Consider the following 47,353-nt stretch of genomic DNA (forward strand, 5'->3'; position numbering starts at 1 on the left):
CGGGCTCTCCCCCGGGCCCCCCGGGGCGCCGGGGGGGGGGGGGGCCCGGGTCCGCCCCGGCGCCCCGCCCCACCCCGCCGTCAGGCTCCGCTAGAGCGGATAGGTGCGGGCCACGGCCAGCATCTCCGAGCTGTGCGAGCCCACGATGCCGATGCCGGGCGGGCGGGGCCGGAAGCCCGGCAGCGCGTCCAGGCCGTCGCTGGCGTCCATCGCGCGCAGCGCCACCTGCCCCGCCTTCGGCGTCACGGTCAGCGTCACCTCGATCCCCTCCGGCGGCGGGGCGTGGAAGACCAGGCCGAAGCCCCAGCGGCCCTCCCGGGCCTCCACCGGCACCGCCCGGCCGGCCACCTCCGCCCGCAGCACCGTCGCCGTCGCCGCGTCGACGTGCAGGGTGGTCAGGCGGACCTGGCGTTGCGGGACGAGCCGCAGGCGCAGGGTGCGCTCGGTGCCGGCGGTGGTGTCCGCGAGCACCTCCAGCTTCGGAGCGGGCAGGTCCGCCGCCTGCGCCGGGCCGGCGCGCAGCTCGGCGTCGCCCAGACCGGGGAAGTCGGCGACCTCGGTCACCCCGTCGACGTAACCGTCGGTCCAGGGCTGGGGGTCCTCCTCGTGGCTGAGCCAGCGGGCCTGGCCGGTGCCGGCGTCGAGGGCGTACATCAGGTGGGTGGGCGCGGGGTGCGCGGCGTCGAAGCGGTCGACGGCCAGCCCGACCCCGGCGAGGACCACGGCCGCCAGCGTGGTGGCGGCGGCCGGCAGCGCGCCGAGTCGGCGCGCGCGCACGGCGAGCAGCCCGCGCTGCCCGCCGGCCTGCGGGTGCAGCAGGTCGACCACCGGCAGCGCGGCGAGGCCGAGCAGCACCGCGACCAGCGCGGCGACCCCGCCCATGGCCATGCCGAGCGCCGGGAAGAGCAGGACGACGGTGGGCAGCAGGATCACCACGGCCACCGCGGCGGCCAGGGTCGTCGCGACCACCGGCCACGGACCGTCGATCCGCACGCTCAGCGCGACCAGCCCGGCCAGCGCGCCGGCCAGGGCCGGCAGGGTGACCAGGTACGCCCCGCCGGGCACCAGCACGGCGAGCAGCACCCCGAGCACGGCCAGCCAGCCCAGCCCGCCGATGGCGAGCGCGGCCGGGCCGACCCGGCGGCGGGTGAGCGCGTACCAGGTGCACAGGACGGCGGCGGCGAGCGCCACCACGGCCAGCCGGTACCAGGTGGGCCGGTACGGGTCGAGCAGCTCGGCGTAGCCGGGCCGCAGCGCGGTGATCGCCCCCCAGAACAGCTGCGCGGCGAGCGGGGCGAGCACGAGCGGCAGCAGCGCCAGCCCGAACCCGGCGGCGAGCCGAGCCCCGGTGGTGCGGCCCCGCCGCAGGGCGAGCCAGCCGAGGGCCACCACGGCGGCGAGCGCGAGCAGCGCCAGGGGCAGGACCAGCCAGCCGGGGTAGCGGACCAGCCCGCCCGGGACGGGGAAGTAGGTGGCGTCGTGCCCGGAGTCCAGCGCCCTCAGGTCGACGCGGCCGAACTCGCGGGCCAGGCCGAGGGCGTTGTCGCCGTGGTGCTGGAGGCTGGCCCGGTCCATGGCGGCGGGAGTGTCCAGGGGGGTGTGGTAGATCGCCCCGCCGTCGATGTACGCCGAGTTCAGCCCGACGAAGTCGTTGTCGAGGAACGCGGTGAAGTCGGTGTCGTTGGGTAGCGCGCGGTAGATCTCCACGGCGAACGAGGTGCCCACCGGGTGCGGCGCGGCCCGGCCGAAGGCGTCCACCAGGGCGGCGTTGTCCCGCGACGTCTCGAACATGATCACCGGGCCGGTCGAGCCGCGCGCCTCCAGGTTGAGCACCACGCCGCCGCCGGCGGCCAGCGGGTGGCTGGACGCGAACGCCGCCGCCCCGCACAGGCACGCCTCCTCGGCGTCGGTGAGCACGAAGACGATGTCGTTGCGCGGCCGAGGGCCGGCGGCCAGGGCGCGGGCCACCTCCAGGATGGCCGAGGTGCCGGCGGCGTCGTCGTTGCCGCCCGGCCCGGACTGCACCGAGTCGTAGTGCGAGACGAGGAAGACCTTGCCGGTGGGGTCGGTTCCGGGCAGCCGGGCCACCACGTTGCGGACCCGGGCCAGGGTGGCCCCGCCGGCCGCCCCGCTGAGCTGGCCGGCCTCGGGCGCGACGGTGTCCTGCACCTCGGTCTCCAGGCCGAGGCCGCGCAGCACGCCCTCGACGTGGGCGCGGACCTGGTGGTTGGCGGGGCTGCCCGCCACGTGCGTCCGCGCGGCGACGACCTCGACGTGCTCGTACGCCCGGGCGGCGCTGAACTCGCCCGGCGGCGCGTCGGCCGGGCGCGGCGCGGGGGTGCGCAGGTCGAGCAGGGTGCCGGCGCCGACGGCGACGAGCGCGGCGAGCGCCGCCGCGGCGGCGGCCAGCCGGCGACGGGGCCGGGCCAGCGCGCGGTCGGCGGGGCGGGTGGGGGGTGCGCCCACGGGGTCTCCTCGGGACTGGTCTCAGGTGGGCACCATCCTGCACCCCGGCGGCCGTCAGCGGGACTCCCGGTGTGGGCCGCAGGGAGCGCGGACGCCCGCTTTGCCCCTCGCCGCACAGTGATCCGACCCATGCCCGCGCATGCGGGGCCCGTCGTGTTGTGTGCGAACGTTGTCTAATACAGGATCAGCAGGGCACTCGGAAGGAGCCCGACATCACCAGCGATCTCCCGCGTCTCGCGGCGGTGACCCGGCCGCACCGGGGGACCGGCCTGGCCGGTTCCTCCGTCGCGCCGTATCCGCACGGCGGCATGGGACGTCATCCCAACCTGCCTCCCGGCGAGCGGCTGCGGGTGCTGCTGGTGGAGGACGACGAGGGCGACGCCTTCCTGGTCGGTGAGCTGCTCGCCGAGACCAACTCGATGATCGACCTGCTGGTGGCCACCAGCCTCAGCGAGGCCCGGCAGCGCGTGATGGGCGTCGACTGCGTCCTGCTCGACCTGGGCCTGCCCGACGCGCAGGGCCTCGACGGGCTGCGTCAGGTGCTGGAGATGGCCAGCGGCGCCGCCGTCTGCGTGCTGACCGGCCGCTCCGACGAGCACCTCGGCATCGTCGCGGTCGCCGAGGGCGCCCAGGACTACCTGGTCAAGGGCCAGGTCGACGGGGTGCTGCTGACCCGGGCGCTGCGCTACGCGGTGGAGCGCAAGCGGGCCGACGAGAACGCCCGGCGGCTGCGTGAGGTCGAGCTGCGCCAGGCCGAGTCCGCCCGCCTCGAACGGGGCCTGCTGCCCCAGCCGCTGATGACCACCGACGTGGTCGCGGTGCACACCTTCTACCGGCCCGGCCGGCACGCCGCCCTGATCGGCGGTGACTTCTACGACGTGGTGCAGACCCGGCCCGACCGGCTCGACCTGATCGTCGGCGACGTCTGCGGGCACGGCGTGGACGAGGCGGCCCTCGGCGTCGAGCTCCGGGTCGCCTGGCGGGCGCTGATCCTCGCGGGTGTGCCCGACGACGAGGTGCTCCCGGCGCTGGAACAGGTGCTGATGAGCGAGCGCCGGCTCCAGGAGATCTTCGCGACCGTCGCGACCGTGCGGCTGGACCTCGACGCCAACCGGGCCACCGTCCGGCTGGCCGGGCACCCGCCGCCGCTGCTGCTCGCCGGGGGCAAGGTGGTGCCGGTTCCGGCACCGGGCGGCCTGCTGCTCGGCGTACGACCCCGCCGGCCCGTGGCCTACGACCTGGAGTTCGACACCGATGACTGGTCCCTGTTGATGTACACCGACGGCCTCATCGAGGGCCGGATCGGCGAGGGCGACGAGCGCCTCGACGTGCCGGGCCTCAGCGGACTGCTCGCCGATCCGGCGACCCTCGCCGTGCCGCTGTCGGAGCTGCCGGCCTGGCTGGTCGGGCGCGCCGAGCAGCTCAACGGCGGTCCGTTCGCCGACGACGTCGCCATGCTCCTGGTCAGCCGGGGCGGTGGCCGGTGACGGGCGTCCGCGAGTGGACCCTGCGTCAGCGGGTCGTCATGCTGCTCACCGTCGTCGCCTTCCTCCTGATCGGGCTGGCGGGCGGCGCGGTGGTGGTGGCGACGAAGAACCGCATGCACATCGACGCGATCCTCAACAAGACCGGGCCGCTGCGGGTGCAGGCGCAGGAGGTGCAGAACGCGCTGCTGGACCAGGAGACCGCGGTGCGCGGCTACGCGGTCAGCGGCAACCCGGCCGACCTGACGCCGTACGACGCCGGGCGCAAGCGGGAGCAGGACCTGGTCGTCTCGATGGAGCGGCTGCTCGGCGACTACCCGGAGATCCGGCAGGAGCTCCTAAAGGTGGAGCAGCGGGCCGAGGAGTGGCGCCGGGCGGTGGCGGTGCCGGTGGTCACCGCGACGCAGCAGCGCGGCACCGCCGCGGGGCAGGCGTTGATCACCGATCAGGCCCGGGAGCAGTTCGACGCGGTCCGCGGCGCGCTGGACGACCTCCAGTTCGAGATCTTCGAGGCCCGGCAGCGGAGCGCCGAGGACGTCCGGCGGACCAGCAACCTGCTGGTCGTCCTGCTGATCGTCGCGGTCGCGGTGGTGATCATCGCCGGCAGCATGCTGCTGGTCTCCCTGGACAAGATGGTGATCCGCCCGCTGACCGGCCTCGCTGACCAGGTCCGCGAGGTGGCCGAGGGCGACTACCAGCACGGGATCGCCGGCGCCGGCCCGCCCGAGTTCCTCCGGCTCGCCGAGGACGTGGACGCCATGCGGCGCAAGATCGCCAAGGACCTGGCCGAGGTACGGGAGGCCCGGGAGCGGATCGAGTGGGTCAACAGCCAGCTCCAGAAGCAGGCCGAGGAGCTCACCCGCTCCAACCGTGACCTGGAGCAGTTCGCGTACGTCGCCTCGCACGACCTCCAGGAGCCGCTGCGCAAGGTGGCCAGCTTCTGCCAGCTCCTCCAGCGCCGCTACGCGGGGCAGTTGGACGAGCGGGCCGACCAGTACATCGCGTTCGCGGTCGACGGCGCGCAGCGGATGCAGCGCCTGATCAACGACCTGCTCGCCTTCTCCCGGATCGGCCGGCTCACCACCGGCTTCACCGAGGTCGACATGAACAAGGTCATGGGCGACGTGGCCGGCCAGACCGAGGCGGCCCGGCAGTACGCCGACGCGGAGCTGACCTGGGGCGAGCTGCCCGTCATCCGTGGCGAGGAGCCGCTGCTGACGAACCTGCTGGCCAACCTGGTCAGCAACTCGGTCAAGTTCCGCCGCCCCGACGTGCCCCCGAAGGTGCACGTCTCGGCCCGTCTCGTGGGCGACGAGTGGGAGATCAGCTGCCAGGACAACGGCATCGGGATCGAGCCGGAGTTCGCCGACAAGATCTTCGTCATCTTCCAGCGGTTGCACGCCAAGGACGCGTACCCGGGCACCGGGATCGGGCTGGCGATCGTCAAGAAGATCGTGGAGTACCACGGCGGTCGGGTCTGGGTGGACACGGGCGTCGAGGAGGGCACGGCGATCCGCTTCACCCTCCCGGCGCTCCCCGAGGACATCGAGGCGGCCACCGCGTCGGCATCGGACGAGCCGGCGGCCGGGGACGGCGTGGCCGGGGACGGCGACGGGACGCCCGGGGACGCCGTCGAGTCCGCCGCCGGGGCCGGCACGGGCGGTGTCCCGGCGCAGGCCGACCGGCGCGACGACGAGACGGAGACCACGGACGGGCCCGGCCGGGCACCGGAAGGCGGTAGAACGGGTGACATGAGGGAGACGGTGGGATGACCGCGCCGGCGGACGGCAAGAGCCCGATCGAGGTCCTGCTGGTCGAGGACGATCCGGGTGACGTGTTGATGACCCAGGAGGCGTTCGAGGAGCACAAGCTCCGCAACCGGCTGACCGTCGTCTCCGACGGCGCCGAGGCGCTCGCCTACCTGCGGCGGGAGGGCCAGTACGCCGACGTGGTGCAGCCGGACCTGATCCTGCTCGACCTGAACCTGCCGCGCCGCGACGGCCGGGAGGTGCTGGAGGAGATCAAGAAGGACGAGCAACTCTGCCGGATCCCGGTGGTGGTGCTGACGACGTCCCAGGCCGACGAGGACATCCTGCGCAGCTACCAGCTGCACGCCAACGCGTACGTGACGAAGCCGGTGGACTTCGAGCGCTTCATCTCCGTGGTCCGGCAGATCGACGAGTTCTTCGTCAGCGTGGTGAAGCTGCCGCCGCGTGGCTGACACCCTGCTCGACGACGTCGGTGGTCTGCTGCGCGAGACCGCCGACCAGGTCGTGCTTCCGCTGTTCCGCAAGCTCGACGACGCCGACGTGAGCGAGAAGGCGCCGGGTGACCTTGTCACCGTCGCCGACCGCCGCGCCGAGGAGGTGATCTCGGCGGCCCTGCGCCGGCTGCGTCCCGGCTCGGTCGTGGTGGGCGAGGAGGCGGTCGCCGACGACCCGGCCCTGCTGGAGCACCTGGGCGGCTCCGGCGACGTGTGGCTCGTCGACCCGGTCGACGGCACCTCGAACTTCGCCGCCGGCCGGCAGCCGTTCGCACTGATGGTGGCGCTGCTGACCGACGGGGATCCCGTCGCCGCGTGGGTGCTCGACCCGCTCGCGGGGACGCTGGCCGTCGCGCGGGCCGGCGAGGGCACCTGGCTCGACGGCCGGCCGGTGCGTACCGGCGACCGGACGCCCGCGCTCGACGCGGTGCGCGGCGCCGCGATGTCGCACGCCCTGCCGGCCGCGCCGCGCGCGCTGGTCGAGGCGGGCGGCGCGCGGCTGGGCGAGATGCTGCCCGGCCAGCACTGCGCCGGCCGGGAATACCTGGACGTGCTGACCGGGGACCAGGACTTCGTGCTCTTCTGGCGCACCCTGCCGTGGGACCACGCCCCGGGCGCCCTGCTGGTCCGGGCGGCGGGCGGGGTCGCGCGGCGCTTCGACGGCACCGACTACCGCCCGGGGGACGACGGCCACGGCCTCCTGGTAGCCGCGAGCGAGCAGATCTGGGTGGGCGTACGCGAGGCCCTGCTCGACGGCGCGTGACGTCGCTGCGACCCTGAGTGGAGGTCCCACGGTTCGGGCGTTCGCGGGCCTGGCCCGGCGTGCTCCGTCCGGTATCCTGACCGCCGGTCTCCGCCAGCAGGCCGCCGACCGGCGCCCGGCGGGGGCCGCCGCCGCGCCGTGTTGTCATCCGGGGCCGGCGGCCGACGGAAGGATGCTTTCGTGCGCAGGACCATGCCCGTCGGGCGTCGCGGCCGCCGCCCGCTGACCGCCCTGTCGGCCGGGCGGCGTGCCCGCCGTCCGCTGACCGCCCTGCTCGTCGCCGTCACGCTGCTCTTCGGCGTGGGCGCCGTGCCGGCGTACGCGGAGCCCAACGAGGGCGGCACCAAGAAGCTCCGGGACGCCCTGGAGACCACCGCCAAGGCGCACATCGAGGCCAAGGGGAAGCTGGAGAACTCCAAGGTCCGGCAGAAGCGGCTGGCCGTGCAGTTGGGCGCGGTGGAGGTCCGGCTGGTCGAGCTGACCGCCCAGGTCGGCGAGGTGGCCGCCCAGTCCTACCGGCTGGGCCGGCTGACGCCCACGTCGATGCTGCTCAACAGCGCCTCCCCGGAGGCGTTCCTGGACCGGGCGGCCAGCCTCGACATGATGGCGCAGCGCGACAGCAGGCGGCTGCGCAGCATGATCGAGGCGCGGGAGCAGGCGCGACAGGCCAAGATCGCCATCGACACCGAGGTCCGGGAGCAGCAGAAGCAGCTCGCCGTGATGGCGAAGAAGAAGAAGGAGGCCGAGGCGGCGCTCGCGGAGGTCAGCTCGGGCAGCAGCGGCGGCTTCAGCGGCGGCAACTCCTCCTCGGCGAAGCCGGCCCCCCGCAACTCGGACGGGTCCTGGCCGTCGGAGTCCTGCTCGGTGAACGACCCGACCACCTCCGGCTGCATCACCCCGCGCACGCTCAACGCCCTCAAGCAGACCCAGGCCGCAGGCTACAAGCGGCACGTCTCCTGCTACCGCAGCGGCGGCTCCGGCGAGCACCCCAAGGGCCGGGCCTGCGACTTCTCGGCCGCCACGGGCGGGTTCGAGGACAAGACCGCCACCGGCGGGGACAAGTCGTACGGGGACAGCCTCGCCGCCTGGCACGTGCGCAACGCCAGCCGGCTGGGCGTGCTCTACGTGATCTGGTACCGGCAGATCTGGCACCCCGGCACCGGCTGGCGGGCATACGGCGGCAGCGGCAGCCCCGCCGCCGACCACACGAACCATGTTCATCTCTCGATGTACTGACCCGGGGGTCCAGTTTTCCTGCGTACCATCGCGCGGGTGAGCTCCCCATCCTCCGACGTCACGGTCCCGCCCGCCCAGCCGGCGGCCTCGACCGCCCGGGCCCTGCCCAACGGCCTCGCCGCGTTCCTGGTCTTCTTCTCCAGCGGAGCCGTCCTGGTGCTGGAGACCGCCGCGCTGCGGCTGGTCGGGCCGTACGTCGGGGTGACCCTCCAGGTGACCAGCTCGGTCATCGGCATCGCCCTGGCCGCCATCGCCTACGGCGCGTGGACGGGCGGCTGGCTGGCCGACCGGCGCAACCCGAGGGCGATGCTGGCCCCGGCGCTGGTGCTGGCCGGCATCGCCACGGCCGTCACCCTGCCCGTCGTCCGGTACGCCGGCGAGGTGCTGCGCGGCGGGGCGGCCTCGGCCATCCTGCTGCTCGTCGCGCTCGCCGTCTTCGTGCCGGCGGCCCTGCTCGCCGCCGTCACCCCGCTGGTCGTCAAACTCCAGCTCGCCGACCTGCGGCGCACCGGCCAGGTGGTCGGCCGGCTCTCCAGCGTGGGCACGCTGGGCGCGGTCACGGCCACCCTGGTCACCGGTTTCGTGCTGGTGGCCGCGCTGCCCAGCACGGTCATCCTGTTCGCCCTGGCGGCCTCCCTCGGGCTCACCGGGCTCGGCCTCGGGGTGTGGCTGCGCCGCCAGGACCGCGCGGAGCTGCCCGGCCCCGCCCGCGCCAAGGCCGCCCTGGCGGTGCTCGGTCTCGTCGGCGCCGGGCTGACCACCGTCGCCCCGAACCCGTGCGACATCGAGACCGCCTACCACTGCGCCAGCGTGGAGGTCGATCCCGCCCGGGACTCCGGCCGCACCCTGCTGCTCAACTCGGCCCAGCACTCGTACGTGGACCTCGCCGACCCGACCCACCTGGAGTACGCGTACACCCGGTGGATCGGGGCGGTGGCCGACGTGGTCGCCCCGCAGGGGCAGCGGCTCGACGCGCTGCACCTGGGCGGCGGCGGGTTCACCGTGCCCCGCTACCTGACCGCCACCCGTCCGGGCACCGACAACGTCGTGTTCGAGATCGACGGCGGGCTGGTGGAGCTGGGCGAGCGCCAGCTCGGCGTACGCCAGGGGCCGGACCTGCGGGCGGTCGTGGGTGACGCCCGGCTGCTCGTCGCGGGGGAGGCCACCGACAGCCGCGACCTCGTGGTCGGCGACGCGTTCGGGCACCTGGTGGTGCCCTGGCACCTCGCCACCCGGGAGATGGCCGCCGAGGTCCGCCGGGTGACCCGCCCGGGCGGCGTCTACGTGCAGAACGTCATCGACTACCCGCCGCTGCGCTTCATCCGCAGCGAGCTGGCCACCGTCGCCGCCGAGTTCCGGCACGTCGCCCTGATCGCCCCGGCGGCGGCGCTCGCCGGTCAGGAGGGCTCGAACTTCCTCATCGTCGCCTCCGACGCCCCGCTGCCGCTGGAGGCGGTCCGCGCCCGGCTGGCCGAGCTGCGGGAGGACGCCAGCCTGCTGGCGGGCGCCGACCTCACCGCGTTCGTCGGCGAGGCGCTGGTGCTGACCGACGACTACGCGCCCGTGGACCAGCTCCTCGCCACCGCCTGAACGGGTGAATCGCTGACCGATTCCGACCCTTCAGGTGTAGCCGGGTCGGTCCGGGGCAACTACGACCCTCATGGGTGGACCGATCCGGGACGGCGCACAACTGCTGGGCGAGCGGTACCGGCTGATCGAGCAGCTGGGGGCGGGCGGCATGTCCGTCGTCTGGCGCGGCTACGACGAGGTGCTGGGTCGGCAGGTGGCGGTCAAGGTGCTCGCGTCGCGGCTGGCAGCCGACCGCGCGTTCCGGCACCGCATCCGGATCGAGGCGCAGGCCGCCGCCCGGCTGTGCCACCCCAACATCACAAACGTCTACGACTACGGCGAGTCGGAGCAGGTCGGCCTGACCGTGCCGTACGTCGTCATGGAGCTGGTCGACGGGGAGTCGCTGACCGGCCGGCTGCGCCGGGGCAGCCTGCCCTGGCGGGAGGCGGTGACGATCGGCGCGGAGGTCACCTCGGCGCTGGCCACCGCGCACGCCCGTGGCGTGGTGCACCGCGACGTCACCCCGGGCAACGTCATGCTTACCGCCACCGGCGTGAAGGTGGTCGACTTCGGCATCTCCGCCCTGGTGGGGGAGAAGGAGAAGGGGCCGGACGGCGCGCTGCTCGGCACCCCCGCGTACCTCGCCCCGGAGCGGCTCGACAACGGTCAGGTCTCCCCGGCCACCGACGTGTACGCGGTCGGCCTGCTGCTCTACCGGATGCTCACCGGCCGGCTGCCGTGGCAGGCGAGCACCACCACGCAGATGCTGCGCGCGCACATGTACAACGAGCCGGAGCCGATGCCGCCGGTGCCGGGGCTGCCCGACGAGGTGCGCGAGCTCGTGAGCCGCTGCCTGGCCAAGCGCCCGGGTGACCGGCCCGCCACCGCCGAGGTCGCGCGTACGCTCGCCGAGGCCGCCGGCATGATCGCCCCGGTGCCGGTCTCCCCCGCATCGGGGCCCGTCGACGAGGCCGCGTTCGCCGCCGCCGGCACCACGATCCTGCCCTGGTCCGCCGCGACCGACGCGCTGCCGTTCTCCCGTACGCGCAACCGGCGCGCGGCGACCCGGCGCCGGCGGATCGAGGCGGGGGTGGCCGCCGCCGGGCTGGTGGCGGTGACCGCGGCGCTGTGGGGGGTGACCTCGCACAGCCCCGCCAGCGGCGGCATCGACCAGCCGACGGAGGCGCGGATGGGGGCGGAGACGCCGCCGCCCTGCCGGGTCACGTACGCGCTGCGCACGGACTCAGGCAAGGACTTCGCCGCCGAGCTGACCCTGACCAACACCGGCCTGCGGGAGTTGCGCGACTGGCGGCTGAGCTTCACCTTCCCCAGCCAGCAGACGGTGACGAAGGCGACCCCCGTCCCGGTGCGCCAGCAGGGGCGCACGGTGCTGGTGGAGGCGGCGCCGGAGCGGGCCGCGCTGGCCCCCGGCGCGTCCGAGAAACTCACCCTGACCGGCCGCCACGGCGGGGCCAACCCGCTGCCGCTGGAGTTCCGCCTCGGCGACGAGACCTGCGGCGCGCAGGTCTCCGGGGTGGCCGGCGCGGCGCCCAGCGTGGCACCCACCAAGGCGCCGGCCAAGGCGCCCACCGTCAAGGCCCCGACGAAGAAGGCCGGCACGTCGGCCGGGAGTTCCGGCGGGTCGAAGGCCAAGTCCGACAACTCCGGCAAGGGCAAGGGCAAGGCGGGTGGTGGAAAAAAAGTAAGCCAGGAAACGGAAAGGGAAAGGGACACGGAAAGGGACGATGACGATGACGATGACGATGACGACGACTGAGCCCGCCGGGGTCAGCTGAACTCCGAGAACCGTTGCACCTGCTCGATGTCCCCCTCGACGATCAGCATGCTGCCCGGGGCGATCACGGTGGCGTCGGTGGCGTACCGGAAGCGTTCCCCGGGCAGCTTCACGCCCACCACGCGCACCCCGTAGCGTCCGGTGGGCGTCAGTTCCGAGAGCGGCCGGCCGAGCATCGCCTCCGGGGCGCACACCTTGGCGATGGCGAAGTCGTCGCCGAACTCGATGAAGTCGAGCATCCTGCTGACGATGAGGTGGGCCAGCCGCTCCCCGGTCTCCGCCTCGGGAAAGATCACGTGGTGCGCGCCGACCGAGTCCAGGATCTTGGCGTGCTTCGTCGAGGTGGCCCGCGCCCAGATCTGCGGTACGCCCAGCTCGACAAGCGCCAGCACCGTCAGCACGCTCGCCTCCAACGAGGCACCGATGGCGACCACCGCCCGGCCGAAGTCCGCCACGCCGAGTTGGCGCAGCGCCCCCTCCTCGGTGGAGTCGGCCTGCACGACGCGGTCGAGCTGCGCCGACCACCGCTGCACCTGCTCCGGGTTGCGGTCGATGGCCAGCACCTCGTGGTTCATCGCGGCCAGCGCGCTGGACAGGTGACACCCGAACCGGCCCAGTCCGATCACCACGACACTGCCCTCGTCCGTCCTCCTAGCCGACAATGGGTTGCTCCTCCGGGTAGCGGTACAGCCGACGGCGGGTGTTCAGGGCGAGCGCCGACCCGAGGGTCAGCGGCCCGATCCGGCCGACGAACATGAGGACGATCAGGGCGAGCTGGCCGCTCTCCGGCAGCGCGGCGGCGACCCCGACGCTGAGGCCCGTGGTGGTGAACGCCGAGGTCACCTCGAACAGCGCCTCGTAGTAGCGGACTCCCTCGGTGAGGAAGACCAGGAGCACCGTGCCGCAGACCACCAGCGCGACGCTGAGCAGGGTGACGGTGATGGCCTGCCGCTGGCTGGCGGTGGCCACCCGGCGCTTGCCGACCGTCACGTCCGGCTCTCCCCGTAGTTCCGCCCACATCACGAAGGCGAGCAGGAAGAACGTCGCCACCTTGATCCCGCCGGCCGTGCTGGCGCTGCCGCCGCCGATGAACATCAGCGCGATGAGGAGGGGATAGCTCTCCTCCTCCAGGCCGTCCACGTTCAGGACGTTGAAACCGCCGGTGCGGATGTACGAGTTCTGGGCGAACGCCACCAGGAGCTTGTCCGGCCAGGTGTAGATGCCCAGGGTGCGCGGGTTGGCCCACTCGATGGTCAGCAGGGCGGTGAAGCCCACCGCCAGCAGTGCCAGGCTGCCCCAGACGGTCAGCTTGGTGGCGACCGCCCACCGGGCGGGGCGCCGCCACTCCCGCACCGCCTCGAAGAGCGCCGGGAAGCCCAGCCCGCCGACGATCGTGCCGAAGGCCAGCGGCAGGGTGACCCAGGCGTCGGTGGAGAAGGCGACCAGGCTGTCGGTGTGGAGGGCGAACCCGCCGTTGTTGAACGCCTGGACGGCGTGGAAGACGCTGCCCCAGAGGGCCCGGCCGAACGGATAGTCGTAGGTGATCCACAGTCGGGCGGTCAGGATCGCGGTGATGACCGCCTCGCAGGCCAGCGCGAGGCCGGCGATGCGCAGCAGCAGCCGGCGTACGTCGCCGATGCCGAACTCGGCGGTCTCGGCCTGCACCAGCAGCCGGCTGCGCAGCCCCAGCCGCCGGGCCACCACGAGGATCACCAGGGTCGCACCGGTCACGATGCCGAGGCCGCCGACCTGGGTGAGCACGGTGATCATCACGAGCCCGAACCCGTTCCAGTAGTTCGGGGTGTCGACCACCGCCATCCCGGTCACCGAGACCGCCGAGGTGGCGGTGAAGAGGGCGGTCAGGAACGGGGTGTGCCGGTACTCGCTGGTGGCCCAGGGCAGCATCAGCAGTCCGGTGCCGACCAGGATCGTCACCAGGAAGCCGAGCGGCACGAGCCGCACGGGGTGACGAAGAAGCCGGCGCACCAGACAATCTTCCTTTTCCGCTGCGGATCGGGTGTGGAAACCGGCATCCCGAGGGTTCATCCGCCGGCCAGGCAGCGACCAACTCGCCGTCAACGCGGGCCTGTCTGCTGAGGCGGATTCCTCGACGACAAGGAGACTGCGTTGCGACGTACCCTTTCCGCCCTCGGCCTGGCCGGCGCCCTGCTCGCGGCGGCCGTGGCCGTGCCGGCGCTGACGGCCTCGGCCGCCCCGGCACCCGCCGCCGTGCGTGCCCGGGCGGCGGACCGGCCGCTCGTGATCGGTCACCGGGGCGCCAGCGGCTACCGGCCCGAGCACACCCTGGAGGCCTACCGGTTGGCGATCCGGCAGGGCGCGGACTACATCGAGCCGGACCTGGTCGCCACCCGCGACGGCGCGCTGGTCGCGCGGCACGAGAACGAGATCAGCGGTACGACCGACGTGGCCGCCCGCCCCGAGTTCGCCGTGCGCCGGGCCACGAAGACCATCGACGGCGTCGCGGTCACCGGCTGGTTCACCGAGGACTTCACCCTCGCGGAGCTGCGGACCCTGCGGGCCAAGGAGCGGCTGCCCAAGGTGCGTGTCACCAACACCGCCTTCGACGGCCGGTTCCAGGTGCCCACCCTCCAGGAGGTCATCGACCTGGCCCGGAGCGAGGGGCGGGCGCGGGGCCGGACGATCGGCGTCTATCCGGAGACCAAGCACCCCAGCTACTTCGCGTCCATCGGGCTGCCGCTGGAGGAGCCGCTGGTCGAGGTGCTGCGGCGCAACGGGCTGACCCGCCGCAACTCGCCGGTCATCATCCAGTCGTTCGAGACGGCCAACCTGCGCGAGCTCGACAAGATGATCGACGTCCGGCTCGCGCAGCTCCTCGACGCCACCGGCCGCCCTTACGACTTCACCGTCGCCGGTGACGCCCGCAGCTACCAGGACCTGGCGAAGCCGGCCGGCCTGAAGTGGATCGCCTCCTACGCCGACGGCGTCGGCGCCAACAAGAACCTGATCGTCCCTCGGGATGGAACCGGCCGGCTGCTCGCCCCGACCACCCTGGTGCGGGACGCGCACCGCGAGCGGCTGATCGTGCACGCCTGGACGTTCCGGGCCGAGAACCAGTTCCTGCCGACCGACCTGCGCATCGGCGCCGACCCCAACGCTCGCGGCGACATCCAGGCCGAGTACGAGCTGTTCCTCGCCCTCGGCCTCGACGGCGTCTTCACCGACCACCCGGACACCGCCGTCGCCGCCCGCGAGGGCCTCGCCCGCCGCTGACCTCCCCTCAAGCGGCGTACGCCGCAGATCTTGGTAGGAAACGGCCCATCAGGGGGCACTTTCCTACCAAGATCTGGACGGTCCCGACCGGCCCGGTGTGGATATCGGTGGCGCGGAGCGACACAGCATCACTTCCGTCGATGGGGCGGGCGCCCATCGCGGACGGGTGGGGTCGCCACCGCGTCGTGATCGTTGTAACCCCCGACCACCCCACCCCTGTTACTTGTGTGTTTCGGCCACATAGCCCGTGGGTGACGTCACTTCTAGCGTGAGCCGTCATATGAGTTCCCTACCTCCGAGTCCTCACGTGGAGTCGCAATGACGGTCCGGACGACGCGGCGGGTGTTCCTCTCCGCCGCCACGATGATGGCCGCGGCGCTCGCCGCCACGGCCTGTGGCAGCCCGCAGGACACCGCCTCCGGTGGCGGCGACAGCGCCGCCCCGGTGAAGGTTGGCCTGGTCTACTCCCAGTCGGGAGCCCTCGCCAGCTACGGCAAGCAGTACATCGAGGGATTCAAGGCCGGCCTCGACTTCGCCACCAAGGGCACCAACAAGGTGGGCGACCGGGCCGTCGAGGTCACCGGGGTCGACGACGCGGGTGACCCGGCGAAGGCGGTCTCCGCGGCCAAGGACCTGATCGGCAAGGGCAACAAGATCATCGCGGGCTCGACGGCCTCCGGCGTGGCCCTCCAGGTCGCCCCGATCGCCGCCCAGAACAAGGTCCTCTTCATCTCCGGGCCCGCCGCCACCGACGCGGTGACCGGCGCCAACAAGTACACGTTCCGCTCCGGCCGGCAGTCGTACCAGGACGTGGTCACCGCCAAGTCGTTCATCGGCGACCCGGCCGGCAAGAAGGTCGTGGTGTTCGCCCAGGACGGCGCCTTCGGCGACGCCAACGAGGCGGCCGTGAAGGCCGTCATCGGCGGCGCGGGCGCGGCCGTCAGCAGCGTCCGGGCGCCGGCCAGCGCCACCGAGTTCACCCCGTTCGCCAGCCAGATCAAGTCCGCCAAGCCGGACCTGCTCTTCGTCGCCTGGGCCGGCACCACCGCCCCCGCGATGTGGCAGACGCTCGACCAGCAGGGCGTGCTCTCCTCCACCACGGTCGTCACCGGCCTGGACATCCGCGCCTCGTGGCCGACCTTCGGCGCCGCCGGCAGCAAGATCTCCTTCCTGTCGCACTACTTCGACGGGGCCTCCGACAACGAGGCCGTGAAGGCGCTGAAGGCCAAGGTCGGCACCGTCGACCTGTTCCACCCGGACGGCTTCGCCGCCGCGCAGATGGTCGTACGGGCCATCGAGGAGGGCGGCGACGACGTCGAGAAGATGGTGAAGGCGCTGGAGGGCTGGAGCTTCGACGGGGTCAAGGGCAAGATGACCATCCGCGCCGAGGACCACGCGCTGCTCCAGCCGATGTTCCAGGCCAAGCTCTCCGGCAGCGGCACCGCGTTCACGGCCACCGCCCAGAAGGCGCTGACCGGGGACGAGTCCGCGCCGCCGGCCGTGGCGATGAAGGGCTGACACCAGATGCTCGCCACCCGCGGTCTGACCTGGCGGATCGGTGAGGTCGCCATCGTCGACAGCGTCTACCTCGACCTGGCGCCCGGGGAGTTCCTCGGCGTCATCGGGCCCAACGGCGCCGGCAAGACCTCACTGTTCAACCTGATCACCGGCATTCGCCGGGCCACGGAAGGACGGATCACCCTCGACGGGCAGGACATCGGCCCCCTGCCGCCGCACCAGCGGGCCCGTCTCGGCCTCGGCCGTACCTTCCAGGCAAGCTCGGTCTTCGGCTCGCTCAGCGTGCGGGAGAACGTCCGGCTCGCCGTGCAGGCGCACCGCGGGGGCTCGATGAAGCTGTGGCGGCGGGCGGCGGCCGACCGGGAGGTCGCCGCCGCCGCCGACGCGGCGCTCGACCGGGTCGGCCTCGCCCACCGGGGTACGGCGCTGGCCGGCACCCTCGCCCACGGCGAGAAGCGGAAGCTGGAGATCGCCCTGCTGCTCGCCGGGGAGCCCCGGGTCATGCTGCTCGACGAGCCGATGGCCGGGGTCAGCGCCGAGGACGTGCCCGAGCTGGTCTCGGTGATCCGCTCGCTCACCGGCGACAGCGGCCGGTCGGTGCTGATGGTCGAGCACCACATGGACGTCATCCTGGAACTGGCCGACCGGATCGCCGTGATGCACCACGGCGCGCTGCTGGCCTGCGACACCCCGGAGACGGTGATGGCCAACCCCACCGTGCAAGAGGCCTACCTGGGGGAGGCTCTGTGAGCGCGAGGAATGAGCCGGGTTTGCGAGTCCCGCAGTCGCGAACGAAAGGCGGCTCATGATGGAACCCATTCTCAGTGTGGAGAACCTGTCGGTCCGCATCGCCGGGCTGCACATCCTCCAGGGGGTGTCCTTCACGGTCGCCCCGACCGGCGTCACCGTCCTGCTCGGGCGCAACGGCGTGGGCAAGACGACCACGCTGCGCGCGATCGTCGGCCTCACCCCGCCCGCCGGCGAGGTGCGCGGCGCCGTCCGGATGGGCGCGCAGAGCCTGCTGGCCCGGCCCACCCACCGGCTGGTCCGCGGCGGGCTGGGCTACGTGCCGGAGGACCGGTGCGTCTTCGCCGGGCTCACCGTCGCGGAGAACCTCCGGCTCGCCGAGCGGCGGGGCAGCACCCCGGCGTACGACAAGGTGTTCGCGCTCTTCCCCGAGCTGGACCGGCGCGGACGGCAACGGGCCGGCTCGCTCTCCGGCGGGCAGCAGCAGATGCTCGCGATCGGCCGGGTGCTGCTCAACGACAACCGGCTGCTGCTCGTCGACGAGCCGACCAAGGGGCTCGCGCCGAAGGTGGTGACCGAGGTGGCCGAGGTGCTGGAACGGGTCGCCGAATCCGTTCCGGTGCTGCTCGTCGAGCAGAACCTGGCAGTGGTCCGGCGGCTCGCCCGGGACGCGGTCGTGCTGGCCGCCGGCCAGGTCGCCTGGACCGGCGACGCGCAGGAACTGCTGCTGGAGACCGCCCTGACCAAGTCGCTGCTGGGCGTCGGCTCGGCGGAGGGACACCACCCCGCCGGTACGCCGGCCGGCGCACGGAAGGACGAGCACTGATGGACACCGTCATCCTGTTGACGCTGACCGGGCTCGGCCTGGCGGCGCTCTACTTCCTGGTCGCCAGCGGGCTCTCCCTGGTCTTCGGCCTGGCCGACGTGCTCAACTTCGCGCACGGCGTCTTCCTCGGCGTCGGCGCGTACGGGACCTGGTGGGCGGCGCACAACCTGCCGGGCGCCGGGTCGGACGGCTTCGGCTTCGTGGTCGCGGTCGCCTTCGGGGTGGCCGCCGGCACGCTGGTCGCGGTGCTCGTCGAGCTGGTGCTGATCCGGCCGCTCTACTCCCGCACCATCGAGCAGGTGCTCGTCACCGTCGGCCTCTCGCTGGCCGGCGTGGCGCTGCTCCAGGCCACCTGGGGCGCGGACGCCCGGCCGTTCCCGCGCCCCGAGTGGAGCCGGCAGGTCACCTCGATCCTCGGCGCCAACGTGCCGAACGGCGGCCTGCTGCTGATCATCGCCGCGGTGCTGGTGCTCGGCGCGATCCTGGCCTTCCTCCGCTGGACCCGCTACGGCCTGATCATCCGGGCCGGCGTGGAGAACCGGGAGATGGTCACCGCGCTCGGCATCGACGTGCGCAAGGCGTTCACCCTGGTCTTCGCGATCGGCGGGGCGGCGGCGGCGCTGGCCGGCGCGCTCGGCGGCGTCTACTTCGGCACCGTCTCGCCCGGCCAGGGCGGCTCGCTGCTGATCTTCGCGTTCATCGTGGTGGTCATCGGCGGGATGGGCTCGGTGATCGGGTCCGCGTACGCGGCCGTCGCCGTCGGCCTGACCCAACAGTTCGTCAACTACTACGGCACCTCCGGGCTGGGCGACATCTGCGTGGTCGCGCTGCTGGCCGTGGTGCTGCTGCTGCGCCCGCAGGGCATCGCCGGAAAGGTGGCAACGGCATGACCGAGGTCAAGAGCCCCGAGGTGCCGGCGCCGCCGGCCGCCGTGCCCGACGAGCTGACGCCGGGGCGCCGACGGTGGCACGGGCTGCGCCCGTACCTGCCGCTGGTCGCGCTGGTGGTCGCGCTGATCCTGCCGTACTCGACGCTGCACCTGCCGGGGATCTTCGAGGGGGCGCTGAACTCCCCGGGGACCCTGCAACTGCTCGCCGTCTGCCTGGTCTTCGGCGGTCTGGCCGCCGGGTACGACCTGCTCTTCGGCCGGACCGGGATGCTCTCCTTCGGGCACGCCCTCTACTTCGCCGCCGGCGTCTACGGCACCGACATCCTCGTCACCAAGGCGGGGCTGCCGCTGTGGCAGGCCGCGCTGCTCGCGACCACCGGCGGGACGATCCTCGCCGCGCTGCTCGGGGCGGTGGCGCTGCGTACCGTCGGCATCGCGTTCGCCATGGTGACGCTCGCCTTCGCCCAGGTCGGGGCGATCCTGGTGGCCCGCGACTTCGGCGGGCTCACCGGCGGCGAGGAAGGGCTGCCGCTTGACGTCTCCGGGCTGCCCGAGGGGCTGGTCGGGGTCACCAACACCGTCAACCTCTACTGGCTGGCGCTGGCGTACCTGGTAGTGGTGGTCTTCGTGGTGCACCGGGTCTCCGGCTCGCCGACCGGGCGGGTGCTCGCCGGCCTGCGCGACGACGAGCGGCGGATCGGGGTGCTCGGGCTCGACCCGTACCGCTTCAAGCTGGTGGCGTTCACCCTGGCCGGCGGCCTGGCGGCGGCCGGGGGCGCGGTCTACGTCCTGATCGTCGGCGGCGCCTCGCCGCACATCACCTCCTCCGAGTGGACCCTGGCGCTGCTGGTCATGGTGGTGCTCGGCGGGCCGGGCACCCGGTGGGGCCCGGTGATCGGCGGGATCCTCTACATGTACCTGGACCACCGGCTGGTCGCGTTCGGCACGTCCGACGCGGTGGAGGCCCTGCCGGCGTTCCTGAGCAACCCGCTGTCGCAGCCGCTCTTCGTGCTCGGCACGGTCTTCATCCTGGCCGTCTACTTCTTCCCCGGCGGCCTGGCCAGCCTCGCCCCGCGCCTGGCACTGCTGAAGCACTCCCTGCGCACCCCGTCCCGCCGCCCCTGACGGCGCGGGCCCAGGCCCCGCCGATGACGCAGCTGCCGCCGCCCGGCGACGGCTCGTCATCGGCGGGGCCTGCGCGTGGACGGGGACCGACGGCCCGCAGGCGTCGGGGCCGCGGCCCCCTCGTGCGACCGCGACCCCGTCTCCCGTCCTCGTACGTCAGCTGTTCAGCAGCTCGTACGCCGACTCCGGAGCCTTCTGCGCCTGGCTGCCCGTCGGCACGGTGACCTTCGGGGCCTTGCCGAAGTCGAAGTACTTCACGACGTACTTCGTGGCCTTGAGCTTGCCGACCGCCGGGATCTCCAGGGTCAGCGAGGTGAGGTTCCCGTCCGCCCCGATGACGGCCGTGAACGGGATCGTCTTCGCCGCGGTGCCCAGCGCGTCGACGTCCACGGCGTCGGCCATGGCCTGGCGCACGTGCTCGCCGTGGGTCAGGTCCACGGTCCCGGTGTAGGTCCCGCCGCCCTGGTCCGTCACGGTGTCTCCCATCGCCCCGAGGATCGCGCCGGTGTTGCCCGGGTCGGCACCCTCGTAGTAGGGCACGCTGGCCGGGTCGGTCAGCTTCGCGTGGTCCAGCTCCATCCACTTCTTCGGCAGCTTGAGCATGCTGCTGAGCTCCTCGGCGCCGTCGAAGCTCACCTTCATCCAGGAGCGCTGCTCGATCAGGCGGAAGGAGAGCTTCATCGTGAAGTCGAGCTCCTTGTCCTTCTCGGTCACGGTGAGGTCCATGCCCTTGCCCGCCGGGTCCACCACGCCGGTGACGACGCCGGTCGGGTCGCTGCCGCTGAACCGGAAGGCCGGGTCCTCCTCGTCCGGCACCGCCGCCAGGAGCGTGCTCTTCGGGTTGGCCGACGGGGACGCCGACGGGACCGGCGAGGAGGCCGCCGGGTTGTCCTGGGCGTCGTCGTTGCCACACCCGGCCACCAGGGAGGTCGCGGCCGCCAGGGACACGGCTGCCGCCGCGACCCGCCGGACCCTGCCGGCGCGGCCGGTCTGCTGCGTGATTCGCATGATTCTCTTTCCTAGCTGGACTGTTGCCGCCGCAGATCTTGGCACGCGCCGGTGCCGCCGCGTTGGCCCTGAGGGCCCGCCCGTCGTCCGCGCGGTCGTCCGGCACACCGTCGACCGGGTCGAGCGTGGTGGTGACGCGGGTCCTCGGCCTCACCGGTGGCCGACCCGCACGCGGACAGTCCCCGTCCGAGGGCGGTCGGGCGGTGTGCCCCGGGCGGTCCGCCGTCTCGCGGGAGCGGGGAACGTCCGCCGTAGCTGGTAGAAATGCCGGATGAGCCAGGATCGGACGGCGGTACGGGAGCGGGCCGAGGCGGTGCTGCGGCGGTTGGCCGGCGAGCACGCCCGGCTCCGGGAGGACCAGTGGCGGGCGATCGAGGCGCTGGTGGTCGACCGTCGTCGGGTCCTCTGCGTGCAGCGCACCGGGTGGGGCAAGTCGGCGGTCTACTTCGTGGCCACCGCCCTGCTGCGGGACCGGGAGGCGGCCGGCGCAGAAGGCGTCGCCGGGCCTACCGTGATCGTCTCGCCGCTGCTGGCGCTCATGCGCAACCAGGTCGAGTCGGCGGCCCGCGCCGGCATCCGGGCGCGCACGATCAACTCCGCCAACCTCGACGAGTGGGACGAGATCACCGCCGAGATCCACGCCGGCGCCGTGGACGTGCTGCTGATCAGCCCGGAGCGGCTCAACAATCCGGACTTCCGGGACACCGTGCTGCCGAAGCTGGCCGCCACCACGGGCCTGCTGGTGGTCGACGAGGCGCACTGCGTCTCCGACTGGGGGCACGACTTCCGGCCGGACTACCGCCGGCTGCGCACCTTCCTCGGCAACCTGCCCGAGCGCACCCCGGTGCTGGCCACCACGGCCACCGCCAACGCCCGGGTCACCGCCGACGTGGCGGAGCAGTTGGGCGACGCCCTCGTGCTGCGCGGCAGCCTGGACCGCGAGTCGCTGCGCCTCGGCGTGGTCGAGCTGCCGAGCCCGGCACACCGGCTGGCGTGGCTCGCCGACCACCTGGACCGGCTCCCCGGCTCGGGCATCGTCTACACGCTGACGGTCGCCGCGGCGGGGGAGACCGCCGAGTTCCTGCGTTCCCGGGGCTACGCGGTCGCCTCCTACACCGGGCAGGCCGAGGACGCCGACCGGCGGGCCGCCGAGCAGGACCTGCTGGACAACAAGATCAAGGCGCTCGTCGCCACGAGCGCGCTGGGCATGGGCTTCGACAAGCCCGACCTCGGCTTCGTCGTGCACCTCGGCGCGCCGCCGTCCCCGATCGCGTACTACCAGCAGGTCGGCCGTGCCGGCCGGGCCGTCGCGCACGCCGAGGTGCTGCTGCTGCCCGGCACCGAGGACGCCGCGATCTGGCGCTACTTCGCCTCGCTCGCCTTCCCGCCCGAGGCGCAGGTCCGCGCCGTCCTGGCCGCCCTGCACACCGACCGTCCGCTCTCCACCCAGGCGCTCGAACCGATCGTCGACCTGCGCCGGGCCCGGCTGGAGCTGATGCTCAAGGTGCTCGACGTCGACGGCGCGGTCCGCCGGGTGCGCGGCGGCTGGCTCGCCACCGGGGAGCCCTGGGTCTACGACGAGGCCCGATTGCGCCGCGTCGCCGAGGCGCGCACCGCCGAGCAGCAGGCCATGCGGGAGTACGCGACCACCTCCGACTGCCGGCTGCGCTACCTGCGCGAGTGCCTGGACGACGCCGGGGCCGCCGACTGTGGCCGCTGTGACCGTTGCGCCGGCCCGTTGTTCACGGCCGACGTGTCGGACGTGGCGCAGACCGCCGCGCAGACCTTCCTCGGCCGGCCCGGGGTGGAGATCACGCCGAAGAAACTCTGGCCGACGGGGCTGGAGGCGGTGGGCGTACCGCTGAAGGGGCGGATCGCCCCGGCGGAGCAGGCGCTGCCGGGGCGCGCCGTGGGGCGGCTGTCCGACCTGGGGTGGGGCGGCCGGCTGCGCGACCTGGTCGGGCCGGAGGCGGCGGACGTCGCCGTCCCCGACGACGTGGCCGCCGCCGTGGTCGAGGTGTTGAAGGCGTGGGCGCACGGCGACGAGCGGTGGCCGCGCCGCCCGGTCGGGGTGGTCGCGGTCGGCTCGCGCCGCCGGCCCCGGCTGGTCGGCTCGCTCGCCGAGCGGATCGCCGCGGTGGGCCGGCTGCCGCTGCTCGGTGCGGTGACGCCGACCGGCGCGCCGGCCGGCGGCCCGCGCGGCAACAGCGCCCAGCGGGTACGCGCCCTGCACGGCGCCTTCGCCGTGCCGGAGGACCTGGCCGACGCCCTCGCCGGGCTCGACGGGCCCGTGCTCCTCGTCGACGACCTGGTCGACTCGGGCTGGACGATGACGATGGCCGCCCGCGAGCTGCGCCGGGCCGGCGCCCCCGACGTGCTCCCGCTCGCCCTGGCCGTGGCCGGCTGAGCCACCGGCACCGCCCGGCGGGCCGGGTCGCCGATGCCTGGGCGGAGGGCCCGAGCTGCGGCGGCGTCATGATCGGACCGGTCGGGAAAGTTCCCGGCGGGGGCGGACTGCGACCGTCGCCACGCCGCGCCACCGGCGGGCCGGCCCGGTGCCGACGGGCGGTAGCGTGGGCGGCATGACCGATGAGCAGCCCGTTCGCGACCGGGACGGCGGCGGTGCCTGACCAGGTGTCGGCCGCGCCGGAGCACGCCTCGGCGGCCCCGGAGCACGTGCCGACCGCGCCCGACGGCGGGCCGACCCCGCCGGAGCAGGCGCCGGTCGCGTCCGACGGTGCGCCGGTCTCGTCGGAGCAGGCGTCCGCCGGGCCGGAGCACGTGTCGGCCGTGCCGGACCGCGGCACCGTCCGGCTGGCGCTGGTCGTCGGCGGGTTGGTGCTCGCCGTCCTGCTCGGCTTCGGCCTCGGTCGGCTGAACGGCGGCGGCCCGTCCGCGGCGGCGGGACCGGACAGCGCCCTCACCGGCCACAGCCACCCGCCGGGCACGGGCGCCCACGAGCACGGCGTCGACCAGGCCGCGGCGGCGCAGGCCGCCGGTCTCTCGATCAGCTCGGCGGGCTACACGCTCACCCCCCTGGCCGCCACGTTCACCGCCGGCCGCGCGGGCGAGCTGCGCTTCCTGGTCCGGGACGCGCAACGCCGCCCGGTGACCCGGTTCGCGGTCGTGCACGAGAAGCCGATGCACCTCATCGTGGTGCGTCGCGACCTGACCGGCTACCAGCACCTGCACCCCACGATGGCGGCCGACGGCACCTGGTCGGTGCCGCTGACCCTGCCGCAGCCGGGCGTCTGGCGGGCGTACGCCGACTTCACCGCGCTCGCCGACGACGGCCGGCAGACCGCCGTGACCCTCGGGGTGGACCTGACCGCGCCGGGCGGCTACCAGCCGACGCCGCTGCCGGCGCCGGCGTCCTCGGCCACGGTCGACGGCTTCACCGTCAGCTACCAGGGCACCCCGCAGGCCGGCGTGACCGTCCCGCTGACCTTCCGTGTCGACTCGGCCGGCGGGCCCCCGGCGCTGGAGCGTTACCTCGGCGCGTACGGACACCTGGTCGCCCTGCGCGAGGGGGATCTCGGCTACCTGCACGTCCACCCCGAGCCGCAGCCGGTCGACGGGGCGGTGACGTTCTGGGTGACCACGCCCGACCCCGGCCGGTACCGGCTCTACCTGGACTTCCAGGTCGCCGGCGTGGTGCGCACCGCCGAGTTCACGCTGACCGTGCCCTGACCTCGCGGCTGCCGCCCGAAGCCGGGTGAGGCACGGTTGCGCCGGTGGGCGCTCAGCCGGCGCGGCGGATGGGGCGGCGGGCCAGGTAGCGCAGCAGGTCGCGGATGTGGTGCTTCTCCTCGGCCGGCACGGTCGGGTCGGCCAGCCGTTGCAGGATCACCCGGACGTCCGCCTCGACCGGGCCGTCGTCGACGCGCCGGCGGGGCGCGGGACCGGCGTCGGGCAGGCCGAGCGCGCGGAACGCGGCCGCGACCGGCAGGTCCAGCGCGGCGCAGAAGCCGCGCACCTTGGCCAGCTCGGGGTAGTCCTGCCAGTCTCCGGCGAGCCAACGGAAAACGGTCGACCGACCGACGCCGGTGTGGGACGCCAGGTCGGTGACGGTCCAGCCGCGTTCCTCGCGGGCGTCGTCGATGGCGCGCCGTACGAAACGTGCGAAGGCCATCTGCGGAGAAACCTCTACGGAACCCATCCCTGCGGGTCTTCCCTCCCGACCGGCACCCGGCGGTGCGCCTCCGAGGGTAGTACGGAAAGGCAGGGAAACAGTTGACTGATCGACCAGACCGTCTCGTGAGCGGGACTCCGCACCCTGCGGAATGGCGTGGATCACACGCGGCTGGTCGCCTCCGTGACCGCTCGACCACGCTCGTCAGACACTGGCACCGGCGGCAGCAGTGCCGCCAGCCGTGGGGTGACCGCCCACTGGTCGACGAGTTCCCGGTACTCCGTCCGCTGGGCGGCGGTGGGCGCGGTGCCGGTGCGGCGTGCCCGGATGAGCAGGTTGCGCGGGGTGTGCCGGGAGTCGACGAACTCCACCACCTCGGCCCGGTAGCCGTGCAGCCGGAGCAGCCCGGCCCGCAGCGCGTCGGTGAGGACGTCCGCGAAGCGCTCCCGGAGGATGCCCTGCCGGGTCAGCAGCTCGTACGGGGCCGGGGCCGGCCGCGCTCGCAGCTGGGCCGCGACGTCGTGGTGGCAGCACGGTGCGGCGAGCACCCAGCGGGCCTGCCAGCGCACCGCCCGGGCCAGCGCCTCGTCGGTGGCGGTGTCGCAGGCGTGCAGGGCCAGCACCAGGTCCGGGGCGGGCTCCACGACGGCCTCGGCGATCGTCCCGGCCACGAAGCTGACCCGGTCGGCCCAGCCCAGCCGCTCGGCCAGCTCGGTGTTGCGTCGCCGCTGGTCCTCCCGGACGTCCACGCCGACCAGTTCGACGTCGACCCCTCGCTGCGCCAGCCACCGGTACGCGGCGAAGGTCAGGTACGCGTTGCCGCAGCCCAGGTCGACCACCCGCAGCGGGCCGGTCAGGTCGTCCGGGAGGGTCGCCGCCAGCGCCCGCAGGAACGCGTCGACCTGCCGCCGCTTCGCCGCCGAGCCGCCGATCTCGGCGAAGATCGGGTCACCGGGGTCGAGCAGGTACTCCTTCGCCCGGTCGTGCCCACCCGGCTCGGCGGCGGGCCGGGCCGCGGCGGCCCGGTGCACCTGCGCCTCGCCGGACTTGGTGACCCGCAGCTGGAGCGTCGCGTCGGCCGTCTCCACGTGCCAGTTGCCGAACGGCTCGGCCAGCAGCGCGTCCACCGCCGCGTCCGCCTCCGGGCCGGGGGCGACGTTGCGGGTGTACGGGCGGGAGCCGTCGGAGGTGGAGATCTGCAACCGGGGGCCCGCCTTGAGCGCGACCGGCCGCAGTTCGGCGCGGACCATCGAGGGGCGGTGTCCACGCCGGCGTCCGGCGGCCACCGCACGGGTGAGCGCCGGGTCGAGCAGCAGTGCCCGGACCTCGGTCAGGGCGGCGTCCAGTGGTTCGGGCATTGCTCCATCTTCCTCGTCGACCGGCGGCCTGCCCGGCACGCGTCCCGGCGGCGGTGTCCGGGGGTTCTCGCCGGTGGTGTCGCGTCCGCCCAGCCCGCGGATCACGGCCCGGACGAGGAGATCCCCCGGCACCGGGTGCACCGGTCCGGGGGATCTCGGGTGACGTACGTCGGTCAGTCGGCGGTCGCCTCGGCCGGCGTACCGGCGGCGGAGCCACCACCACGACGGCGCCGGCGGCGGCGGGGCTTCGCGGCCTCGCCCTCGGCGGCGGCCGGAGCCTCGGTGGCCTCGGCGGTGATCACCGTGGTCGGCTCGCCCGCGACGGTCTCGCCGGCGCGGCGACGCCGACGGCGACGCGGGACGCGGGTGCCGTCCTCGGCGGTGTCGGTCGGCGCGTCGGCCTCGGGCGCGTCGGTCGCACCGCCGGCGCGGCCCGGGCGGCGCTCGCCGCGACCACGGCCCTCGCCGCGTTCGCCGCGCCGGGAGCCCCGGCCGCCCTCGCCCCGGCGGGACCGTCCGCCGCCGAGGTCCTCCTCGACCTCGGCCGACAGCCCGGCGCGGGTGCGCTCGGCGGTCGGCAGGGTGCCGCTGACGTCGGTGGGGATGTGCAGGTCGGTGTAGAGGTGCGGGGACGTGTGGTACGTCTCCGCGGGCTCCGGCATGTCCAGGCCCAGCGTCTTGTCGATGATCCGCCAGCGGGGCATGTCGTCCCAGTCGACGAAGGTCACCGCGACGCCCGTCGCCCCGGCCCGGCCGGTACGACCGATCCGGTGGGTGTAGGTGTCCTGGTCCTCTGGGCAGTCGTAGTTGATGACGTGGGTGACGCCGCTGACGTCGATGCCCCGGGCGGCCACGTCCGTGGCGACCAGAGTGTCGATCTTGCCGGCGCGGAACGCCCGCAGCGCCCGCTCGCGCGCGCCCTGCCCGAGGTCACCGTGCACGGCGGCGACCGCGAAGCCACGGAAGTCGAGGTCCTCGGCGACCCGGTCGGCGGCCCGCTTGGTGCGGGTGAAGATCATGGTCAGCCCGCGCCCCTCGGCCTGGAGGATCCGGGCCACGATCTCGACCTTGTTCATCGAGTGGGTGCGGTAGGCCAGCTGCTCGGTCTGCGGCGACGGGCCGGTCTCGGCGGTGTGCCCGGCGTGGATCGTCATCGGCTGGCGCAGGAAGCGCCGGGAGAGGGTGACGATCGGGTCCGGCATGGTCGCCGAGAAGAGCATGGTCTGCCGGTCCTCCGGCAGCATCGCCAGGATCTTCTCGACGTCGTCGAGGAAGCCCAGGTCGAGCATCCGGTCGGCCTCGTCCAGCACCAGCGCGCGGACCCGGTCCAGCCGCAGGTGCTTCTGCTTCTGCAGGTCCATCAGGCGGCCGGGGGTGCCGACCAGGATCTCCACGCCCTTGCGCAGCGCGTCGATCTGCGGCTCGTACGCCACGCCACCGTAGATGGGCAGCACCCGGACGCCCCGGGTCCGGCCTGCGGCGGCGAGGTCCTTGGCCACCTGGATGCCCAGCTCACGGGTGGGTACGACGACCAGCGCCTGCGGCACGCCGTCGCTGCCCTCGCCCGGCGCGAAGACCCGCTCCAGCAGCGGTACGCCGAAGCCGAGGGTCTTGCCGGTGCCGGTGGGCGCCTGGCCGATCATGTCGATGCCGCGCATCGCGATCGGGATCGCGTACTCCTGGATGGCGAAGGCGCGGGTGATGCCGGCCGCGGCCAGCGCGTCGACGGTCTCCTGACGCGCGCCCAGCTCGGCGAAGGTGGGTGCCTCCGGGCGCACCGGAGCGGTGGCGGCCAGTTCCTGGCCGTCCATGAGGTCTTGAGTCAGCTCGCTCATATGGATTTGGGGGTGCCCTCTCGTGGGTGCGCCCCGTCATGTCCTCAGGGCGCGTTCGGTGTGGCGCGGGCCACACGGTCGGCGGCTGAAAGCCTCTGCCGGACCGGGCCGCACGCGCGCCGCGGGCCTCACACTTCGACCGGGCCGGCTGATCGCTCGGATCAGCCTGGGTCAGGTCGGCGCCCGCGGCAACTGCTCCATGCTACCTGAACCGACCCGGGGGCGTCCCGATTCCATCCGCACGCGCCACGCCGGGGGCCACCCATGTGACCTGCGTCACTTCAGGCCCGTTTGCCGGCGGGCGGTAGCCTGCGCTCGTGCCCGCGACCGATCTGCCCGACCGCGCCGTCGTCGACCTGCTCGGCCTGGTGGCCTTCGGTGAGCTGCTCGCCTTCGAACGGATGGCCGTCGACGCCCGGCTCGCCCCCGACCTGCGCCGGCGGGCGGCGCTGGGCGAGATGGCCGCCGCCGAGATCGGCAACTACCGGCGGCTGGCCGACCGGCTCGCCGCGCTCGGCGTGCTGCCCGACGACGCCATGGCGCCGTACGTCGAGCCGCTCCAGGCGTACCACGACTCGACCGAGCCGAGGGACTGGGCGGAGGCGGTGACGAAGGCGTACGTGGGCGACGCCATCACCGACGACTTCCTCCGGGAGATCGCCGCGGCCCTGGCCGAGCCGGACCGTCAACTCGTCCTCGACGTGCTGCACGACTCGTCGTACGCCGACTTCGCCGTCGCCGAGATCCGGGCGGCCGTCGAGGCCGATCCGAGGGTGGCCGGCCGGCTCTCGATGTGGGCGCGGCGACTGGTCGGCGAGGCGCTGTCACAGGCCGGCAGGGTGGCCGCCGCCGAGCGGGGGGCGCTCACCGCGCTCGTCGCACAGAGCGGGCGGGTGGACGTGCCGGGACTGTTCGGGCGGCTGACCGCGGCGCACGCCACGCGGATGGCCGCCGCCGGGTTGAACAACTGACCGCGACCGGGCGTCCGCGACGGGCGATCGTCGGGTCACCCGTCGCGGCCGACCGGACCACTCAGCGGACGGTGAACCCGACCGCGCGCGGCGACGCCTCGGCGATCTCGACGTAGGCGACCTTGTTGACCGGCACGATCACCCGCCGGCCCTTCTCGTCGGTCAGGGAGAGGGTGCCCTCGTCCTTGCCGAAGGCGTCGGTCACGATCTGCTCGATCTCGGCCGGCGACTGCGCGCTCTCCAGGACCAGCTCGCGGGGCGCGTACTGCACGCCGATCTTGACCTCCACTGTGCCTCCTCATTCGGGCGAAAGAGCCGCCGTTGGGAAGGCTATCCGATCTCGGGGCCGGATGTTCAGGCTGACTCACCTTGCAGCGGGAAGCTGGCGATGCCCCGCCAGGAGAGCGCAGCGACCAGTGCCTCCGCCTCGGCCTTGGGCAGCTGCCGGCCACGGGCCAGCCAGAACTGCGCGGCGGTCTCGGCCGCGCCGACCAGGCCGGAGGCGAGCAGTTCGGCGTGCGCCCGGCTGATCCCGGTGTCGGAGATGATGGTGTCGGTGATCGCCGCGATGCAGCCCTGCTCCACCCGCTCGACGCGCTGGCGCACCGCCGGGTCGTTGCGCAGGTCCGACTCGAATACGAGGCGGAACGCCTCGCTCTCGTGGTCGACGAAGTCGAAGTACGCCCGCACCGACGCGCCGACGCGCTCCTTGTTGTCGTTGGTGCCGCGCATGGCGTCGTCGACCTTCGCGAGGATCGCGTCGCAGTGCGTGTCCAGCAGGGCGAGGTAGAGGTCCATCTTGCCGGGGAAGTGCTGGTAGAGCACGGGCTTGGAGACTCCCGCCCGCTCGGCGATGTCATCCATCGCGGCCGCGTGGTAGCCCTGGGCGACGAACACCTCCTGGGCTGCGGCGAGCAGCTGCTTACGGCGCGCGGAACGGGGCAGGCGGGTGGGCCGGCCGGCGGTCTGGGCACCGTTCCCCACAGCGGTCATGGGAACCTCCGAGTCTCTTCGTACGAGCCGGCAATTCACCCGAACCGGTCGGGGCCCGGGGACCCGTCGCGGAATTGGCCCGCCGCTGTAACTTATCGCCACTGTCACCACACGGTAGCCTCAGCGGGGGCGACCAAGGAGCGCGCGGTGAGTGAAACAGGGCAACCCGGTGCCGCCAACCCGGGGGAGCACGGCGACGGGACGGGTCCGCAGGACGACCTGGCCCGTTCCGGCAGCGGGTGGGCGCCCCCGGCGGCCAGTTGGTCCCGGGGCGGGGAGATCTCCGGCCCCCGCGAGCCGGCCTCGCCATGGGGTCCGCCCGAGCCGTCCCCCGGTTGGGCCGCCTCGTCCCCGCGGCACGGCGACCTGCCGCCACCGCTGCCCGGCCCGCCGGCCGCGACCGAGCCGCCGGCCCGGGTCAACGGCCACCACGCCAACGGCGTCGACCACGCCGCCGACGACGCGCCGGTCAACCGCCAGGTCCCGGTGAGCGCCCCGCCCGGCATTCCCGGCGACCAGCGTCGCGACCCGGGCAACGACCGGCTGGTGGTGCCCGCGCAGCGCCCGGCGCCGACGGCCGAGCAACCGCCCGGGACGCAGCACGGGTTCACCGACCCCGAGTCCCGGCCGGTCCGGCGCTCCGCCGAGGACCCGTCGGCCGGCCGCCAGAACCGCTGGTCGGAGCCGGGGCTGCCGACGTCGGCGCCCCCCGCCGTCCAGGTCCCGCCGGTGGGCACCGCCGCCAGCGGCTTCGAGGTGCCGCCCGGCTTCCACGCGCCGACGGCCGACCGTGCCGCCGCCGACGAGCCCCCGTCGGCCGCCGGCCCGACGCGCGGCTGGAGCGACCACTACGCGCCGGAGCCGTCGGCCCCCGATCCGCGCCACTTCCCGCCGCCCACCGAGCGCGCGCCCACCGAGCGCCCGGTCGATGACGCGCCCGCCACCGGCGACCGCGCGACCGCCAGTGACCGGCTCGCCGGCGTCGACCGAGCGCTGGGCGCGGACCGCGCCTTCCGCGAGGACCGGGACGCCGACCCGGTCGCCGCCGGCACGGACGGCGCACCGGGGGAGTTCGAGCAGGAGCGCACGCCGGGCGGGTTCGACCAGGACCGCGCGCCGCACGCCGCGGGGCACGAGCGGGTCGGGCGTGGCTTCGGCGCGGACCCGGGTGCCGACCGGTCCCCGGTCGCCGAACCGGCGGCCGGTGTGCAGCACGTTCCGGGCGGCGACCGGGAACCGTCGTCCCGGTCGGAACCGGGCGGTTCGCGACAGTCGGCCGCCGAGTGGCCGCCGAGCACCGAACCGGACTGGACCGGCCCGAACTGGAACCGCCCGAGCTGGGGCGCCGCGTGGGCGCCGTCCTGGTCCCGGGAGGAGGCCGAGCCGGTGGGGCGTCGCTCCCGGGAGGACGCCGAACCGGCGGGGCGCCGAGCCCGCGAGGAGCCCGAGCCCGTCGGCCGCCGGTCCCGCGAGGAACAGCCGCCGGCCTGGGCCGGTGAGCCGCAACGACCGCACGAGCCGTCGCGCGCCGAGTCTCCCCGCCCCTACGACCCGCCCCGCGAGCCCGGCCGCCCCTACGACGTCGCCCAGACCGCGCCGGTGCCCCGGCCGGCGTACGAGCGACCGTCCGCCCCCGCCGACCGGCTCACGCGGCCCGAGGCCGAACCGCCGGCCCCGACCGAGCGACGGGCCTGGGCGTCGGGCGGGTCGGTCCCCGCGCCGGCGGGCGCGCCCCCGCTCGCGTACGCCCCGGAGACCGCCGCCTCGGCGGCCCGCGCCGAGGACACCCCGGACCGGGTCACCCGGCCGTTCCGGCTCCGGCCGGAGAGCGCGGAGCCGGCCCCGAGGCCCCCGGGCGGCCCGCAGCCCGCCGCCGAGGCCGCCACCAGCGGGTTCGGGCGGCGTGAGCGCACCCCGTCGGGGCCCGCCCCGACGAGCGCACCCCCCTACGCGGCCCGCCGGTCCGCACCCGAGCCGGCCCCGGCGGCCCCGCCGACCGCCGCCGACCAGGCGCCGGAGTCCGCACCGGCGGTGTTGCCGCAGCGCGTCCCCGCCGAGCCGGACGTGCCCGTCGTGCCGGAGCCGCCAGCCGTGGAGCCACCCGCCGAAACCCCCGAACTCGCCCGCATCGCCACCCATCTGCGCCGCGAGGACGAGCCCGCCCCGCCGCGGGAGCGCCCGGAGGGCTTCGACGTCAACGCCATCCTCGACGCCGTCCGTGGCGTGGCCGGGGTCCGCGACGCGGCGCTGCGCCGTACCCCGGCCGGCGCGCACAGCCTGCGGCTCGACCTCGCCGACGGAGCCGACCCGGCCGAGGTGAGCCGGCAGGTCGCCCGCCTGCTCCAGGACCGGATGGGGCTGGCCGCCGCGCCGCAGAACCTGCCGGGCATGCCGGCGGCACCCGCCCCGCCGGTACGCCGCCGGTCGGCGGAGCCGCGCGGCGCCGACCCCAGGTCGGCGGGCGTCGCGGCACGCCCCGCCGAGCCGTCCTCCGCAGAGCCCCGGGTGCCCGGCGCCAGGGTGACCGGCGGCCCGTCGGAGGCCGCGTCGACCCGGGCCGAACAGCGTCCCGAGGCGGCGCCCGAGACCCCGCGTCGGCGCCGGCAGCCCGTCGCCCCGCACCGGGGCCGGGCCACGGTGGAGGAGCCCGGCTCGGTCTCCGCCGCCCCGGCCGGGACTCCGGCCGGTGCCCCGGCGACCGTCGGTACGTCGTACTCCGGTGGGCAGGTCACGACGACGGAGACCGCGCCGTCCCGGCCGCTGGACACCGGCGGCGCGGTGGGTCCCCGGGTGGTGATCGACCATGTCCAGGTGAGCACCTTCGGGCTCGACGCCACCGTGGAGGTGCGCCTGCTCGCCGGCGGGGAGAGCGCCGCCGGCTACTCGACCGGGCCGGCCGTCGACGGGTACGTGCTGCGGCTCTGCGCGGTGGCCGCGGCGGCGGCGGTGGACGAGCTGCTGCGCGGCGGCGAGCCCGGCCCCGACGCCGGCCCCGACCGTGGACGTTGTTTCGTCGAGCACGCCGCCGTGGTGCCCTTCGGCAACTGCGACGTGGCCACGGTCGTGGTGCTGCTGGTCTGCGACGGCTGGGTGGAGCAGCTCGTCGGCTCCGCGCTGGTCGCCGGTGACCCCCGGCAGGCGGTCGTCCGGGCCACCCTGGCCGCGGTCAACCGCCGGATCGAGGCGCTGCTGGCCTGAGCGCTGCCGGTCGTTGCGGCCCCGGGCAGACTGGAGTCATGAAGCGCGCCACCCTCCGGCCGGACCACCTCCTTCCCGAGCACTCCGTCCCACCGCCCTGGCCGGGGCGGGAGGTACGCCTCGACGGCACCGTCACGTACGTCCGGGACACGCCGGCCACCACGCCCGACGCGGAGCCGGCGCTCTACGTGCACGGGCTCGGCGGTTCGTCGCAGAACTGGACCGACCTGGCGTACCTGCTCGCCGACCACCTCGACGGGCAGGCCATCGACCTGCCGGGGTTCGGCCGCAGTGAGCCGGGCCGCCGGTACACCGTCCCGTCCTTCGCCGACCGGGTGATCCGCTGGATCGAGCACTCCGGCCGGGGGCCGGTGCACCTGTTCGGCAACTCGCTGGGCGGGGCGGTCTCGGTGCAGGTGGCGGCGGTACGGCCGGACCTGGTCCGGAGCCTGACCCTGATCTCGCCGGCGCTGCCGTTCCTGGACTTCCGGCGCTCGTTGCAGGGCCGGATGCTGCCGCTGCTGGCGATCCCCCGGGGCGAGCGTTTGGCCGCCTGGCGGCTGGCCCAGATCGCGCCCGAGGTGATGGCCCAGCAGGTGATGGAGTCCTGCGTGGCAGACCTCACCCGGATCTGCGACCAGCGCCGGGAGGAGGCGCTGGAGGAGATCCGGGTGCGGCACGAGGCCGCGCACTACGCCGCCGCGTACGTCCGGACGTTCCGGGGACTGGTCTCCAGCTTCCTGCGGTCGTACCTGCCGGGGTCGGGGTCGCTGTGGCGGCTCGCCGCGACGGTCGAGGCGCCCACCCTGGTCGTCGGCGGGCGGGCCGACCGGCTGGTGGACGTGCGGGTGGCCCCGCAGACGGCCCGCGTCGTCCCGGACAGCCGGCTGCTGATGCTCGACGGGGTCGGGCACGTGGCGCAACTGGAGGTGCCGCGCCTGGTGGCCCGGGCCGTGCTGGGCCTGCTCACCGAAACGGGGGACACGCTCAGGCGGTCCGACATGGCAGGCTGACCGGGATGCCCCCTGCCCGTCACCCCACCCCGACCCGTCGTGCCCCGGCCCCCGTCGAGGGCCGCCGTCGCGCCCAGGCCACGTCGCCCCCACGGGACGGCGGCGTGGACCTGACCCGCCCGCGGCACCGCCGTCCGGAGCGTCGGCGGCGCCTCACGGGGCTGGTGGCGCTGGTGCTCGCCGTCGGCGCGGCGGTCGCGGTGATCGCCGACCGGCGGGGCGCCGACGTCGGGGCGGAGGCGCTCACCGCCGGGGAACTGGCTCCCGCGCCGATGCTCGCGCCGGGGGCGGCCTCGCCGCTGCCGTCGGCGCCGGCCGCGACGCCCTCGGCCGTCGAGCCACCGCCGGCCGTGCTCCGGCTGCCCGGGCCGGTGCCGACGGCGGGCCGGGGCAGCTTCGGCTACGACGACCGGGCGGGCCCGGTGCTGGGTGACGCGGGCACGCTGCGCCGCTACCGGGTCGCCGTGGAGTCGGGCGCCGGCGAGGACGCGGGCGAGTTCGCCGCCGCCGTCGAGCGGGCGCTCGCCGGGCCGGGGAGCTGGGTCGACGGCGAGCTGCGGTTGCAGCAGGTACGCGCCGCCTCCCGGCACGACTTCACGGTCTACCTCGCCACGGCCAGGACGGCGGGCCGGCTGTGCGCCGCCGGAGGGGTGGACATCCGGGTGGGCGGGAAGCCCTACACGTCGTGCCGGGCGCCCGGCAAGGTGATCATCAACCTGGACCGCTGGCGGCTCTCGGTGCCGCACTTCGTGAGCGCGAAGGTGCCGCTGTCGGTCTACCGGACGTACGTGGTGAACCACGAGGTCGGGCACCAGTTGGGGCACCGGCACGAGCGCTGCCCCGGCAGGGGCCGGGTGGCGCCGGTGATGATGCAGCAGACGCTCTTCCTGAACGGCTGTGTCGCCAATCCCTGGCCGTACCGGGACGGCCGCCGGTACGCGGGCCCGCGGCTCTGACCGGCGGCGATCGGGCGCCGGCTGAGTTCACCCCTGAGGGCATGAGCGAGGTTCGCGTTTTTCGCGGCGTAATGCCCGATTAGTGTGGGACGCTCGGTCCATGACGTCGTCGTCCCCTTCCGACCCGACCGGCCCGGCCCGCCGCCCGACGCCGACCCGACCGTCGTCACCTCGGCCGACGCGCTGGTGGCGGCCGCCGGCCCCGCTCCGGAACCGCCGGATGGCGGGGCTCGGCGTCACCCTCCTGCTCGCGGCGACCGCCGCCGTGACGCTGGTCCGGGCCGGCGACCGCGCGCCCGTGCCGACCACGGGCGACGGGAACCGCACGTCGTACGCGGCGGGAACGGACGAGCGGGCACGGCCCTCCGCCTACCCCCGTACGGGTACGGGCGACTTCACCACTGCGCCCGGCGACTCCCCGGTGCGGGGCACCGACGGGCCGCTCCGGTACTACCGGGTGGCCGTGGAGCAGGGCACCGACCAGGACGTCGCCGCCTTCGCCGCCACCGTGGACGAGGTACTGGGTGACCCCCGCAGCTGGATCGCCTCGGAGGAGCTGCGGCTGCGGCGGGTGGCGGAGGCGGACGACGCCGACTTCACCGTCTACCTCGCCACCCCGGAGACCTCGGAGCGGATGTGCGCCGAGGGCGGGCTCAGCACCGAGGGCTACACCTCCTGCCGGCTCCCCGGGCAGGTGATCATCAACCTGGCGCGCTGGCTGGAGGCGGTCCCCGACTACGGGGCGCCGCTGGAGATCTACCGCGCCTACGTGGTCAACCACGAGGTGGGCCACGAACTCGGCGAGGAACACCAGGCCTGCCCGGCGCCCGGCGAGCCGGCGCCGGTGATGCAGCAGCAGACGTACGGCCTGGACGGCTGCGTCGCCAACGCCTGGCCGTACGTCGACGGCTCGCGCTACGACGGCGAGCTCGTTCCCGGCACCTGACTTATTCCCCTTCCCGCAGTTCGGGCGACGTGTCGCTCCTCATGGCCGGTCGAGGCCGGTGCGAGCGACAATGGGCCGGTTCGCCTTCAGCCGATCCCGGGGAGTCCACCGTGTCGTTGCCCCCGCTCGTCGAGCCCGCCGCCGAGCTGACCGTTGACGAGATCCGCCGCTACTCGCGCCACCTGATCATCCCGGACGTCGGGGTCGAGGGGCAGAAGCGGCTGAAGAACGCCAGGGTGCTCTGTGTCGGCGCCGGCGGCCTCGGCTCGCCGGCCCTGATGTACCTCGCCGCCGCCGGGGTCGGCACGCTCGGCATCATCGACTTCGACACCGTCGACGAGTCCAACCTCCAGCGCCAGATCATCCATGGCGTCTCCGACGTCGGCCGCTCCAAGGCCGAGTCGGCCGCGGCCTCGATCCGCGAGATCAACCCCCTGGTCAACGTGGAGATCCACAACACGGCGCTGGACCGGGAGAACGTGCGGGACATCTTCTCCCGCTACGACCTGATCGTCGACGGCACCGACAACTTCGCCACCCGCTACATGGTCAACGACGCGGCGGTGCTGCTCGGCAAGCCGTACGTCTGGGGGTCGATCTACCGCTTCGACGGCCAGGCGTCGGTGTTCTGGGCCGAGCACGGCCCCTGCTACCGCTGCCTCTACCCGGAGCCCCCGCCGCCCGGCATGGTCCCCTCCTGCGCCGAGGGCGGCGTGCTCGGCGTGCTCTGCGCGTCGATCGGCTCCATCCAGGTCAACGAGGCGATCAAGCTGCTCGCCGGCATCGGGGAGCCGCTGGTCGGCCGGCTGATGGTCTACGACGCCCTGGAGATGAGCTACCGCAAGATCAAGGTCCGCAAGGACCCGAACTGCGTGCTCTGCGGCGAGAACCCCACGGTCACCGACCTGCTGGAGGACTACGAGGACTTCTGCGGCGCGGTGTCGGTGGAGGCCCAGGAGGCGGTGGTCGACGCGACCATCACCGCGCTGGAGCTCAAGGAGTGGCAGGACGCGGGCAAGGACATCTTCCTCGTCGACGTCCGCGAGCCGGCCGAGTACGAGATCGTCCGGATCCCCGGCGCGACGCTGATCCCCAAGGGCGAGATCATCTCGGGCGAGGCGCTCGCCAAGCTGCCGCAGGACCGGCAGATCGTGCTGCACTGCAAGTCCGGGGTCCGCTCGGCGGAGGCGCTCGCCGCGCTCAAGGCGGCCGGCTTCCGCGACTCGGTGCACGTGCAGGGCGGCGTGCTCTCCTGGATCAAGCAGATCGACCCGTCGCTGCCGGCGTACTGACCGGCGCCGTCGGCCGAGGTCGCGGCGGGCCGTCCCGACCCCCGCGGCCTCGGCCGATTCGCCGAGGCGTGATCACGTTTGCGCAGGTAGCGTTGCCGCCGTGGTCGACATCGATGCGGCGGTCGGGTTCGTCGTGGCACACGGGGACGCGGTGGACCGCGCCCGGCTGTCCCGGCTGCGCACCGGCGCGCCGCCACCTCCCGGACTGCTCGACGACGCCGAGGTCGGCCAGGCGCCCGATGGCGGCTGGCCGGCGACGCTGGGCGGGGGAGTCTCCTCCGTGGACGCCACCTGCTTCCGCCTGTCCGAGTTGGACGATCTCGGCGCGCTCGGTCGTCCGGCCGCCCGCCGGGCCCTGGACTGGCTGGCCGCGCGGCAGTCGCCCGACGGCGGCTGGGAGGAGGATCCGGCGCTGGCCGACGTGGCCCCCGAGTGGGCCCGACCGGGCGACCCCGAGGCGGGGTTCCACCTGACCGCCAATGCCGGGTTCTGGCTGACCGTCGCCGGCCTGGACGCGCGGGCGGCCGGGCCGCTCGACCACCGGGTCGGCGGCGCGTACGCGGGCGTCGTGCACGCCGCCGCCCAGTCGCTCGTCGCGCGGCTGCGCCCGGACGGTAGCTGGCCGTCCTTCCTGCCCGCCGGCTGGCTGAGCGCGGCGGTCCTGCACCGGCAGGGGATGTTCCACGAGGCGGCGCGGATCCAGGTGATCCTCGCCGAGCGGGTGCCGGAGCTGTCCCCTGGCGACGTGGCCTGGCTGGCCGCGACGCTGCGCCGCGTCGGCATCGACGGGCAGGACTGGCTGCTGGGGCGGGCGCGGCGGCGGCTGGCCGAGACCCAGCGCAGCGACGGCGGGTGGGAGAGCGACGACGGGCCCCAGTTCGACGTGCACACCACGCTGAGCGCGATCCGGGCCTGCCGCTGAGGCTCCACCGCCGACCTCACTTGAGCTGGCTGATCACCAGCGGCCACCAGGCGTCCGGGGCGAACGCGGCGCGGTCGATGCTCTCCAGGACGGTGCGCAGCGTCTCCGCCCGCTCGGCCCGGCCCGGCTTGCCCTCGTCGGCCTCCACGAAGAGCGCGAACTGGTAGAGGAACTCGACGAAGGTGCGGAAGGTGCTGTTGACGGCCTGGATGTCCTGCTGCTCCAGGTCGAATTGGAGGATCTCGCCGGTCCCCGGGTCGAGCACGTAGAGCAGGTCCGGGTTGTCGGCGACCGCGCCGACCACGATCAGCCGGATGTCCAGGGAACCGTCCTCGGTGCTCAGCTGGATCGTGTCGAACAGCTCGATGTCGCCTTCGAGGAACGCGGTGTAGACGACCGCCACGTCGAGCGGGATCTCGTCGCCTGCGGGCAGCAGGTCGGCGTCGAATCCCCCCTCCAGCCACGCCTCGCGCGGGTACGGGATGAGCTCGTCCTCGTTCCACAGTGAGCGGAACCGGGGGTCAGCGGCCATCGGTGGTCCTTTGCGTCTCGGGTGTGGAGGGGGTGCGGGCGCCGCAGGTGGCGGGGCCGGGACGCCGGGTGCGCAGCGGCGTCAGGACGCCAGGTCGGCGGCGATCAGCAGGCGCCGCCAGTTGTCGGCGTACTCGCCGGCGTGCCGGCCCTTGCGGAGCCGCTGGTCCCGGACGCCCGGCCCGAGGACGACGGCGACCAGCTCCGGGTAGCCGGGGCCGAGCACGTGCTCGTCGAAGAACGTGGCCACGTCGGGCGCGACGACGGTGAACTCCACGTCCTCGTCGGGGTGCTCGTACTGGAAGACGTAGTCGTCGGGCTCCATCCAGTAGACGTCGAGGTCCTCGGTGTCGAGGCGGATCGGCGCCCCCGCCCCGATCTCGCCGCGCAGTCGGGGCGGGATGCTGTGCACCTCGTGGCCGACCGCGAGCGGGCTGCCCATCGGGTCGTCCTCGTCCACCGTGCGGGCCGCCCAGGCCGCCGGGCTGCGGATCTCCTCGGGTGTGTCGAACCGGAAGTTGTCGCCGGCCAGCCGGCCGAACAGACCGTAGACCTCGGCCACGCCGGGCAGGTCGGGGATCGGCTCCAGCGGGGTCGGCTCGCCGATGACCACGCCGAAGCCGTGCTCGGCCTCCAGGCGCCGCAGCAGCGCGAGCTTCTCCCGGATCCGGTCCAGCCGCGCCGGGTCCCGGGGGGCGGTCACGGGATCACCTTCACGATGACCGGGGTGCCTTCGGGAACGTCCCGCAGCGCGCCGGAGATGTCGCTGCCGAGCTGGCGATTCGTCCAGGCGTCCATCGGCCTGAGGTTATCGTACGTGTCCGTTCCGTCCAGTTGCAGCTCCTGGATGTGGTCGGGGTCGTAGCCCTGGCCCCGGGCGGTGATCGGCCCCTTGCCCGCGTAGAGGCGCTCGACCACGTTCTTGTTGGCCAGGTACTTGTTCGTCTCCGGGGTGCCCATGTCCTGGGTGAGGCGGCCGTCCTTGGTGAGGCTGCGGATCATCCGGTCCCGGTAGATGTTGGTACGGGTGCGGCGCTTGCCGGTCGACGGGTCGTACACCTTGTTGCTGTCCCGGTCCGAGGGTGCCTTCTTCAGCGCCCCGTCCTGGCCGAGCCGTTGCAGGTCGCGGGCCTTGCGGTCGAAGTCCCGCCGGTCGAAGTCCGGCCGGTTCTTCAGCACCAGCACCGCCGGGCCCTTCGGCTTCGTGCCGGCCGACTTGGCGGTGCGGAAGACGTCGGCGTTCTCCAGGTAGGCCGAGACGACGCGGGCGCCCTTGGCCTGCGTCTGCCGGGGCGGGCTGGTCCGCTTCCTAGCCATTGAGCACCGTCTCCACGGCCATGCCGATGAGCTGGTCGATGATGAAACCGGTGATCATCTTGAAGATCGGGATCTGGAGGAGGGACGCCCCGAAGGTGACCGCCGCCGTCACGATGGCCTGCGCGATCTGGATCGCCAGCAGGGCCAGTTGGATGATCACCTGGATCTTCAGGGCCAGCACCACGCCCGCCGCGACCATCAGCCCGACGCCGATGACGGTGGCCGGGCGGGCGACGTCGGCGATGTTGCGCGCGGCCGACTCGCCGTCGTTCCACTCGCCCGCGAAGGCGGTGAAGCTCTGGCCCCGGTTGTTGTCGAGCACCGTCCGCGCCGCCGCCTCCAGCTGCGCGACCGATCCGGAGATCTGGCCGGCCATGCCGGTCCACTCCCCGGCGAGCTGGAAGATCGCCGTCTCGTCCGACTGCGGCCACTCGTAGCCGAGCATCGAGAGCAGGGAGGCGAGCTCACCCGGGAGCGTCAGTCCCACCGCGACTCCTTTCGTAGATCGGGCGGCTCAGGCACCCAGCGAGCCGAGGATCGAGCGGAAGGACGCGGCCGCGTTCTCCTCGGCGGCGCGGTAGCCGTCGGCCATCCCGCGCAGGCCGTCGACGTAGCTCTCCAACTCGGTGATGTTGGTGCCGAGGCACTCGGCCAGCGCGTCCACGCACGCCTGGTGGGCGACGCCGAGCAAGGACCCGATGTCGTCGCCGCCGAAGGCCGCCGCGTAACCGCCGGCCGCCGCCTGAAAGCCCTCGAAGACCTGGCGGACGGACTCCTTGGCTCGTTCCAGCTCGTCCGCGCCGCGACCCAGCGCGTCGAGGTCGACGTCGAGGCTCTCCACGCTCAGCTCCCGTGCAGTTTCCGCATTGTCTCGCTGACGGCCTGGCTGATCTCCCGCATCTGCCGCAGGCCCTGGTCCTGGAGGCGTTCGATGGTGGCGGTCATCGCGGCGAGGTCGGGCATCGGCTCGGTGGCGGCGACCCCGTCGTCCTGGCCGTCGAGCGCAGCGTTGACCGCCTGGCGCAGCTCGGCGGCGAGGTATTCCGAGCCCTCCCGGAGCACCCGGGGGTCGATGTCGACGGCGCTCACCCGGCCGTCGGTGCCGAGCGTGACCCGGATGCGGCCCTCGGCGGCCTCGGCCACCGACTCCACCCGCTCCCGGGGCGCGGCGGCGCCGCCCACCTCGCGCAGCGCTGCCCGCGCCTGTGCCAGTTGCTGTTCCAGGGCACTCTCGCCCAGCATGCCGCCTCCCCAAGACAAGCCGTGCCGAACCCGACCCAGACTAGCGGTCACCCGCAATCCGGCGGTGGCCCCGCCCACGGCCGTCCGGGCACCCGCGAGCGTCGGCGGTGGTTCAGCCGCGCAGGTGGCCGTCCCCGGTCACCACGTACTTGGTGGAGGTCAGCTCGGGCAGGCCCATCGGGCCGCGCGCGTGCAGCTTCTGCGTGGAGATGCCGATCTCGGCGCCGAAGCCGAACTCGCCGCCGTCGGTGAACCGGGTCGAGGCGTTGACCATCACGGCCGCCGCGTCCACCCGGGCCACGAACTCACGGGCGGCGGTGGTCGAGTCGGTGACGATCGCCTCGGTGTGCCCGGTGCCGTACCGCCGGATGTGCGCGACCGCCGCGTCGAGCGAGTCGACGACGGCGACCGAGATGTCGGCGGAGAGGTACTCGGTGGCGAAGTCCTCGTCGGTGGCCGGCCGCACGGCGGCCGAGTGGGCGGCGACCCGCTCGTCGCCGTGCACGGTGACGCCGGCCTCGGCGAAGGCGGCCAGCATCGGCGGCAGGAAGGCGTCGGCGACCGCCGCGTGCACGAGCAGCGACTCGGCGGTGTTGCAGGTGGAGAGCCGCTGGGTCTTGGCGTTGAGCGCGATCGCGAGGGCCTTCGCCACGTCGGCGGCGGCGTCGACGTAGACGTGGCAGTTGCCCACGCCGGTCTCGATGACCGGCACGGTGGACTCCTCGACCACCGTGCGGATCAGGGACGCGCCGCCGCGCGGGATCAGCACGTCGACCAGGCCCCGGGCGCGCATCAGCTCCTTGACCGAGTCGCGGCTGCTGGCGTCGAGCAGCTGCACCGCGTCCGCCGGCAGGCCAGCCTCGGCAACGGCGTCGCGCAGCACCGCGACCAGGGCGGCGTTGGAGTGGGCCGCCGACGACGAGCCGCGCAGCAGCGCCGCGTTGCCGGACTTCAGGCAGATGCCGGCGGCGTCGACAGTCACGTTCGGCCGGGCCTCGTAGATGATCCCCACCACGCCGAACGGCACCCGGATCTGGCGCAGCTCCAGCCCGTTGGGCAGGGTCGAGCCCCGGACCACCTCGCCCACCGGGTCCGGCAGCGCGGCCATCTGCCGCAACGCGTCGGCGATGCCGGCCACCCGCCCCGCGTCGAGGGCCAGCCGGTCCAGCACGGCCGCGCTCAGCCCGGCCTCGCGCCCGGCCGCCAGGTCCGTCGCGTTCGCGGCGAGGATTTCCGGCGTACGCGCCACCAGCGCGTCGGCCATCGCCACCAGCGCGGCGTCCTTGGCGGTACGCGTGGCGACGGCCAGCGCCTCCGCCGCCGTACGCGCCCGCCGGGCCTGTTCGCTCACGCTCATCGCCGCACTCCTCACAGCAGTACGAGGTCGTCGCGGTGGACGACCTCCCGTTCGTACGCCGGGCCGAGCGCCGCGGCGAGTTCCGTGGTCGACCGGCCGAGCAGCCCGGGCAGCTCGACCGCGTCGTAGTTGACCAGTCCCCGGGCGACAGGCGCGCCCTCGACGTCCACCAGGTCGACCGGGTCGCCCGCGGTGAACGCCCCGTCCACGGCCGTGATGCCGGCGGGCAGCAGCGACTTGCGGCGACCCACCACCGCCGCGACCGCGCCCGGGTCGAGGTGCAGCCGCCCCCGGGGAGTGGTGGCGTGGGCCAGCCAGAAGAGCCGGGCCGTCGGGCGGCGGCGGCTCGGGTGGAACAGGGTGCCGACGGGCTCGCCGGCCAGCACGGGGGCGGCCAGCGGCGCGGCGGTCAGCACCACCGGGATGCCGAACCCGGTCGCGATCCGGGCCGCCTCCACCTTCGTCACCATGCCGCCGGTGCCCACGCCGGCCCGGCCTGCGCCGCCGATGTCGACCCCGGTCAGGTCCCGCTCGTCGTGCACCTCGCTGATCCGGCTGGAGCCCGGGCGGGTGGGGTCGCCGGTCCAGAGGGCGTCCACGTCGGAGAGGAGGACCAGCAGGTCGGCGTGGACCAGGGCGGCGACGAGGGCGGCCAGCCGGTCGTTGTCGCCGAACCGGATCTCCTCGGTGGCGACCGTGTCGTTCTCGTTGACGATCGGCACCGCCCGCAGGTCGAGCAGCTTGCGCAGCGTGCGGTACGCGTTGCGGTAGTGCGCCCGCCGGGTCACGTCGTCGACGGTGAGCAGGACCTGCCCGACGGTCAGCCCGTGCCGGGCGAAGGCGGCCGCGTACCGGCCGATCAGCAGGCCCTGCCCGACGCTGGCGGCGGCCTGCTGGGTGGCCAGGTCGCGCGGGCGCCGGGACAGCCCCAGCGGCGCGAGGCCGGCGGCGATCGCGCCGGAGCTGACCAGCACGACCTCCCGGCCCTCGGCGGCGAGCGCGCCCAGGGTGCCGACGAGCGCGCCGACCCGCCCGTCGTCCAGCCCGCCTTCGGCGGTGGTCAACGAGGAGGATCCGATCTTGACGACGACCCGCCGGGCCGCCGTGACCATGTCACGCACCCGCCCATTCTGCGTGGTCGGTCCCGGCACGCCCCGGCGCGTTCTCATATCGTGGCCGGTCGTGAGACCTGACGAGTACGTCGAAGCGGTGCTGGAGCTCGTCGAGCGGATCCCGCCGGGCCGGGTGATGTCGTACGGGGCGGTGGCCGGCGCGCTGGCCGAACGCTCGGGGCGGGCGTCGGCCCGGCTGGTCGGCTCGATCATGGCCCGGCACGGCGGGGGAGTGCCCTGGCACCGGGTCGTGAACGCGGCCGGCCGGCTGCCACCCGGGCACGAGCGGGAGGCGCGGGCCCGGCTGCGCGCCGAGGGGACGCCGCTGCGCGGCGACGGGGTGGACATGAGGGCGAGCTGGTCCCCCGAGGAGGGGATGTGACCCGCGCCATAACATGAGTAACATTCGGCGTCATGGACGCGCCGCCGGGTGGAGCCGGCTCCCCGCCCGCCGCGCCGCCCGCCGCCGGCCCGACGTCCGCGCCGGGCGTGCTGCCGCGCCGGGTGCACGCCGGCTATGCGCTCGGATCGCTGGCGACCGGCGCGTTCGGCACCGTGCCCGGCCTGCTCCTGCTGCCGTACCTGACCGACACCCTCGGCGTCGCGGCGGGCGCGGCGGCCCTGCTGGTGCTCCTGCCGAAGGCGTGGGACGTGCTGGTCAACCCGGTCGCCGGCCGGATCTCCGACCGCACCCGGTCGCGCTGGGGCGCCCGCCGGCCGTACCTGCTGGTCGCCGGGCTCGCGCTCGGCGTGCTCTTCGCCGCCATCTTCGCCGCGCCGTTCGGGGCCGGGCCGGCCGCCGGGGCGTACGTGGCGCTGGCCTTCCTCGCCACCGCCACCGCGTTCGCCTTCTTCCAGGTGCCGTACGTGGCGATGCCGGCGGAGCTGACCGGCGACTACGCCGAACGTACCCGGATGATGAGCTGGCGGATCGCGGTGCTGGCGCTGGCCATCCTGGTCTCCGGCGCGGTGGCCCCGCTGGTGCGCGACGCCGGTGGCGGAGGCGTCCCGGGGCACCGCTGGATGGGGCTCTTCGTCGCCGGGCTGATCGTGCTCGGGGCGGTCGGCGCCTTCCTCGGCACCCGGTCCGCGCCCTCCGGCACGGTGGGGGAGAGCGAGCCGACGCTGCGCGCCCAGCTCGCCGTCGCCGCCCGCAACCGACCGTTCCGGGCGCTGCTGGTCTGCTTCGTGGTGCAGTCCGCCGGGGTGGCCACCGTCCTCGCCGGGGTCAACTACTTCGCCGACCAGATCCTGCGCGATCCCAAGGGCGGGCCGACCGTCCTGTTCGCCTGCTTCGTCGGGCCGGCGCTGCTGGTGATGCCGCTCTGGACCCGGGTCGGGGCGCGGGTCGGCAAGCTCGCCGCGCTGGTCGCCGCCTCGCTGATCTTCGCGGCGGGCGCGCTTGCCCTGGTCGCCGCCCCGGTGCTGCCCCCGCTCGCGGTCTACCTGCTGGTCGCGCTGATCGGCGTCGGCTACGCCGGACAGCAGGTGTTCGCCCTCGCCATGCTCCCGGACTGCATCGCGTACGACACGGCGCGCACCGGCCGGCGGCAGGCGGGCGTCTTCACCGGCCTCTGGACGGCCGGCGAGACCTTCGGGCTGGCCCTCGGGCCGGGCATCTTCGGCCTGGTGCTCCAGCTCAGCGGCTACGTCTCCTCCGACACCGGCACGGCGGCCACCCAGTCCGGCACCGCCCGCCTCGGCATCCTGCTCGGCTTCACGGTCCTCCCCGCCCTCCTGGTCGGCCTGGCGGTCCTGGCCCTCCGCCCCTACGACCTGACCCCGGCCCGCCTGGCCGCCGCCGCCCCCGCCCCGACCCCGCACCCCCGCACCCACCCCGCCGATCATGCGGTTGTGGTGGGGAGGAAAGCCGCTGACCCCCACGGAAAGGGCACCACGACTCCATGATCGACGAGGGAACCGAGCGGCGGGCGCTGCCCGGGAACGGGCTGCCCGCCGAGCAGGTGCTGGCGGAGGTGTCGGCGCTGCGCTGCGCCGACCGGCCGACGCACGGGGGGCGGCTGTTCGCGTACGTCTACGACCCGGCGGTGCCGGGGCTGGACGAGCTGGCCGCCGCCGCGTACGCCGGCAGCGCGCACGTCAACGGGCTCGACCCGACCGCCTTCCCGTCGCTGCTGGCGATGGAGAACGCGCTGGTCGGCGCTGCCGCCCGGCTGCTCGGCGGCGGCCCCGGCAGCGCCGCGCCGGACGTCGTCGGCAGCGTCACCAGCGGCGGCACCGAGTCGCTGATCCTCGCCGTCAAGACCGCCCGGGACGCCCACCCGGAGATCGCGGCACCCCGGATCGTGGTGCCGGCCAGCGCGCACGCCGCGTTCGCCAAGGCGGCGCACTACCTGCGGGTCGCCGTGGACACGGTGCCCGTGTCGGCGTCGACGCTGCGGCCGGCCGCCGCCGACGTGGCCGCCGCCATCGGCCCGGAGACCGTGCTGGTGGCCTGCTCCGCCCCCTCGTACGCGCACGGCGTCGTCGACCCGGTCGCCGAGATCGCGGCGGCGGCGGCCGAGGCCGGGGTGCGCTGCCACGTGGACGCCTGCTTCGGGGGCTGGACCCTGCCGTACCTGCGCCGCCTCGGGGCGGACGTGCCGCCGTTCGACTTCGCGCTCGCGGGGGTCACCTCGATCTCGGTGGACCTGCACAAGTACGCGTACGCCCCGAAGGGCGTGTCGGTGCTGCTGCACCGTGACCCGGCGCTGCGCGCCCCGCAGTACTTCGCGTACGCGGACTGGCCCGGCTACACGATGGTCAACCCGGTCATCGCCTCCACCCGCTCCGGCGGACCGATCGCCGCCGCGTACGCCACCCTGCGGCACCTCGGCGACGACGGGTACCTGCGGCTCGCGGCGGCCACCCGGGACGCCGTCGCCGGCCTGGCCGACGCCGTCCGCGCGGTCGACGGGCTGCGGCTGATGGCCGAGCCGGAGTCGACAGTCATCTGCTTCACCGCCACCGATGCGGGCCTCGACCTCTTCGTCCTGGTCGACGAGCTGGCCGCCCGCGGCTGGCACACCCAGCCCCAGCTGTCGTACGCCGACCTGCCGCCGAGCGTGCACCTGACGGTGACCGCCGCGGTGGCGCCCCGGGTGGCGGAGTTCGGCCCGGACCTGGCCGACGCCGTGGCCGCTGTTCGACCGGCTGCTGAAGGAGCGGATCATCTTCCTCGGCACCGAGGTCACCGACGCCTCGGCGAACCAGATCTGCGCCCAGATGCTGCTGCTC

Annotated in this window: 41 protein-coding genes and 2 pseudogenes; 26 read left to right on the plus strand and 17 right to left on the minus strand. The window is 74.3% G+C overall.

Translation table 11 applies throughout. From position 1 onward, the window contains the following. Window positions 1–90: 90 nt before the first annotated feature. Complete coding sequence (locus tag AB0B83_RS16785; RefSeq protein ID WP_357578952.1) at window positions 91–2,466, minus strand: M28 family peptidase; 2,376 nt, start codon at window positions 2,464–2,466, stop codon at window positions 91–93. Window positions 2,467–2,774: 308 nt separating this feature from the next. Between AB0B83_RS16785 and AB0B83_RS16790 the strand changes: the two genes are divergently transcribed. From AB0B83_RS16790 to AB0B83_RS16820, 7 genes are all read left to right on the plus strand, one after another. Next, window positions 2,775–3,953: a fused response regulator/phosphatase gene (locus AB0B83_RS16790; RefSeq protein WP_151456478.1), complete on the plus strand. Its 1,179-nt coding sequence runs from the start codon at window positions 2,775–2,777 to the stop codon at window positions 3,951–3,953. Further along, window positions 3,950–5,722: an ATP-binding protein gene (locus tag AB0B83_RS16795; RefSeq protein ID WP_357578953.1), complete on the plus strand. Its 1,773-nt coding sequence runs from the start codon at window positions 3,950–3,952 to the stop codon at window positions 5,720–5,722. The genes AB0B83_RS16790 and AB0B83_RS16795 overlap by 4 nt, the downstream gene beginning before the upstream one ends. Then, the gene (locus tag AB0B83_RS16800; protein WP_311413128.1) at window positions 5,719–6,171 is read left to right on the plus strand and encodes a response regulator; all 453 of its coding nucleotides are present in this window, start codon (window positions 5,719–5,721) and stop codon (window positions 6,169–6,171) included. The genes AB0B83_RS16795 and AB0B83_RS16800 overlap by 4 nt, the downstream gene beginning before the upstream one ends. Continuing rightward, window positions 6,164–6,976: an inositol monophosphatase family protein gene (locus AB0B83_RS16805; protein ID WP_357578954.1), complete on the plus strand. Its 813-nt coding sequence runs from the start codon at window positions 6,164–6,166 to the stop codon at window positions 6,974–6,976. Before AB0B83_RS16800 ends, AB0B83_RS16805 begins: the two co-directional genes overlap by 8 nt. Window positions 6,977–7,168: 192 nt before the next feature. Then, complete coding sequence (locus tag AB0B83_RS16810; protein WP_357578981.1) at window positions 7,169–8,212, plus strand: hypothetical protein; 1,044 nt, start codon at window positions 7,169–7,171, stop codon at window positions 8,210–8,212. Window positions 8,213–8,248: 36 nt separating this feature from the next. After that, window positions 8,249–9,802 (plus strand): fused MFS/spermidine synthase, encoded by a 1,554-nt coding sequence (locus AB0B83_RS16815; protein WP_357578955.1) that lies wholly within the window; start codon window positions 8,249–8,251, stop codon window positions 9,800–9,802. Between the two features lie 70 nt (window positions 9,803–9,872). Next, window positions 9,873–11,558, plus strand: a complete 1,686-nt coding sequence (locus tag AB0B83_RS16820; RefSeq protein WP_357578956.1) for a serine/threonine-protein kinase — start codon at window positions 9,873–9,875, stop codon at window positions 11,556–11,558. 11 nt (window positions 11,559–11,569) lie between these two features. Here the strand turns inward: AB0B83_RS16820 and AB0B83_RS16825 are convergent, their stop codons facing one another. Beyond that, a complete protein-coding gene (locus AB0B83_RS16825; protein WP_357578957.1) occupies window positions 11,570–12,238 on the minus strand; it encodes a TrkA family potassium uptake protein in 669 nt (222 codons plus the stop codon). Beyond that, entirely contained in the window at window positions 12,228–13,562 is a 1,335-nt protein-coding gene (locus AB0B83_RS16830; RefSeq protein WP_357578958.1) for a potassium transporter TrkG, read from the minus strand. Before AB0B83_RS16830 ends, AB0B83_RS16825 begins: the two co-directional genes overlap by 11 nt. 141 nt (window positions 13,563–13,703) lie before the next feature. On the opposite strand from AB0B83_RS16830, the gene AB0B83_RS16835 reads away from it, so the two are divergent. The 6 genes from AB0B83_RS16835 (at window position 13,704) to AB0B83_RS16860 (ending at window position 19,933) form a co-directional block, all read left to right on the plus strand. Further along, complete coding sequence (locus AB0B83_RS16835) at window positions 13,704–14,828, plus strand: glycerophosphodiester phosphodiesterase (RefSeq protein ID WP_357578959.1); 1,125 nt, start codon at window positions 13,704–13,706, stop codon at window positions 14,826–14,828. Between the two features lie 318 nt (window positions 14,829–15,146). After that, window positions 15,147–16,346: a substrate-binding domain-containing protein gene (locus AB0B83_RS16840; protein ID WP_357578960.1), complete on the plus strand. Its 1,200-nt coding sequence runs from the start codon at window positions 15,147–15,149 to the stop codon at window positions 16,344–16,346. 6 nt (window positions 16,347–16,352) lie between these two features. Then, window positions 16,353–17,096, plus strand: coding sequence for an ABC transporter ATP-binding protein (locus tag AB0B83_RS16845; protein ID WP_357578961.1), 744 nt, complete (start codon window positions 16,353–16,355; stop codon window positions 17,094–17,096). A gap of 55 nt (window positions 17,097–17,151) precedes the next feature. After that, on the plus strand, window positions 17,152–17,919 hold the full coding sequence (locus tag AB0B83_RS16850) for an ABC transporter ATP-binding protein (protein ID WP_357578962.1): 768 nt from the start codon (window positions 17,152–17,154) through the stop codon (window positions 17,917–17,919). Then, the gene (locus AB0B83_RS16855) at window positions 17,919–18,809 is read left to right on the plus strand and encodes a branched-chain amino acid ABC transporter permease (RefSeq protein WP_357578963.1); all 891 of its coding nucleotides are present in this window, start codon (window positions 17,919–17,921) and stop codon (window positions 18,807–18,809) included. The genes AB0B83_RS16850 and AB0B83_RS16855 overlap by 1 nt, the downstream gene beginning before the upstream one ends. Further along, complete coding sequence (locus AB0B83_RS16860) at window positions 18,806–19,933, plus strand: branched-chain amino acid ABC transporter permease (protein WP_311413118.1); 1,128 nt, start codon at window positions 18,806–18,808, stop codon at window positions 19,931–19,933. Before AB0B83_RS16855 ends, AB0B83_RS16860 begins: the two co-directional genes overlap by 4 nt. Window positions 19,934–20,089: 156 nt before the next feature. Here the strand turns inward: AB0B83_RS16860 and AB0B83_RS16865 are convergent, their stop codons facing one another. Next, window positions 20,090–20,935, minus strand: a complete 846-nt coding sequence (locus AB0B83_RS16865; RefSeq protein WP_357578982.1) for a hypothetical protein — start codon at window positions 20,933–20,935, stop codon at window positions 20,090–20,092. A gap of 277 nt (window positions 20,936–21,212) precedes the next feature. Here AB0B83_RS16865 and AB0B83_RS16870 point away from each other — a divergent pair, with 277 nt between their 5' ends. Both AB0B83_RS16870 and AB0B83_RS16875 read left to right on the plus strand, forming a co-directional pair. Beyond that, entirely contained in the window at window positions 21,213–23,348 is a 2,136-nt protein-coding gene (locus AB0B83_RS16870; RefSeq protein WP_357578964.1) for a DEAD/DEAH box helicase, read from the plus strand. Between the two features lie 182 nt (window positions 23,349–23,530). Continuing rightward, a complete protein-coding gene (locus tag AB0B83_RS16875) occupies window positions 23,531–24,631 on the plus strand; it encodes a hypothetical protein (RefSeq protein ID WP_357578965.1) in 1,101 nt (366 codons plus the stop codon). Between the two features lie 52 nt (window positions 24,632–24,683). Here AB0B83_RS16875 and AB0B83_RS16880 read toward each other — a convergent pair whose 3' ends face one another. The 3 genes from AB0B83_RS16880 to AB0B83_RS16890 form a co-directional block, all read right to left on the minus strand. After that, entirely contained in the window at window positions 24,684–25,100 is a 417-nt protein-coding gene (locus tag AB0B83_RS16880; RefSeq protein WP_091627481.1) for a helix-turn-helix domain-containing protein, read from the minus strand. Between the two features lie 134 nt (window positions 25,101–25,234). Then, window positions 25,235–26,431, minus strand: coding sequence for an SAM-dependent methyltransferase (locus AB0B83_RS16885; RefSeq protein WP_357578966.1), 1,197 nt, complete (start codon window positions 26,429–26,431; stop codon window positions 25,235–25,237). Between the two features lie 173 nt (window positions 26,432–26,604). Next, on the minus strand, window positions 26,605–28,266 hold the full coding sequence (locus AB0B83_RS16890; RefSeq protein WP_357578967.1) for a DEAD/DEAH box helicase: 1,662 nt from the start codon (window positions 28,264–28,266) through the stop codon (window positions 26,605–26,607). 317 nt (window positions 28,267–28,583) lie between these two features. Between AB0B83_RS16890 and AB0B83_RS16895 the strand changes: the two genes are divergently transcribed. Further along, a complete protein-coding gene (locus tag AB0B83_RS16895; RefSeq protein WP_357578968.1) occupies window positions 28,584–29,237 on the plus strand; it encodes a ferritin-like fold-containing protein in 654 nt (217 codons plus the stop codon). Window positions 29,238–29,298: 61 nt separating this feature from the next. Here AB0B83_RS16895 and AB0B83_RS16900 read toward each other — a convergent pair whose 3' ends face one another. Further along, window positions 29,299–29,526, minus strand: a complete 228-nt coding sequence (locus tag AB0B83_RS16900; RefSeq protein WP_088960194.1) for a DUF3107 domain-containing protein — start codon at window positions 29,524–29,526, stop codon at window positions 29,299–29,301. A gap of 65 nt (window positions 29,527–29,591) precedes the next feature. Beyond that, window positions 29,592–30,230, minus strand: a complete 639-nt coding sequence (locus AB0B83_RS16905) for a TetR/AcrR family transcriptional regulator (RefSeq protein ID WP_132230849.1) — start codon at window positions 30,228–30,230, stop codon at window positions 29,592–29,594. A 1,299-nt stretch (window positions 30,231–31,529) separates the two neighbouring features. Here AB0B83_RS16905 and AB0B83_RS16910 point away from each other — a divergent pair. From AB0B83_RS16910 to AB0B83_RS16935, 6 genes and pseudogenes are all read left to right on the plus strand, one after another. Next, a pseudogene (locus tag AB0B83_RS16910) lies at window positions 31,530–33,428 on the plus strand (hypothetical protein); the annotation flags it as partial. A 38-nt stretch (window positions 33,429–33,466) separates the two neighbouring features. After that, on the plus strand, window positions 33,467–34,441 hold the full coding sequence (locus AB0B83_RS16915) for an alpha/beta hydrolase (RefSeq protein WP_357578969.1): 975 nt from the start codon (window positions 33,467–33,469) through the stop codon (window positions 34,439–34,441). Between the two features lie 104 nt (window positions 34,442–34,545). Then, complete coding sequence (locus AB0B83_RS16920; protein WP_357578970.1) at window positions 34,546–35,397, plus strand: DUF3152 domain-containing protein; 852 nt, start codon at window positions 34,546–34,548, stop codon at window positions 35,395–35,397. Between the two features lie 220 nt (window positions 35,398–35,617). Beyond that, on the plus strand, window positions 35,618–36,343 hold the full coding sequence (locus AB0B83_RS16925) for a DUF3152 domain-containing protein (RefSeq protein ID WP_357578971.1): 726 nt from the start codon (window positions 35,618–35,620) through the stop codon (window positions 36,341–36,343). A 41-nt stretch (window positions 36,344–36,384) separates the two neighbouring features. Next, window positions 36,385–37,635 (plus strand): adenylyltransferase/sulfurtransferase MoeZ, encoded by a 1,251-nt coding sequence (gene moeZ / locus AB0B83_RS16930; RefSeq protein WP_357578972.1) that lies wholly within the window; start codon window positions 36,385–36,387, stop codon window positions 37,633–37,635. A 100-nt stretch (window positions 37,636–37,735) separates the two neighbouring features. Next, window positions 37,736–38,557 (plus strand): prenyltransferase/squalene oxidase repeat-containing protein, encoded by an 822-nt coding sequence (locus tag AB0B83_RS16935; protein WP_357578973.1) that lies wholly within the window; start codon window positions 37,736–37,738, stop codon window positions 38,555–38,557. Window positions 38,558–38,573: 16 nt separating this feature from the next. Here AB0B83_RS16935 and AB0B83_RS16940 read toward each other — a convergent pair whose 3' ends face one another. The 8 genes from AB0B83_RS16940 to proB all read right to left on the minus strand — a co-directional run bounded on the left by AB0B83_RS16940 (window position 38,574) and on the right by proB (window position 44,125). After that, window positions 38,574–39,089, minus strand: a complete 516-nt coding sequence (locus tag AB0B83_RS16940; RefSeq protein WP_357578974.1) for an SUKH-4 family immunity protein — start codon at window positions 39,087–39,089, stop codon at window positions 38,574–38,576. A gap of 81 nt (window positions 39,090–39,170) precedes the next feature. After that, window positions 39,171–39,791, minus strand: a complete 621-nt coding sequence (locus tag AB0B83_RS16945; RefSeq protein ID WP_357578975.1) for a hypothetical protein — start codon at window positions 39,789–39,791, stop codon at window positions 39,171–39,173. Next, window positions 39,788–40,405, minus strand: a complete 618-nt coding sequence (locus AB0B83_RS16950; RefSeq protein WP_357578976.1) for a hypothetical protein — start codon at window positions 40,403–40,405, stop codon at window positions 39,788–39,790. Before AB0B83_RS16950 ends, AB0B83_RS16945 begins: the two co-directional genes overlap by 4 nt. Continuing rightward, the gene (locus AB0B83_RS16955; RefSeq protein ID WP_151456503.1) at window positions 40,398–40,892 is read right to left on the minus strand and encodes a hypothetical protein; all 495 of its coding nucleotides are present in this window, start codon (window positions 40,890–40,892) and stop codon (window positions 40,398–40,400) included. The genes AB0B83_RS16950 and AB0B83_RS16955 overlap by 8 nt, the downstream gene beginning before the upstream one ends. Window positions 40,893–40,919: 27 nt before the next feature. Next, a complete protein-coding gene (locus tag AB0B83_RS16960) occupies window positions 40,920–41,246 on the minus strand; it encodes a hypothetical protein (RefSeq protein ID WP_132230860.1) in 327 nt (108 codons plus the stop codon). Between the two features lie 2 nt (window positions 41,247–41,248). After that, on the minus strand, window positions 41,249–41,647 hold the full coding sequence (locus AB0B83_RS16965) for a YbaB/EbfC family nucleoid-associated protein (protein ID WP_357578977.1): 399 nt from the start codon (window positions 41,645–41,647) through the stop codon (window positions 41,249–41,251). A 112-nt stretch (window positions 41,648–41,759) separates the two neighbouring features. Then, window positions 41,760–43,004 (minus strand): glutamate-5-semialdehyde dehydrogenase, encoded by a 1,245-nt coding sequence (locus tag AB0B83_RS16970; protein ID WP_357578978.1) that lies wholly within the window; start codon window positions 43,002–43,004, stop codon window positions 41,760–41,762. Between the two features lie 11 nt (window positions 43,005–43,015). After that, on the minus strand, window positions 43,016–44,125 hold the full coding sequence (proB, locus tag AB0B83_RS16975; RefSeq protein ID WP_192581527.1) for a glutamate 5-kinase: 1,110 nt from the start codon (window positions 44,123–44,125) through the stop codon (window positions 43,016–43,018). Between the two features lie 61 nt (window positions 44,126–44,186). Here proB and AB0B83_RS16980 point away from each other — a divergent pair, with 61 nt between their 5' ends. From AB0B83_RS16980 to AB0B83_RS16995, 4 genes and pseudogenes are all read left to right on the plus strand, one after another. Then, window positions 44,187–44,498 carry an MGMT family protein gene (locus AB0B83_RS16980; RefSeq protein ID WP_357578979.1) on the plus strand — a complete coding sequence of 104 codons (312 nt, stop codon included), beginning with the start codon at window positions 44,187–44,189 and terminating at the stop codon, window positions 44,496–44,498. A gap of 32 nt (window positions 44,499–44,530) precedes the next feature. Beyond that, on the plus strand, window positions 44,531–46,024 hold the full coding sequence (locus AB0B83_RS16985) for an MFS transporter (RefSeq protein ID WP_357578980.1): 1,494 nt from the start codon (window positions 44,531–44,533) through the stop codon (window positions 46,022–46,024). Next, window positions 46,021–47,259: pseudogene (locus AB0B83_RS16990) on the plus strand (aminotransferase class V-fold PLP-dependent enzyme); the annotation flags it as partial. The gene AB0B83_RS16985 and the pseudogene AB0B83_RS16990, both read left to right, overlap by 4 nt. Next, on the plus strand, window positions 47,258–47,353 hold a 96-nt coding region (locus tag AB0B83_RS16995), incomplete at its 3' end, for an ATP-dependent Clp protease proteolytic subunit (protein WP_357578983.1). The pseudogene AB0B83_RS16990 and the gene AB0B83_RS16995, both read left to right, overlap by 2 nt.

Source organism: Micromonospora sp. NPDC049060 (assembly GCF_040649055.1).
GTDB classification, from domain to species: domain Bacteria; phylum Actinomycetota; class Actinomycetes; order Mycobacteriales; family Micromonosporaceae; genus Micromonospora; species Micromonospora reichwaldensis.

Coding starts and splice junctions, on each gene's coding strand:
- AB0B83_RS16820 (WP_357578956.1), top strand. CDS start 9,873: ATGGGTGGACCGATCCGGGACGGCGCACAACTGCTGGGCGAGCGGTAC.
- AB0B83_RS16860 (WP_311413118.1), top strand. CDS start 18,806: ATGACCGAGGTCAAGAGCCCCGAGGTGCCGGCGCCGCCGGCCGCCGTG.
- AB0B83_RS16965 (WP_357578977.1), bottom strand. CDS start 41,647: ATGCTGGGCGAGAGTGCCCTGGAACAGCAACTGGCACAGGCGCGGGCA.
- moeZ (WP_357578972.1), top strand. CDS start 36,385: ATGGCCGGTCGAGGCCGGTGCGAGCGACAATGGGCCGGTTCGCCTTCA.
- AB0B83_RS16885 (WP_357578966.1), bottom strand. CDS start 26,431: ATGCCCGAACCACTGGACGCCGCCCTGACCGAGGTCCGGGCACTGCTG.
- AB0B83_RS16880 (WP_091627481.1), bottom strand. CDS start 25,100: ATGGGTTCCGTAGAGGTTTCTCCGCAGATGGCCTTCGCACGTTTCGTA.
- AB0B83_RS16925 (WP_357578971.1), top strand. CDS start 35,618: ATGGCGGGGCTCGGCGTCACCCTCCTGCTCGCGGCGACCGCCGCCGTG.
- AB0B83_RS16870 (WP_357578964.1), top strand. CDS start 21,213: ATGAGCCAGGATCGGACGGCGGTACGGGAGCGGGCCGAGGCGGTGCTG.
- AB0B83_RS16940 (WP_357578974.1), bottom strand. CDS start 39,089: ATGGCCGCTGACCCCCGGTTCCGCTCACTGTGGAACGAGGACGAGCTC.
- AB0B83_RS16810 (WP_357578981.1), top strand. CDS start 7,169: ATGCCCGTCGGGCGTCGCGGCCGCCGCCCGCTGACCGCCCTGTCGGCC.
- AB0B83_RS16970 (WP_357578978.1), bottom strand. CDS start 43,004: ATGAGCGTGAGCGAACAGGCCCGGCGGGCGCGTACGGCGGCGGAGGCG.
- AB0B83_RS16850 (WP_357578962.1), top strand. CDS start 17,152: ATGATGGAACCCATTCTCAGTGTGGAGAACCTGTCGGTCCGCATCGCC.
- AB0B83_RS16905 (WP_132230849.1), bottom strand. CDS start 30,230: ATGACCGCTGTGGGGAACGGTGCCCAGACCGCCGGCCGGCCCACCCGC.
- AB0B83_RS16890 (WP_357578967.1), bottom strand. CDS start 28,266: ATGAGCGAGCTGACTCAAGACCTCATGGACGGCCAGGAACTGGCCGCC.
- AB0B83_RS16790 (WP_151456478.1), top strand. CDS start 2,775: ATGGGACGTCATCCCAACCTGCCTCCCGGCGAGCGGCTGCGGGTGCTG.
- AB0B83_RS16915 (WP_357578969.1), top strand. CDS start 33,467: ATGAAGCGCGCCACCCTCCGGCCGGACCACCTCCTTCCCGAGCACTCC.
- AB0B83_RS16855 (WP_357578963.1), top strand. CDS start 17,919: ATGGACACCGTCATCCTGTTGACGCTGACCGGGCTCGGCCTGGCGGCG.
- AB0B83_RS16985 (WP_357578980.1), top strand. CDS start 44,531: ATGGACGCGCCGCCGGGTGGAGCCGGCTCCCCGCCCGCCGCGCCGCCC.
- AB0B83_RS16875 (WP_357578965.1), top strand. CDS start 23,531: ATGAGCAGCCCGTTCGCGACCGGGACGGCGGCGGTGCCTGACCAGGTG.
- AB0B83_RS16845 (WP_357578961.1), top strand. CDS start 16,353: ATGCTCGCCACCCGCGGTCTGACCTGGCGGATCGGTGAGGTCGCCATC.
- AB0B83_RS16950 (WP_357578976.1), bottom strand. CDS start 40,405: ATGGCTAGGAAGCGGACCAGCCCGCCCCGGCAGACGCAGGCCAAGGGC.
- AB0B83_RS16800 (WP_311413128.1), top strand. CDS start 5,719: ATGACCGCGCCGGCGGACGGCAAGAGCCCGATCGAGGTCCTGCTGGTC.
- AB0B83_RS16840 (WP_357578960.1), top strand. CDS start 15,147: ATGACGGTCCGGACGACGCGGCGGGTGTTCCTCTCCGCCGCCACGATG.